We start from the raw sequence: 57,299 nt of genomic DNA, 5'->3' as shown, positions 1-57,299 counted from the left end.
CCTGCGCTGTGAAGGAATCAACGTCCTCGTCTGTGACGGCGAAATCGCCTTCCAGACGGTCTTCCACTTCCACCTGCACGTCATCCCCCGCCACGCAGGAGACGGCTGGTCCCTCAAGACCAACCCGCCGGAACGCGAAAGGTCGCTCCTCGACAGCGACGCGCAAGCGATCAAGGACGCCATCGCGTCGACGGATTGACTGGTCACGTCCACTCAGTCCGGCCAAGCCGCCGCGGGCCTGGCCGAGTGGTGTCTCTGATCTTCAAACTGCAGTACCCTGTGAATCAGGACCGCACATCGTTCAGTGGCAGCCCGGACCTACCTGTTGCTGCCCGCGGACACGACGCACCACGGCGCATCCGCAGTACATTCGCCGATGCTGCCACCTTCGACCAGCCGCCTGGACCTCGCGGACGCCTTCATCGTATGCAACGGCAGCGCGCTCAGTGCTGACCCGACGGTTTCGCCGGTCGACCCGACAACGGTCGACTCGTGCCCGGCGGGGAGTTGCGTCACTGGCAAGGAGCACCCGTCCATGTCCACGACTGTCCGCCGCTCGACGCCCCCGGCCTTGGGCGAGCACCGCCGTGCACCTGCCGCGTCCCGGGAGACCACCACCGCGGATTGCGCGCGAAGGGCCGCCACCCGTGCTGTGAACGGCCGCGGTGACCCGGTCGTCCCGGACGCGCGACGCGCCGGATGGCGGGCGACCGACGAGTTGTACCTGCCGCTGGCCCGGCACCTCGCCCGGCGGTCACGGACCTCGCCGCCCGCCTGGGCATGACCGAGGAAAGCATCATCGAGGGCCTCGAAGTGACCCGCGTGTACCGGTCGCTGTCGCTGGACGCGCCCACCGCCGGCGGTGACCGTACCGCCGACCTCGGCGACCTGCTCGGCACCGCCGATCCGAACCTCGAGCGGGCCGAGGAACGCGAAGCGTTACGCCCGCTGTTGAACAGGCTTCCCCTGCGGGAGCAGCGGATCGTGACGCTCCGGTTCTTCGGCAACCTCACCCAGGAACAGATCGCCACGGAACTCGGCCTGTCCCAGATGCACGTCTCGCGGCTGCTCACCCAGTTGCTGCACATGCTGCGCCGGGGGTTGAACGCCGACTAGCGCCATCGGTCCCGGCGCCGGCTTCGTTTTTCGTAGTAGTCGAGCCGGATGTTCCGCGTTCTCCGCATAGCGTTCGTCAGTACGCGCGATGCAAGCTGACTCCGGAGCTGCGTTCTGCCGCCCGCCGGTGCCATCGCCGTCCTGCGCGTGTCAGAGCGGCATGTCTTGCGGACACCTCGTGCTGGGAGGCACTGTCCGCAGCCTCCGTGCGCCCGTGGTGGCCGCCGAGCGCGAGGGTGGCACGGCCGATGGAACTGTGGAGCGCTGCATGTCAGATCGTCGATGGACGGCCACGGTTGATCCCGCCGGCGGCACAATCGTCCGTCGGTGGCGCATCGGCACCCGTGCGAGCCGGAGGCACGCATGAGCACCATTTCGGCCGGACGTCTCGCGGAAGTCTTCGTCGCGGTCGCCGACACCCTCGTCGACGAGTTCGACATCATCGAGTTCCTGCACATGCTCGCCGACCGGGTGGCGGACCTCCTCGCCGGCTCGACCGTCGGACTGCTGCTGGCCGACCCGCACGGTCACCTGCAGTTCGTGGCCGCGTCGGACGAGACCACGAACCTGCTGGAGCTGTATCAACTGCAACGGCACGGCCCTTGCCTTGATGCCTTCCGTACCGCCGAGCCGGTGCACGGCACCGATCTGTGCGATGCCACGGCTCGCTGGCCGCGGTTCGCGCCACGCGCCGCGGCCGCCGGCTACCGGTCCGCCCACGCCTTCCCGCTGCGACTGCGCCACGACGTGATCGGCGTCATGGGGGTCTTCGGTACCACCGCCGGCGACCTCGACGACACCGACATCCCGATCGTGCAGGCCCTCGCCGACGTCGCCGCGATCAGCCTGCTGCAGCGGCGCGCCATCAGCCACGGGGACGCTGTCACCGAACAGCTGCAGGGCGCCCTCAACAGCCGGATCGTCATCGAGCAGGCCAAAGGCGCGATCGCCCAGGCACACAGCATCGGCGTCGACACCGCCTTCAACCTGATCCGCGAGTACGCCCGCCGCAGCAACCGCCGCCTCAACGAGGTCGCCACCCTCGTCGTCAAGGACCTGCACAGCCTCCCCGACCTCACCGCACACCACCAACGGCTCTAGGCTCGCCACCGGCCAGCGCCGCCGGCGCCGAGCTCTCACCCCACCGACACGCGCCTGGACACGCCGGCGGAGCCTGCCGATACTGAATCTCCACCCGACCGACGGGACGGACACGCCCTCCGGTAACCGGTCCCCGGCAGTCCCGGGTCGCGCCCGATGCACGCGCCGACGGTGACGGGAGATCACGATAGCTACCGCGGTGTTCGAGACCAGCGATGTCGATGTGGCCGAGCAGTTGCTCACCGACGTCTACTCTCGGATGCGGCTGAGCGTGAGTGACCCGTCCTCCTCACTGCGGATCACCACCACCGACCTCAGCCCCGAGGCCTGGTTCAGCCAGGTGACCCTCGGATGCGGTTGAGCGCGCAGTGCGTGGCCCTGGGCGTCATTCCGATCGCACGGGTGTGCGCGGGCACCGCCTCCTGGAGCAGCGAGCCGGAGCAGACCGCCGGGCCCGGCGACGTGCTCATCTCCGTGCCGCACGACCGTGACTGGCACAGCACCCTCGCCGGCCTCGACCTGGACATGGCCTACCTGGACCCCGCCCTGCTCGCCCGTGTCGCGGACGGCCCGCCAAAGGTCGGGCAGGTCCCGCGGTTCATCGACCACCGGCCGGTGCCCGCAGCCGCCGCCGGCGGCGATGTCGGAGTCGGCCAGGAGGTAGCTCGCGGCCATCTGCACGCTGGGCAGGACCGGTACGCCGGGCGGCAGGAGTTCGCGTTGCAGTGCATCGACGAGCTGCTGGGCGTGCCCATAGCGGCGTTCGGCGTCGTCGAGCTGGGCCCGCGCCGCCAGGCGTTCCTGGACCCGTTGGGTCACATCGGTCATGTCGCAGGTCACGCCGACAACGGCGCCGTCGGGGCCGAGGCGTGGGGTGAAGTCGAGGTCGGCGTAGAAGTCGATCCGGCCGCCTGAGTTCGGTCGGTCCACCTGCGCGCGGTACTCGTGCAACACGAGCGGTTGGCCGCTGGCCAGCACCTGGTCGAACGGGGTGAGGACCTGTTGGGGCAGGGCGGCGGGAAACACCTCCCGCAGCGGTAGGCCGATCATGTCTTCCCGGTCGGTGAAGGCCCGATAGGCGCCGGTCACGGCGACGATCCGGTGTTCGGCACCTGCGGTCGCGACGATCATCCGCCGCAACTGGTCGAAGACCTGCCGGACCGGACCGTGCTCACCGGCGCGCCGATCCAGCGCCTCGTCTGAGCAGGTGGTCGCCGCCGAAAAATGTCAGGGGGTCCTCGTAGCATCCGGGGTGAGACGGGGGTGCACGATGGTCGGAGGGCCGTTCGCGGCGCTGGATGAGTGGCGGCTGATCCGCCGGTATGCGGTTCCCGCATGGATGATCGCCGAATGCACCGAGGCGCGGGAGCGCGGCGACTGGCGGGCCGCGTGCGAGGCGGCGCGGGTCACGGTCGCGTTCGACGACGCCGGGCCGGTCGCCGACCTGCTCGCAGGGTTCGCGCCGGACCTGCTGCGCTGGCACCTGCCACGGGCGCTGGACGGCACGGCGGCGCTGCTGCCGGGGATCCGCTACGTGCTCGCACCCGAAGGACCGGTCACGGCGGAGACCGTCGTCCTGGGCGTCCGGTCGCCGCGGTGGGTCTCCGCGTCGCAGCGCCTCAGTTTGCGTGCGGTGCGCGTCGGCGACATCTCGCCAGGACCGGTGTTTCCGGTGCCGCCGCACATGTGGGACGCGCGCCGGGCACACGAGCTGCGGGCGCTGCCGGTCGACGAGTCGACCTGGGTGAACGATCCGTGGGTGTCGGCCGGCTGGATCATCGACGCGCCGAAGTCCCGCCGGCACATGCGCGATGACCGGGAGTTGCTGCGCCTCACGAACCCGCGGCTCGCGGCGGTCGAGCTGCGGCGGGTCGCCGCGCAGTATGGGCAGCAGTCGTGGGAGCTGCGCTCCGACGGGCTCAAGTGGCTGTCGTTGTATTCCAAGCAGCTGCGGCTCGAGGTCGCCGGCCGGCGCAACCGGGTCGCTGTCGCCGATGACGACCAGACAGGGGCGTATGGAGGGCGGGCGCGGCCCGAGGAGCCGACCTCGGTCGAGTTCTGCCTGCACTCGTCGCTGCTGCGCGGCGCGGTCGACCTGGAGCTGGTCCAGCACGGGCGGCTCGACGTCGCGGAGGTGCATCCGCTGGTGCGGGCCGCCCTCTTCCCGTCCAGCGTGGCTGCTCCGGATTTGGTGCCGTCCGCGTCCCGCACGCCGGCCGGTTTCCGGGAGGGTGGGCGGGTCAGGGTTCGCTGCGGCCCGGACTGGCACTGGCTCGCCCTGCGGGGCGGGCAGCTGGAGCCGCTCGACCACACCGCCGAGGAGCGACGGCGTGAGCTGGCGCTGCGCGCGTTCGGCGGGTCGCTGCAAGGCTGTTTCGCCGCCGAGGTGGCCTGGCATCAGGGTGGGGGCCGGCTGCCCCGGCGACTCGCCGAGTATCGCCGCGACCTGTGGCGCCGCATGCACCACGGCGGCGGCAGGGTGGTCGGCTCCTTGCTCGACGAGGGCATGGACCCGCAGGTCCGTGACAGTGTCGGCAGGACGCTGCTGCACCGGATCCACCAGTTCGAGCACGCCGGCGTGCTGACCCGCCTGCTCTCCGCCGGCGCCGACGTCAACGCCGTCGACCAGCGGGGTTACACGGCCATGTGTGAGGCCGTGGTCCACGGCGCCCCGGCCGAGCTGCTCACCGCCCTGGGCGACGCGGGTGCCATTCCCCGGCTGTCCCGGCTGGATCCGGCGACCTGGCCGGAGCCGGAGCCAGCGCCGTCCGAGCCGTCGACACCGTCCGTGCCATCGGCGGCGGGCCGGGATTACGCGGACGTGGACTAGGCGGTCGGACAGCAGGTTTCGGCGAAGGTGCCGACGGTCGCGGATCAGGTGGTGGCTGCCGCGTCAGGAGCCGGGCGGCGGCGCCCGGGTGGTGCCGATCTGCTGTGCGGGCACCGGGCATTGGATGGTGACGAGGCGATGCAACGGCCTGATGCCCCGCCTCGGCGGGCAGGACGCAGGCTGCGGTGCCGGCGACCTTGCCGTCCTGCGTCTGGGCCACCGTGGCGGTGTATGTCTGCGCGGCGAGGTCTTCGAGCGACTCCAGAACGTTCGCGGGCTCGGCGACGGATGACGTCCGGCCGATGTCCTTCAGCGTCTGCTTGGCGAAGCCCAGCTGCGCCGGCGCGGGCGTGGCGGTCCAGGCAGTGCGGTGGTCGCGGCACGTCTCCAGGAGCGCGGTCACCGCGGGTGGCGGCGACAGCAGCATCACCATCGACCACCTCGCCTTCACCAACTGACGATCCCGATCGTGGCCCTGCGCACGTGGCAGGTCCACGACCGGTTCGATCAGTCCAGCACCGCCGAGATTCTCGCGTCCACGATCTTGACTATCTCCGCGAACCGGGCGGCGTCGAGACCTGGTTCGCGATAGTAGATCTTCACCGTGTACAGGCCGTATCGCGACCAGTACACCCACAGCGAGCACGGCTCGTTCTGCCGCCCGGTCAGAAGGCAGTAGATGAGTGACTGATCCGCTGACACAGGCACGCCGAGCGGGGTTTCACGCACTCCTTCGGGACCGAAATCCTCACGGTCATTGATGCGCGGATCCTCCGCGGAGTATCCGTACCGCGCCGCGGCCCCACCCGAGTGCTCGATGATGCTCTGCACGAAACGGTCCCGGCTCCTGGCGTTGACCCACTGCCTGGTGAGCTCCCCGCCGACCGCCCGCGCGGAATCCTCCTGCCATTGCTCTCCCGACAGCAGGCCGATAGTCGACGGAGGCACCAGCAACGCGTCCAGCGGTGCCCGGTGCCCCGCCTGCAACCGATGCGCCACGACCGCCGCCCCGGCCAGTACGCCGGCCACGACGAACGCGGCCACCAGCCAGCGGACCGAGGAGCGGCTTCGCGTGATCATACGGATTGCGCCTTACCGTCGCCTGGAAGTGCGGCCATGAGCAGGTTGACCGGCCCGTCCGGGGTCGCCGCCGGCTGCGCCGCGAGATCGGCCAGCCAGCAGGCGTCCGTCGTGCGGCCCATCGGGGCGCACGGGTGCGCCGACTCGACGTACACCTGCGCGGCGCCCGGCACCTGCGCTCTGGCGTGTGCCTGCATGAAGCCGCCGGCGGGCTGTCGGTATCCCTTGTCCGTGAGCGGGAGGCGGCTGTAGACGGCCGAGCCGCCCGCGTCGGCCCGCGGATAGGTGACCGCGTCCGGCAGTGTCTCCTCCAGCCCGTGCCGCACGCAGTGCGGCACGCCCTTCCGCGGTGTATTTCTGGACGGCGAGCAGGTCGACGGCGCCGTCGCGGACGAGGCGCACGATCTGGTCGGGCCGGGCCTGGCCGTAGAGCATGTTGACGGTCATCACCCGCAGCGTCGGCCCTGCCGGAACGTCGGCGTCGGCGATCCAGCGCGGCAGGACGCACGCGGCGAACGCGATCGTCACCGCCGCCGCCGCGACCGCCGGCCAGATCCGTTTCGTCAGCATCGCGAGCGCCGGCGGTACCAATGACGCCACCGCGACGTACGGGGTGAAGGCGATGAGCTGGATGGTCAGGTAGCCGCTCTCCAGGCCGAACACCCGCGTCGTCGCCCATCCCGCGAACGGCGCGATGAGCAGCCACAGCAGCACGGTCAGCCACCGGCGCCGCGGGGTCGCAGCAGGAGACGCGCGCGGCAGAGATCCCTCGGTGCTGATCATGCCGCCACGGGTAGGGGCATGAGCGAGCCGGCCGCTGATGGGTCGCCAACCGCTCACTTGTCAGGCATGCAGCATCGCGTCCCGCACGTCGCTACAAGTCAGACGCGTTCGAGGCGACCTCGAGCGATCGGCGGTCCGGTCAGGGCAGCGAGCCAAGCACGAACAAGGCGCCGACGAGCAGCGCCGGCACCAGGTCCCACGACGACGGCCGGCTGCACCATATTGCCCACGCCGGACCGTCCGCGGCCGGTGGCGGCATGGACGGCCGGTTCCGCCGCCTCGACGGCGGGCGGTCGGAGTAGGCGCGCCGGGCCGCGGCAGACCTGGCGAAACTCAACCCCGACATCGCGAACCCGACAACCACCACACCGATGCCCACGGCGCCGGTCCAGGTCTCGACGGCCCGACCGAGCAACGGGCCGGCGCCCCAGGCGCTGATGATCGCGATGGGGACCCCGCAGAGCGCGAAGAACACCCAGGCATACCCCCGGCTGATGTTGGCGTGCTGCGCCGAGATCCGGTTGTACGGCGCCTCGGCGGCAGCGGACCGCAGGCTCGCAGCGTCGGGGTCGCCGTACACCTTGGCAAGCGGCCAGGCGATGACCACGATCAGCGCCCAGCCGGCATCGCGCAGCTTTGGTACGTCAGCCATCGGCCAACCTTAGGAGGAACTTGCCGTCGAGGTAGTGATGGTTGACCGGGTCGCCGCAGGCATCGTCGCACGCGGAGCACGATCCCCTGGCCACCGGATTACCCGGAAAACCTCACTGAGCCCCGGGGCCGGGGACCGCGCGGACCGACCGGCACCGGCGAACTTCCGGGTCATGCAACCTCGGCGCCGGCGCATCCGTCATGCGGGGTGTGAGAGGCGATCGAGACAAGCAGTTCCACGAATTCGTGCTGGCACAGCGCGCCGGAATGCTCCGGACGGCCACGCTGCTGACCGCGGGCGACCACCACCTGGCCGAGGACCTCGTGCAGTCGACACTGACCAAGCTGTATGTAGCTTGGCCGTCTTTCCAGCGCGCCGACAACCCGCAAGGCTATATGCGGCGCGCCCTCGTCAACGCACTGACTGACGAACGGCGGCGACTGTGGCGGCGGCGGGAGCGCCCCACGGCCGAGTTGCCGGAGGTGCCACGGACCGATCAGCGTAGCGAGCCCATGGCCGACGGCTTGCGGATCGCCTTGCGCGAGCTGGCGCCGAAGATGCGCGCCGCCGTGGTGTTCCGCTACTTCCACGATCTCACCGTGACCGAGACCGCCGAGGTTCTCGGCTGTTCGGAGGGCACGGTGAAGAGCCAGACCTCCCGCGCGCTGGTTCACCTGCGTACCGCTCTGGAAATCCGTCCGGCCGCCCCGGCCCTTTCCTGAAAAGGAAGAACATGGACATGCATCGCCGCTTCGACATTCTCGCGGGCCCGGAGGTCACGCCGACCATGGATGACATCAACGCCGACCTCGACCGTGGACGCCGCGCATTGCGTAAGCGCCGTACCATGCAGGCGCTCGCCGGGTCCGCGTTCGCCGTGGCCGTGCTGGCGGCCGGCCTCGTGATCGTCACCACCGACGTCCCGGCCCCTGCGGCGCCGACCGCGGCGCAGAGCCAGGGTCAGCGGCCGGCCGGCGGCATCCGGCTCGTCGCCTACACGGGTAGCCAGCCCAAGGGCTACACCATCGACAAGGTCCCGGACGGGTTCGAGATCCAGGCCGACAATACGGCCGAGCTGATCCTGGCGCCGAAGGACGCCCTCGACAAGAACCCGCAGAGCTTCGTCGGCAAGATCGGCATCATGCTGCAGTCCAGGGATTCGCAGTATGTTCCGCAGGGCAAGAAGGTCAAGGTCGGCGGCCTGGAGGGCGTTCTGGTACCGCAGGCACCGGCATCGTCATCCGCTGCCACGCCGCCAGCGCAAGATGCCACGCCGCCGGCGCGAGACGTCACCGACCCCACCACCCTCTGGACCCAGACCCTCTGGATCAAGCAGCCCAACGGCGTCTACCTGTTGGTTCAGTTCTGGGAGGGCTTGGCCCTGAGCGAGTCGGACATGCTCACCATCGGTGCCGGCATCCACGTGCACGAGGACGCCATGCTGGGCGTCGGCTGAGCAAGCCGGCGCGAGTGCGGGGCGAGCCGGTTCGGCTCGCCCTGCACGGCGCTGTTGCATTCGCCCATCGGAGGGCGCGTTCGGGCAAGTGTGGCCGGTCTTCAGATGGTGGTTCTGAGCCGGTGCTTGAGCTGACCGTGGTCTGCCTCGATCGGGTTGTTGGCGTACTGCTCGACGTGGTGCCACGTTGACGGGATCAGCTCGTCGAGGATCGCCGGGTACACGTGCGCGGCGTCCGTGAGGACCTCGGTTGGTGTCGCCTTCCGCGCTACATGCGCTTCGCGCCGTCCTTGATGGCGGCGCGGATGCGGGGGTACGTGCCGCAGCGGCAGATGTTGCGCAGGGTGTCGAGGTCCGCGTCGGTGATGTCGCGGCCCTCGGCGGCGGTGCGGCGGACGAGGTCGACGGCGGCCATGATCTGGCCGGGCTGGCAGTAGCCGCACTGGGCCACGTCATGGTCGAGCCATGCCTGCTGCATGGGGTGCAGGTCGCGGCCGGCGGTCGCGGCCAGGCCCTCGATGGTGGTGACCTCGTCGGTGGGGCCGAGGTCCTTCACCGGGATGGCGCACGGGTTCACGGCCCGGCCGTTGAGGTGGCTGGTGCACGCCTTGCAGACGTTGATGCCGCAGCCGTACTTGGGGCCGGTGATCCCGAGGAGGTCGCGCAGCACCCACAGCAGGCGCTCGTCGTCGGCGGCGTCGACGGTGACCTGCGAACCGTTGACGCGGAAGGTGTGCTGGGGCATGCGAGCGGCTCCTATGCAAGCCCGTCGGTGGGCGACGGCGGGATCGGCGGGACGGTCGGCTTGGGGGTGAAGGCCAGCGTGCCGTGGTTGATCGGGAACGTGGTCGGCATGGTGCCGGTGGCCCGGCCGTAGGCGCACGCGACCGCGGCCATCGACGCGGCCACGCCGAGCTCGCCGGCGCCGCCGGGTTGCTCGGACGTGCTGGGCATGACGATGACCTGCAGGTCGGGTGGGGTGTTCCACTGGCGGGTGTAGAAGTAGTTGTCCCAGCTGGCCTCGAGGAAGTACCCGTCGCGCAGGTGCAGGCTGGACGTCAGCGCCAGGGCGATGCCGTCCATGACGCAGCCCATCATCTGCGCCTCCAGGCCGCGCGGGTTGACGGCGAGGCCGACGTCGACGGCGACCACCGCGCGGGTGACGCGGGGGCCGGCGACGCCGTCGCGGACGGGGCGGTTGACAGTGGCGGGCCGGCAGTCGAGCTCGACGAGGACGGCGCTGACGGCCTTGTACTCGGCGTGCAGCGCGATGCCCTGCGCCACGCCGGCCGGCAGGGAACGGCCCCAGCCGCCGGCGGTGGCGACCCGGTCGAGGACGGCGCGGGAGCGGTCGTCGCGCAGGAAGGCCCGGCGGAACTGGTACGGGTCCCGGCCCATGCGGGCGGCGAGCTGGTCGACGACGAGCTCGCGGGCGCAGGTGACGTCGGGCGAGTAGACGTTGCGCATGCTGCCGGTGTTGAAGCCCTTGTCGGTCTCGTTGAGCAGCCGGCTGGTGACCCCGAAGTCGTATGACATCGTCTGGCTGAGCTGGAAGAACGTCTCGGAGAAGCCGATGTCGCCGACGGGCAGCCGGGCGGCGAAGGCGGTGATGATCTCGCCGAGGCCGTGGCTGAGGTCGGTGGCGACGCTGGTGTGCCGCTGGTCGTAGCTGAGGACGGTGTTGCCGAGGTACGCGGCGCGCACCCGCGACGTCGCCATCGGGTGCACGCGGCCCTGGCGGGAGTCGTCGGCGCGGTGCCACATGAGCTTCACCGGCTTGCCGATCTTCTGGGACACCTCGGCGGCCTCGAGGGCGGCGTCGAAGAACAGTTTGCGGCCGAACGAGCCGCCGCCCTCGGTGACGTGGACGGTGACGGCGCCGGCCGGCAGGCCGAGCCTGGCGGCGATCGCCTGCTTGGCGACGATCGGTGCCTTGAGCGCCGACCAGATCTCGGCGCGGCCGGCGCGGACGTCGGCGATGGCGCAGTTGGGCTCCAGGGCGCTGTTGTTGCGGAAGTGGAAGGTGAAGCGGGCGTCGACGGCCGGGGTCGGCGGCCGCAGCCCGATCGGCAGCTCGGCGAGGGCGAGCTCCTGCCGGATGGTCTGGTCGGACTTGCCTTGGGCGGTGCCGGGCCGCCAGGTGACGCGGAGGGCGCGGACGGCGTCGACGCACTGGCCGAACGTCTGGGCGCGGACGGCGACGCCGGTGCCGATGACGACGACGTGGGTGACGCCGGGCATCGCCTGGACCTCGGCGAGGTTGGCGACCGAGCCGACCTTGCCGTTGATGGTCGGCGGGCGGCAGACCATGGTCGGTTTGGCGTCGGGGACGTCGAGGTCCATGGCGAAGCGCTTGCGGCCGGTGACGGCGTCACGGGCGTCGACGCGGTTGTGGGGCTTGCCGATGACGGTGAAGCTCTCGCGGGCGGTGAGCTCCACCGTCATCTGTGTGGTGCGGGCGCTCGCCGCCGCGACGGCGAGCGCTCCGATGTCGAGGTGCCGGCCGGAGCGATCGGTGATCACTCCGGCCCGCAGGGTCAGGTCGGCCACGGCGGTGCCGAGGGACTGGGCGGCGGCCTGCAGGAGCCGGGTCCGGGCGATCGCGGCGGCGACCCGGATCGGCGTGTAGGTGGCGATGGTGGTGTTTGACCCGCCGGTCAGCTGGTTGAACAGCAGCTCGGGCCGGGCGTCGGCGAGCGTCACCCGCACCCGGTCCAGTGGCACGGACAGTTCCTCGGCGATCAGCATGGCGCTGGAGGTGGTGATGCCCTGCCCGACCTCGGCGCGGGGCAGCGCGAACGACACGGTGCCGTCCGGGGTGACCTCGACGGAGATGAGGCCCGAGGTCGGCAGGGCGGCCACGGTCATGAGGTCGTTGAGGTCCACGATGTCGGTGATGTCGGCGGCGGCGGAGGCGGGTGCGGGGGCATCCAGTGCGGCGGCGGTCACCAGTACAGGAGCGGCGACGACGAAGCCGATGAACTGCCGCCGCCGGATGCCCTCGCTCACGACGGCCGGTTGATGGTGGGGATCTCGATCTTCGTCTCCTGGCCCTTGGTGAGGTAGAAGAGGATGTACTTGCGGACCGCCTCGTCGACGACCCACGCGGCGGCGGGGACGAGCGGCAGTGGCATGAGGCCCTCGCGGAACTTCACGAGCGGCGGCCAGACGGTGGCGATCAGCGGGTCCCACACCGGCTCGCGCGGGATGGCGTCCCAGTCGGCGACCTGGTTGCCCACGAGGTAGCGGGCGAGCGCGTTGCACAGCGGCCGGCTGACGCTGCCGGGGCTGGTCTGCTCGGCGAGCTGGCCGAGCAGGACGTCGGTGAGGATGACGCCTTCCGGGGTCGGTCCCATGTTGCGGGGCAGGACCTGGTCGGACTGGGCGTTCGCGGCGGCCCACGTGGCGGGGATGTACTCGTCGCGGATGCCGAGCAGGTGCGCGGTGACCTGCCAGACGTGCAGGTAGGCCTCGGCGTCGGCGGCGGGGATCGGCACCTTCCACTCGCGCATCTTGCGCATCGCGAAGGTCGGCAGGGTGTGCCAGGTGACGAGCATGTCCTCCTGGCTGATCGGGATGGTGCCGTCCCAGTGCGGGGACTGCTGCAGCAGGTGCCGGACGGCGGCGTGCACGAGCCGGGTCTTGACGGCGTTGACGATGCAGTTGCCGTCGGGGCGGTAGGCGTTGAGCGCGCCGACGGCGAAGCCGAGGATGCTCGTCTTGGCGACGCGGTCCTCCATGTCGGCGCCGCCCTTGGAGTAGTAGACCGCGCGGGCCTCCTTGGGGATGGCGGTGCTCAGCATGCCGCCGCCGACACCGTTGAGCAGGTTGAGGTAGAGGCCGCGGGACTTGTTGAAGGTGGCGGCGGCCTCCAGCTTGCCGCGGTCGGCCCAGTCCGGCAGCTGCCGGGCGTGGTCGATGAACGCCTTCACGTCGGCGGGCAGGCCGGCCGGCGTGGGCTGGTCGTTGCGGGTCCAGTCCCACAGCAGCCGGTTGACCTCCGGGACGCCGCCGCGGTCGAGCAGCGACGCGACGAGCGGGTCCGCCTCCTCGTCCCACACCCAGCGCGGGTCGGCGCCCGCGCCGGCGCCGGCGATCGACCCTTCGGGGGCCCAGGTCCAGGCCGGTGTCGCGACGCTCAGCGCGCCGAGCGCCCCGAGGGCGCCGCCGGCCATCAGCACTTTGCGTCTGCTCAATTCCGTCATATCGATGATGTCCAATTCATGAAGGGCGGTTGGTCTGCGGGATCTCGATGCTGATCGGGCCGGCTTCGGACAGGAACAGCAGCGCCGCCTTGCGCAGGAACTCGTCGAAGAGCCAGTACGCCTGCGGGGCGAGCGGGAAGGGCAGCAGCCCTTCGCGGACGGCGATGAACGGCCCCCAGGCGACCTTGAGCAGCGAGTCCCAGAGCGGCTCGCGCGGGATCCGCAGCCACCCGGCGATCTGGTCGCCGAGCATGAAGCGGGTGAAGGAGCCCAGGATCGGCTTGGTGAGGATGCCGGCGTCGACGACGGCGCCCAGGCTGAGCAGGATGTCGGCGAGCTTGATGCCCTCCGGGGTCGGCGCCAGGACCGGGGTGAGGACCTGGGCGGCCTGCGAGTTGGCCTCGGCCCACGACGCGGGGATGTACTCGTCGCGGATGCCGAGCATGTGCGCGCCGACCTGCCACGAGTGCAGGAACGCGTCGGACTCTGCCGCGGGGATCGGCACCCGCCAGTCGGTCAGCTTCTGCATCACGGTGGTCGGCAGGCTGTGCCAGGTGACCATCATGTCGCGCTGGCTGATCGGGATCTGTTCGTCGGCGGCGCCCGGCCAGTACGGCGACTGCGGCAGCAGGTGTCGCACGGCGGCGTGGACGAGGCGGGTCTTGACGCAGGTCACAATCATCTCGCCGTCGGGCTGGTAGGCCTTGAGCGAGCCGATGTCGTAGCCGAGCTTGGCGGTCTTGGAGATGCGGTCCTTCATGTCCGCGCCGCCCTGGGAGTAGTACACGGCCCGGGCCTCGTGCGGGATGACGGTGCTCATCATGCCGCTGGCCAGGCCGTACAGGACGCCGAGGTAGAGGCCGCGTTTGCGGTTGAACTCGACGGCCAGGGCCAGCTTGCGCTGGTCGGTCCACGCGGGCAGCTGGCGGGCCCGCTCCATGAAGTCGCGCAGGTCGGCGGGCAGCCCGTCGGGCAGTGGCTGACCGTTCTTGGTCCAGGTGCGCAGCAGCGCGTTGACCTGCGGGACGGCGCCGCGGTCGAGCAGTGACGCGACCAGCGGGTCGGCCTCGTCGTCCCACACCCAGCGCGGGTCGGCGCCGGGTCCCGCGCCGGCCACCGACCCGGCGGGCGACCAGCTCCAGGCCGGCGTGGCGATGCTCAGCGCGCCGAGCGCGCCCAATGCAGTGCCGGTGGTCAATACTTTGCGCCGGCTGATGTTGCCCATGCCTTCGCCTCCTTCGAGTACCGGACCGGCGGTGATACGATGAAACGCATCCCGCGTCCGTGTATCATCGATGACAACACATGGTGTCGGCAATCACAAGGCATCCAGTGACATCGACTGCCGGGCAGGGCAGAATCGGCACCAGCAGGAGGTGATCGTGGACCCGGACCAGTCGTTGCTGGAGCGTGCCTACCTCGACGCCGTCGAGCGCGTCGACGACCTCGACGAGGCCCGCGGCCGCATCCTCGACGCGGCCTACGAGCAGTTCTGCCGCATGGGCATCCAGCGCTCCACCATGGAGGACGTGGCCCGGCGGGCCCGCGTCTCCCGGATCACCGTCTACCGGCGGTTCGCCACCAAGGACCTCCTCGTCGAGCACGTCGTGCGCCGCGAGTTCCGGCGCTACTTCGAGGTGTTCCTCACCGACATCCAGCAGGCCGAGACCGTCGCCGACCGGGTCGTGTTCGGCTTCGTGAGCTCGCTGCGGGCGATCCGCCGCAACCCGCTCATCGGCGGGCTCATGGCCGCCGAGCCCGACCTGCTCATGCCGTCGATGCTCGGCGACGGCGGGCAGACTCTTGCCACCGTGCGGCAGTTCGTCGCCGGGCAGCTGCGCCAGGAGCAGCGCGCCGGCAACCTGCCCGGCGACCTCGACGCCGACCTCGTCGCCGAGATGATGGTCCGGGTCTCGGCGTCGTTCCTCGCGATCCCGAGCAAGGTCGTCGACCTCGACGACGAGGAGCAGCTGGCGGCGGTCGCCCGCCAGTTCCTCGTGCCGATGCTGCGCCAGGAATGACGCCATGGACGCCGACCTTCCCCCCGAGGTGGCACTGCTCGCCCGCGGCCTGACCCGGATCGGGCTCCGGCCCGGCGGCAGGCTGCTGATCGTCCTGCCCGGCCGGGCCGAGCAGTGGCTGATCGACCTCGCCGCCGCCTCGCTCGGCGCGGTGCCGGCGGCGGTCGACCCGGCGACGCGCCCCGACCGGCTGCGGCACCTCGCCCGGCACGCCGCACCGCAGCTGCTCGTGCTGGAGAGCGCCGCCGAGCTGGACAGGTGGCGGCCGATCCTCGCGGACCTGCCGAGTCTGCGCCGGATCGTCCTCGTCGACGATCCGGCGCCGCACGAGCTCAGCCTGGCCACGGTCTCCCTGGCCCAGGTGCGGGAGGCGGGGCTGCTCACAGCCCCAGCGACCGGCCGATCACTTCCTTCATGATCTCCGTGGTGCCGCCGTAGATGGTCTGCACCCGCGAGTCCAGGAACGCCTTCGCCACCGGGTATTCGCGCATGTACCCGTAGCCGCCGTGCAGCTGCAGGCAGCGGTCCACGGTGCGCTGCTGCAACTCCGTGCACCACCACTTCGCCATCGCCGCCGTCTCGGCCGTCAGCGCCGGCTCGACCAGGCAGCGGTCCACGAAGACCCGGCCGAGGCGCAGCTCCGTCGCCAGCTCCGCCAGGACGAACCGGTTGTGCTGGAAGCTGCCGATCGGCTTGCCGAACGCCTGCCGCTGCTTGCAGTACGCCACGGTCTGCTCGAACACGGTCTCGGCCGCGGCGAGCGCGGCGACGGCGATCGACAGCCGCTCGAAGGGCAGGTTCCGCATGAGGTACGCGAAGCCCTGCCCCTCCTCGCCGAGCAGGTTCGCGGCCGGCACCCGCACGTCGGAGAAGAACAGCTCGGCGGTGTCCTGCGCCTTCTGCCCGATCTTGTCGAGGTTGCGCCCCCGCTCGAAGCCGGCCGTGCCGCGCTCGACGACGAGCAGGCTGATCCCCCGGTGCCCCGCCGCCGGGTCGGTGCGGGCGACGACGATGACGAGGTCGGACAGGATGCCGTTGCTGATGAACGTCTTCTGCCCGTTCAGGACGTACGTGTCGCCGTCGCGCACCGCGGTGGTGGTGATGCCCTGCAGGTCGCTGCCCGCACCCGGCTCCGACATGGCGATGGCGGTGATGATGTCGCCGGAGCAGAAGCCCGGCAGCCACCGCCGCTTCTGCTCCTCGTCGGTGAGGTCGGTGAGGTACGGGCCGATGATGTCGTTGTGCAGGCCGAACGCGGGCCCGGTCGCGCCGGCGCGGGCGAGGCCCTCGGTGAGGACGGCGCTGAACACCCGGTCGGTGACGCCGGCGCCGCCGTAACGCTCGTCGACGAAGAACCCGAGCAGGCCGGCGGCGCCGGCGGCCCGCCACACGTCCCGGTCGACGACCCCGTCGGCCTCCCACCGCTCGTGGTGCGGGGCGATCTCCTTGTCGATGAACGCCCGCACCAGCTCGGCGAACGCCCGGTGCTCGGCGGTGAAGACGGTGCGCTCCACGGTGACTCCCTACTGGGTCATGGCTTTGACGGCGGCGATCAGGCGGCGCGGGTCTGGCCCGAGAGGCATCACGTTGAGGATCGTGACGCCGGCGTCGCGGTATGCCCGCACCCGGTCCCGGACGTAGCGCTCCGGCCCGATGAGGCTGGTCCGTTCCAGCAGCTCCGCCGGCACGGCGGCGGCCGCCTCCTCCTTGCGGCCGGCCAGGTACAGCTCCTGGATGCGGTCGGCCTCGGCGGCGAACCCGTACCGGCTGACGAGGTCGTGGTAGAAGTTGCGGTCCTTGGCACCCATCCCGCCGACGTAGAGCGCGATCAGCGGGCGGGCCAGGTCCCGTAGCCCGGTGACGTCGTCGCCGATCGCGAGCGGCCCGCCGGCGGCGATCTCCAGCGGCCCCAGCGCCGGGTCGCGTTTCTCCCGCCCGGCGGCCAGGGCGGCGCCCCACACGTCCGCGGCGCGGGAAGGGTCGTAGAGGAACGGCATCCAGCCGTCGGCGAGCTCGGCGGTCATCCGCACGTTGCGGTCGCCGAGCGCCGCGACGTAGATCGGGATGCTGTCGCGGACCGGGCGGCTGAGAATCTTCAGCGGCCTGCCGAGGCCCGTCCCGGCGCCGGGCGGGAGCGGCAGCTGGTAGGCGCCGTCGTTGACGAGGGTCTCGCGGCGCCACACCCTCCTGCAGATGCCGATCAGCTCGCGGGTACGGGCGAGCGGCCTGTCGTACGGGACGCCGTGCCAGCCCTCGATGACCTGCGGCCCGGAGGCGCCGACGCCGAGGATGGCGCGGCCGCCGGAGACCGCGTCGAGGCCGGCGGCGGTCTGCGCGAGGAGCGCGGGGGTACGGGAGTACAGCGGCAGGATCGAGGATCCGATGCTGAGCCTCGTCGTCTTCGCCGCGAGGTAGCCCATGACGGTCGGCGCGTCGAACCCGTACGCCTCGGACACCCACACGATGTCGAGCCCGTCGTCCTCCCAGGCCGCGACGCGGTCGGCGGCCTCCCTCGGGTCGGCGTCCACCGGTAGTGCGGTGGCGATGCGCATCAGGGGCCTCCCAGCCAGTCCTTGACGACGTCGTCGGTGTGCTGCCCGGGCACCGGTGGCAGGCCACCGATCGCGCCGGGGGTCCGCGAGAAGCGGGGTGCGGCGGCGGGCTGCACGATGCCGTTGTGGACCTCGAAGGTGCCGCGTGCGACCAGGTGCGGGTGGCCCGCGGCCTCGGCGAGTGACAGCACCGGCGACACGCACGCGTCGGTGCCGTCGAACACGGCGGTCCATTCCGCTCTGGTACGGGTGGCGAACACCTCCGTGAACCGCTGCCGCAGCACCGGCCAGCCCTTGACGTCGTGCTGGGCGGGCAGGTCCGGGTCGGCGTCGAGGCCGAGCAGGCGCAGCAGCTCGGCGTAGAACTGCGGCTCCAGGGCACCGACGGCCAGGTGCCCGCCGTCGGCGGTGGCGTAGACGGCGTAGAACGGTGCGCCGCCGTCCAGCAGGTTCCGTCCCCGCTGCAGGCGCCAGGCGCCGGTGGCGAGGAACCCGGCGAACATCGTGGTGAGGTGCGCGGTGCCGTCGACGATCGCGGCATCCACGACCTGGCCCACGCCCGTGGTGCGGGCGACGTGCAGCGCGGCGAGGCAGCCGACGACGAGGTACAGCGAGCCGCCGCCGAAGTCGCCGACGAGGTTCAGCGGGATCTGCGGCGGGCCGTCGGCGGCGCCGATCGGGTGCAGGGCACCGGCGAGTGCGATGTAGTCGACGTCGTGCCCGGCGGTCTGCGCGAGCGGGCCGTCCTGGCCCCAGCCGGTCATCCGCCCGTACACCAGGGCCGGGTTGCGCTCCAGTGCCGCGTCCGGGCCGACGCCGAGGCGTTCGGCGACGCCGGGGCGCCAGCCCTCCACGACGATGTCGGCCTTCGCGGCGAGGTCGAGGACCCGGCCGGCGCCGGCGGGGTCCTTCAGGTCGACGACGATCGAGCGCTTGCCGCGGTTGAGCAGGTCGGTGCGGGGGTCGCCGGCGGCCAGCGGGCCGGGCTCGGGGCGGTCGACGCGCACGACGTCGGCGCCGAGGTCGGCCAGCAGCATGGCGGCGAACGGGCCGGGCCCGATGCCGGCGAGCTCCAGAACTCTGACACCTGCCAGTGGTCCGGTCATGCGTCCCACCTCGGCGTGCTGCCCTGTACCAACGCGGCCGCCGCGGCACGGAAGTCCGGGCCCGACAGGGACTCCCCCATCAGGCGGACGGCGTCGGCGGTCGCGTCCGCTGCGGTGCTGTCCAGGCCGGACCACACCTGGCGCCGGATGATCGCCATCGACGACGGTGCGCAGTGCACGGCGAGGTCGGCGGCGTAGGCCTGGGCGGCGGGCAGGACCTCGGCGCGGGGCAGGACCCGCTGCGCCAGGCCCATCCGCTGCGCCTCCGCCGCGTCGATCTTGCGGCCGGAGACGAGCAGGTCCATGGCGTTGCCGACGCCGATGAGGCGGGGCAGCAGCCAGGCGCTGCCGTACTCGGCGATGAGGCCGAGCCGGCTGAACGCGGTGGACAGGCGCGCCTCGGCGGCGAGGAACCGCACGTCGGCGTAGAGGGCGTGGACGAGCCCGAGGCCCGCGGCGCCGCCGTTGACCGCGGCGACGATCGGCGTGCCGAGGGTCAGCGGCAGGTGCGGCTCGAAGCCGAGCTCGTGCAGCAGCCGGTCGCGGTGCCCGGGGTCGAGCAACGCCTGCAGCGCGGCGGGGTCGGCGCCGGCGCAGAACCAGTCGCCGGCGCCGGTGACGACGATCGCGCGGACCGCCGGGTCGTCGTCGGCCGCCTTGAGCGCCGCGTAGTAGTCGCGGAACATCTCCCACGTCATGGCGTTACGGTGGTCCGGCCGGTCGAACCAGATCGTGCGTACGCCGTCGCGGGTCTCGACCCGCAGGCCACTGCTCATCGCGCTCCCTCTTTGACTTTTGACATTTGATACTATTGCGGGCATGTCCAAGCTGTCAGACGGCCGCCCGCAGTTGTCGGAGACCGTGGCGAGCCTGCTCCGCGACCGGATCATGTCCGGCCAGCTGCGCCCCGGCTCGCGGATCCGGCTCGAGCAGGTCGCCGAGGAGACCGGGCTGAGCATCACCCCGGTCCGCGAGGCGCTGCTGATGCTGCGCGCCGAGGACATGGTCGAGCTGCAGCCGCGCCGCGGGCACGTGGTCGCGCCGCTGTCCCGGCAGGACATCATCGACGTCTTCGGGCTGCAGGGGCACATCGCCGGCGAGCTGGTCGCCCGGGTCGCCACCGTCATCACCCCGGCGCAGCTGGACGAGCTGCGCGCGGTGCACCAGCGGCTGGCCAAGGCCGCGCAGGCGCGGCAGGCGAGCAAGGTGGAGCAGCTGGAGTTCGAGTTCCACCGCGGCATCAACCGGCTCGCCGACGCCCGCAAGCTGTCGTGGCTGCTGCGGGCCGCGACCCGCTACACGCCGACCCGCTTCTACGCCGCCGACGCCGCCTGGCGCGCCGCGATGGTCACCGACCACGAGGCGCTGCTGGCGGCGCTGGCGGCCAACGACGCCGACGCGGCCCGCCCGGTCATGGCCCGCCACTTCACCGACGGCGCCGAGCGCCTCGTCAAGCACCTCGACGACCTCGGCCTCTGGACCGCCTGACCTGGCCTTTCGGCCGAGCGGCCGGCCGGACGGGCGGATGGACGGGCTGGTGGACGGGCTTCGCAACGGCCGACCTCACCCGCGCCCGTGACGCAGCTTGAACATCGTCAGCGACGTGCGCATCGCCTTCTCGGCGGGCTGCAGGGTCAGCAGGTCGATCGGCGGGCGGAAGCGTTGCCACGTCACGGACTTGGCCCGGCTGAACTCGCGCAGCCCGTCGGCGCCGTGGACCCGGCCGAAGCCTGAGTCGCCGACGCCGCCGAAGGGCAGCGCGGGCACGGCGGCGTAGCCGAGGACCGAGTTGACCGAGACCGCGCCCGCCCGCAGCCCCGCGGCGAGCGCCCGCCCGGTCGCGCGGCGGCGGGTGAAGATCGAGCCGGCCAGCCCGTAGGCGGTGGCGTTCGCGCGGCGCAGCGCCTCGTCGGTGTCGGCGACCCGGTTGACGATCAGCACCGGGCCGAACGTCTCCTCGGTGACGGCGGCGCTGTCCTCGGGGACGCCGGCGAGCAGGACCGGGTCGACGAACGGCGGGCGCACCGAGGCCGCGTCGCCGACGACGGCCCGGCCGCCGCGGTCGATCGCGTCGGTGATGTGCCGCCGGACGATCTCCGGCTGCGTGGGCGTGGTCATCGGCCCGTAGGGCGCGTCGGCCTCGGCGCCCGGCCGCACCTCGCGCAGCAGCGGGGTCAGTTCGGCCAGGAACGCGTCGTGGACGGCGTCGACGACGTAGATGCGCTCGACGCCGGCGCAGGTCTGGCCCGCGTTGCCGAGGCCGCCGAACACCGCGGCGTTCGCCGCGGCCGGCAGGTCGGCGTCGGCGGTGACGATGAGCGCGTCCTTGCCGCCGCCCTCGATGACGACCGGGGTGAGCCGCTCCGCGCAGGCCGCCATGACGCGACGGGCCGTGGCCGCGGAGCCGGTGAACGCGATCTTGTCCACGCCCGCCCGGCACAGCGCGGCGCCGGTCGCGCCGTCACCGGTGACCACCTGCAGGACCGGGTGCTCCGGCAGCAGTTCGAGCCAGCGCGCGGCCAGCCACGACCCGACGCCGGGCGTGAACTCGCTGGGCTTGAACACGACCGCGTTGCCGGCGGCGAGCGCGTGGGAGATGGAGCCCATCGGCGTGTAGAAGGGGTAGTTCCACGGGCCGATCACGCCGACCACCCCGAACGGCACGTACTCGACGGTGCTGGCCTGGTTGAAGGCGAGCATGCCCGAGGACACGGAACGCCGCTTGAGCACGCGGCCGGCGTGGCGGGCGGCCCAGTCGAGGTGCTCGACGGTGAGCATCACCTCCAGCAGCGCCCCCGCGAGCGGCTTGCCGGTCTCCTCGCGGATCAGCGAGGCGAGCTCGGTGACCCGCCGGGCGATCGACGCCTTGAACGCCAGCAGATGGTGCCGCCGCTGCCGGGCGGTGAGGCCCGCCCACCAGCCGGCGGCGGTGCGGGCGCGCTCCACCGCCGCCTCAACAGCCACCTCGTGCGCGACGGCCGACGTCATCGAGACCTCCCTGACATTTGATATTCGATAGTTTAGCCTCGGTGTCAATCCCCGCGTTCACGACGGCATCCATGGAGGAACCAGCTGTGGAATACAACGACGAACAACGATCCCTGGTGGCCGCGGTGCAGGACTTCTGCCGCCGGGAGGCCGGCAGCCGGGAGCAGCGCCTGGCGCTGACCGACGGCGGCAGGGAGAACCACAGCCCCGAGCTCTACCGCAAGATGGCCGACCTCGGCTGGCTCGGCATGGCGCTGCCGGAGGAGTTCGGCGGCGGTGGCGCCGGCATGGTCGACCTGTGCCTGTTCCTGGAGACGACCGCGAAGGCGATGGCCCCGATCGGCGGCTTCACCACCTCGATCATCGTGGCCGCCGCGTACGAGCGCTTCGGCTCGCCCGAGCAGAAGAAGGTCGTCCTCGGCGGGGTCGCCCGCGGCGCCATCGAGGCGATCGCCATGTCGGAGCCCGAGGCCGGCTCGGACGTGGCGAACCTCAGCTGCCGCGCCGAGCGCCGCGGCGACGAGTGGGTGGTCAACGGGCAGAAGACGTGGTGCTCCAACGCGCACCTCGCCGAGCGCATCCTGCTCGTCGCGCGGACCAGCGGCCGCGCCGGTGACCACAGTGGACTCACCATGTTCCAGGTCCCCACGACGGCCGCCGGACTGACCGTCTCCGGGATCGACACGATGGGCGGCCGGGAGGTCAACGACCTGTATTTCACCGACTGCGCGCTGCCCGCGGACGCCGTCGTCGGCACGCTCGACGCCGGCTGGCGGCAGCTGATGGCGGGGCTCAACCTGGAGCGGCTGATCCTCGCCAGCCTCATGCTCGGCACCGCGCAGCGCGCGTTCGACGACGTCGTGGAGTACGTGAAGGGGCGGCGCCAGTTCGGCCGGCCGATCGGCTCGTTCCAGGTGCTGCGGCACCGCCTCGCCGACCTCGCCACCGAGATCGAGTGCGCCCGGCTGCTCGTGTACGCGACGGCCGCGCAGGTCGACCGCGCACCCGACACGGTGCTGCCGCGGGAGACGTCGATGGCGAAGCTGAAGGCGACCGAGACCGCCCGCCGGGTGACGCTCGACGCGATGCAGATGATGGGCGGCTACGGCTACGCCACCGAGTTCGACATGGAGCGCCTGGTCCGCTCGTCGATCGTCTCCACGGTGTACGGCGGCACCAGCGAGATCCAGCGCGACATCATCGCCAAGACCTACGGGCTGCACGAAGTTAGTAGTGAGTCGCAGTAGTACCGCGCGGATACTTCCCAATAAGTTAACGCTGACTTACAGTGCCTCCTACGCGATCCACGGGCGTCGCCGGCAATGCCGGCGGCGCCCCACGGGCGTCGCCGGGAAAGCGCGCCGCGACGCCTCACGGGCCCCCGCCCGCCCCCTCGAGGCAACCATGTGATCGAAGTGGAGTTCCCATGCTCCGAATCAAAACCCTCGCCGCCGTCGCCGTTGTCATGGTCACCGCCGCCTGCGCCGAGGACACCGCCGAGCCGCAGCGCGCCGCACCCAGCTTCTCGAAGCCGCCGATCACCGTCGGCTTCCTCAACCCGAACGGCGGGCCGGTCCCGCAGCCCGGCACCGACACCGGCGTCAAGGCCGCCCTCAAGTACGTCAACACCGAGCTGGGCGGCATCAACGGCCACCCGCTCGAGGTCGTGTACTGCGACACCGACACGACCCCGGAGAAGGCGCAGTCGTGCGCCAACACGTTCGTGGAGAAGAAGGTCGTCGCCGTCATGGACGGCTACAACCTGTCCTCCAGCGCCACCCTGCCCGCGCTGACCGCCGCGCGGATCCCGCTCGTCGGCATGATCCCGTTCGACTCCGTCACCGGCGCCAAGGCCGAGAACCGGGTGTTCTTCGCCGCCCCGCAGGCGTCGTTCCTCGTCGGCGCGCTCCAGGCGTTCAAGACCGCCGGGAAGACGTCGGTCACCCTCGCGCTCGTCGACACCCCGTCGTCGCACCAGACCATCGACAACCTGCTGCCGGTGCTGGCGAAGACCCTCGGCATCACCGCCAAGGGCATCTACTTCTCCCCCACCAACCCCAACTTCACCGCCGTCGCCTCCACCATCGCCCAGGACAAGCCCGACGTCGGCGGCCTCGTCGCCTCCCCCAGCGAGGCCGTGTGCACGGCGCTGGTGAAGGCGCTGCGGCAGCTGCAGTACAAGGGCGACATCTTCACCGCCGCCTGCACCGACTACATCAAGGCCGGCCCCGCGCAGGCCGCCGGCGGGGCGCTGTACTCCTCCAACTGGCTGCCGGTCGCGGCGAAGTACGTGCCCGCCGAGCTGCAACGGGAGCTGTCCCTCGCCACGAGGTACATCGACGGCGTCGAGGGCGGCACCGGCGGCTACTACGCCGTCGGCGAGTTCGCGCTGCTGGTGAACTTCGCCAAGGCGATGTCCAGCGCCGCCGAGACCGACCTGACCGGCCCCGGCGTGCTCAAGACACTCAAGGGCCTCAGGGACTTCCCGAGCTTCCTCGGCCCGCGGCTCAAATGCGGCAGCGCCACCTCACCGAACTGCACGACGCAGATCCTGCTGTACGTCGTGCAGCCCGACGGCTCGGCGAAGCCCGTCACGGACACCTGGATCACGCCGGTCCCGCAGGTCCTCGCCGCGATCCCGGGCGCGGTGTAGCGGCACCATGGATCAGGTCCTGCTCTTCCTCACGCTCGGCTTCGCCGCCGGCGCCGTGTACGCCGTCATCGCCACGTCCATCGTGGCACTGCACGTCGCCACCGGGGTCCTCAACTTCGCGCAGGGATCGCTCGCGCTGTGGGGCGTCTGGGTCGTCGCCGAGCTGCGCCGCAGCGGCACCCTGGTCCTGCCGGTCGGGTCAGTGCCGTTGGGCACCGCGGCAAGAGAAGCGTGGACGGCGGTGGCGCTCGGGGTGCTGAGCACGGCGGCGCTGGCGTTCGCCGCGCACTGGCTGGTGTTCCGGCCGCTGCGCGGCGCGCCGCCGCTGTCGCAGGTGGTGGCGTCGGTCGGGCTGATGCTCGCGATCGGCTCGCTGGTGCCGCTGCGGTTCCGGACCGACGGTGCGCTCGCGGCGCCGCTGCTCACCGACCGGACGCTCGGGGTGGCCGGGACGCGGCTCAACGTGAGCGACCTGATCCTCCTCGCGGTGGCGTTGACCGCGACCGTGGCGTTCTCGGTGTACTTCCGGCGGACCCGCTGGGGCGTCGCGACCCGGGCCTGCGCCGAGGACGAGCGGGCCGCCCGGCTCACCGGCCTCTCGCCGGACCGGCTCGCCGCCGTCGCGTGGCTGTGCACCGGCGCCGCGACGGCGCTGGTCGCGGTCCTCGCCGCGCCGACCGTCGGGCTCGACCCGATCGGGTACATGTTCTACGTCCTGCCCGGGCTCGCCGCGGCGCTGCTGGCCCGGCTCACGTCGGTCCTGACCGCGGGGCTCGCCGGTATCGGCATCGGCTGCTTCCAGTCGCTGCTGCTGCTGGCGAGCACCGTCGACGGCTGGCCCGCCTGGGCGCAGGCCGGGCTCGGCGACGCGGTGCCGTTCGTGCTCGTCGTCGTCGCGCTCGTCGTGCTCGGCCGCGGCATCCCCGCCCGCGGCGCGCCCGGCGCGGACCGGATGCCGGCGGTGGCGCTGCCCCGGCACCGGCTGCGGGCGGGCCTGCTGCTCGCGGGCGCGGCCGCCGCCGCGATCGCCCTCACGTCCGGCAGCTGGCGCTTCGGGGTCGTCACCTCGATCATCATGGCGCTGATCGCCCTGTCCCTGGTCGTGCTCACCGGCTACCTGGGGCAGATCTCCCTCGCGTCCATGGCCTTCGCCGGTACCGGCGGCTTCGTGCTCTCCAGGGCCACCGTCGCCTGGGGGCTGCCCTTCCCGCTCACCGTCCTCGTGTCGGCGGGCGTCGCCACGCTCGTCGGGGTCGCCGTCGGCCTGCCGGCGCTGCGGATCCGCGGCGCCCAGCTGGCGGTCGTCACGCTCGCCGGGGCGATCGCCATCCAGCAGCTCGTGTTCGCCAACCCGGCGCTGACCCCGTTCGAGGGCAACCTCATCGACGGGCCGACCCTCCTCGGCTGGAACCTCGAGGTGCGGCGCGGCACCGACCTGACGACGACCGCGTTCGCCGGCACGGTCGTCGTCGTGGTCGGGGTGCTCGCCGCCGCCGTCGCGCGGCTGCTCGCCGGCACGACCGGGCAGGCGTTCCTCGCGGTGCGCGCCAACGAGCGCGCGGCGGCCGCGGCCGGCATCGACGTGGCCCGCACGAAGCTCGCCGGGTTCGCCGTCGCCGCGTTCCTCGCCGGGGTCGGCGGCTGCCTCATCGGGTACAGCCGCTCGCAGCTGTCCGCGGAGTCGTTCAACGTCATCGTCGGCCTCGGCGTGCTGTGCATGACCTACGTCGGCGGCATCACCCGCATCGGCGGCGCCGTCATCGCCGGTCTCGTCGCGCCGCTCGGGGTGCTGTACACGCTGCTCAACACGACGTTCGGCCTCGGCCGGTACTACACGCTCATCGCCGCGTGCGCGCTCGTCGTCACCGCGGTGCTCAACCCCTCCGGCATCGCCGGGCATCTCCACCGCCGGAAGGTCGCGGCATGACGCTCCTGGAAGCCACCGGACTCACGGTGCGGTACGGCGGCGTCCTCGCCAACACCGACGTCACCCTGCACGTCGGCGCCGGCGAGGTGGTCGGGCTGATCGGGCCGAACGGCGCCGGCAAGACCACGTTCGTCGACGCCGTCACCGGCTTCACCGCCGCCCGCGGCACCGTCACCCTCGCCGGGCGGCGCCTCGACGGGCTCCCGCCGCACGCCCGCCGCCGCGCCGGGCTGGCCCGCACCTGGCAGGCGGGCGAGCTCTTCGGCGACCTGACCGTCCGGCAGAACGTCGCCGTCGCCGCCGCCCGGGGCCCGCTGCGCAACCTGTGGAGCGACCTGACCGGGCGGGTCGCCCGGGCCGGCGGCGTGGACGCGGCGCTGGAGATGTTCGGCCTGCAGTTCGTGGCGGACCGGCGCCCCGGCGAGCTGAGCCTGGGCCGGCAGAAGATCGTCGGGGTGGCCCGCGCCCTCGCCGGCGGGACCCGCGCGGTCCTGCTCGACGAGCCGGCCGCCGGGCTCGACACCGACGAGAGCGCCGAGTTCGGCGGGCACGTGCGGGCGATCGCGGCGGCGGGCCTCGGCGTGCTGCTCATCGACCACGACATGAACCTCGTCTTCGACGTCTGCGACCGGGTGTACGTCCTGGACTACGGCGCCGTCATCGCCGCCGGCACGCCCCGCGAGGTCCGCGCCGACCCGGCCGTGCGGACCGCGTACCTCGGCGCCCCGGCCGAAGCCGGCACCCCGGCCGACGCCGGCGCCCCTCAGGAGGTGCCCTCATGACCGCCGTCCTGAAGCTGGCGGGCGTCACCGCCGGGTACGCGGGCGTCCCCGCCGTGCGGGACCTCGACCTCGAGGTCGGCGAGGGCGAGGTCGTCGCGCTGCTCGGCCCCAACGGCGCCGGCAAGACCACGACGCTGCTCACCGCCGCCGGCGTCATCGCCCCGACCGCGGGCACCGTCACCGCGTACGGGCGGCCGCTGCACCGGCGTGTCGAACGCAACGCCCGCGCCGGGCTCGTCCTGGTCCCCGACACCCGCGGCGTGTTCCACGGCCTGACCGTCCGGGAGAACCTGACCCTCGCCCGGCGGGCCGACCTCGGCCGGGTGCTGGAGCTGTTCCCCACCCTGGAGCCGCTGCTGGCCCGCCGGTGCGGGCTGCTGTCCGGCGGCGAGCAGCAGACGCTCGCCATCGCCAAGGCCCTCGTCAGCATGCCGCGGATCCTGCTGATCGACGAGCTCAGCTTGGGCCTGTCCCCCATCGCCGTGCAGGCGATCCTGCCGACCGTCCGGGCGCTCGCCGACCGGCTCGGCGTCGCCGTCGTGCTCGTCGAGCAGCACATCGACCTCGCCCTGACCGTCGCCGACCGGGCCGTCGTGCTCCACCACGGCCGCGCCGTCCTCGCCGGATCCGCCCGCCGGCTGCGCGCGCAGCGGCACACCGTCGCCGAGGCGTACTTCGGCGCGTCACCTTCTACGATCGGGAAGTCCTGATGGAACTCACCGCCCGGCAGCGCGCCGCGCTCGCGAGCATCTGCGACACCTTCGCGCCCGGCGACGGCGACGGCATCCCGTCGGCCCGCGAGATCGGCGCCGTCGACATCATGGCCGGTCTCGTGCTGGGCAACCCGCGCGCCGCCGAGACCCGGCAGTTCCTGCGGCTGCTGACGCTGTGGGACTCGCCGCTGGCCGCGCCGCTGCGGGGCGGCGGGCCGCGCTCGTTCTCCCGGCAGCCGCAGGCCCGGCGGGAGGCGATCCTGCTCGGGCTCGCCGAGTCCGGCAACGCCCGCAAGCGGGCGCTGTTCCAGGCGCTCAAGGGCGCCGCGACACTCTCCTACTACCTGGCGCCCGGCCCGACCGGGCACTCGCCGCTGTGGGACGCGATCGGCTATCCGGGCCCCCTCGGCACCCGGGCCGACGCCGCGGAACCGCCGCTGCGACCGATCCGGCCGGCCGGACCGACCGTCCTGGACTGCGACGTGGTGGTCGTCGGATCCGGGGCGGGCGGCGGGACCGCGGCCGCCGTCCTCGCCGCCGCCGGGCTCGACGTCGTCGTCGTGGAGAAGGGCGCCTACCACGACGACCGGGACTTCGACGGCGGCGAGCTGTCCGGCCTGTCCCGGCTCTACGCGCCCGGCCCGGCCGCGACCGCCGAGGGGCAGCTGAGCCTGCTGCAGGGCCAGGGCGTCGGCGGCGGCACCGTCGTCAACTACTCCACGTCGTTCCGCACGCCGGCCGGTGTACGCGACGAGTGGGCGTCGCACGGCGTGCCGCAGTTCGCCACCGACGAGTACGACGCCTCGCTCGACGCGGTCTGGACCCGCCTCGGCGTGAACCTCGACCACGGCGCGATCTCCTCCCGCGACGCCCTCATGCAGGCCGGGCTCACCAAGCTCGGCTGGCACGTCGCGGAGATGCCGCGCAACGTCATCGGCTGCGACACCGGCGTCGAGTGCGGCCGGTGCGGCCTCGGCTGCCGCATCGGCGCCAAGCAGTCCGTGGCGAAGACCTGGCTCGTCGACGCGCAGCGGGCCGGCGCGCGGCTGCTCGTCGGCGTCGACGTGCGGACCGTCACCGTCGCGGCCGGCGCCGCCACCGGCGTCACCGGGCACACCGCCGACGGCTTCCCGGTCACCGTGCGTGCCCGGGCGGTCGTCGCCGCCGCCGGCAGCATCCAGACACCGGCGCTGCTGCGCCGCTCCGGGCTCACCAACCCCAACATCGGCCGGCACCTGCACCTGCACCCGGCCACCGGCGTCTGGGGCACGTTCGCCGAGGAGGTCCGCCCGTGGGAGGGCGGGATGCAGACGCGGTACTCCACCGAGCACGCCGACCTCGACGGCCACGGCTACGGCGTCATCTACGAGACGGCCGCCACCAACCCGGCGATCGCCGTGTCGTTCATGAGCTGGCGCGGCGCGCGGTCGCACCTCGCCCAGATGCGCGCCCTGCCGCACCTCAGCGGCGTCGGCGTCATCACCCGCGACCGCGACGCCGGCCACGTCACCGTCGACCGCGACGGTGAGCCCGTCGTGCACTACCGGCTCTCCGCGTACGACGCCGCCCACATGCGGGCCGGGATCGCCGGCGCGGCCCGCATCGTGGAGGCCGCCGGCGCGCTGACCGTCTTCTCCGGCCACCAGCGCGGCCTGACGTGGCAGCGCGGCAAGGGCTCGATCGACGACTTCATCGCGTACACCGGCGGCCTCGGCACCGCGCCCGGCCAGCTGTCGATGGCGGCGCTGCACATCATGGGCGCGGCCCGCATGGGCGGCTCCAAGGCCACGTCGGCCACGGACCCCGACGGCGCGACGTGGGAGGTCCCGAACCTCGTCGTCGCCGACGCGTCCTGCTTCCCGACGTCGTCCGGCGTCAACCCGATGATCTCCGTCGAGGCGATCGCCCACATGAACGCCCGCCGCCTCGCCGCGGCGCTGCGCAACTAGGATCGGCGGCGGGACGCTGCCGACCCCGGCCGTGGAGCGGCTCGCCCACTCCGTCGCGGTCTTCACCGGCCACCTGCCCCTGGGCCGGACCTGGTTCGCGGCGCTGGTGGCGGCGACCGGCACCGACGACGCCGCGCTTCCCGCGCTCCTCGGCCGCCCGTCGGTCACGCTCGCCAAGCGTCTCGACGAGTGCACCTACGTCTCCATCACACGCGGACACGACCCGGGCTGACCGCGCAGCGCAGGTACGACCGGCTCGCCGCGAGCGGGTTCTTCGCGCCCGTCGTCTCGGTCGCGACCGCCGACGTCACCGCCGCCCTGATGGTCGCAGTGAGCGCGGCCACCAGGGGCGGGGCGTCCGGTGCTACGCGGGGAACAGTGAGGTGTAGACCCAGCGCTGGTTCGCGCTGCCGTCGGGCCACCACAGGATGACCGCCGCGCCGTTGGCCGTCGAGCCGGCGTCGACGCCGATCACCCAGCTGGAGCTGGCGGAGTGGTATGCGTTGAAGTTGCCGAGCAGCCCGTAGCCGCCGCTGTCCTTGTCGAACCAGCGCCAGTACTGGTCCGGGCTGTTCAGGTCGCAGCGGAAGCCGAACACCCGCGCTCCGGCCGCGGTGCTGCGGCCGTTGACGGCCAGGCACTGCCCGTTGCGGTTCACGACCTGTCCCCAGCACATCGTCAGGCTGTCGTTCTCGCACAGGGCCGGAGTGTCACGCCACGCCCACATCTGATCGTCGTTGGTGGTGCAGTCCCAGTTTCCGGCGAGGCCCGCGGCGATGCCGACACACTTGCCGATCTTGTTGTGGATCTGACGGTAGGTCAGGCTCAACGCCGCACCGTTGACCTTCATCGTGACCCCGGGCCGCGGTGCGGGTGCTGCGGTCGCGGCCTCGCCCGTGACCAGCACCGTCGCGGCCGTCACGGCGATGGCGACGGCCAGCATGCCGCCGATGCGCCGTCGGATTGCCATTGCAGGCATGCACGTCTCCCCGTAAGACGAAGACCGGCACGCATCGCCGGTCATTGATGCCGGAAGGTATCTTCCGGCTCCCGGCCGGTCAACCGCGTCGACCGCTTCGCCGGGATCCACTCCTCCTCCGCGTCACCGTCCGGGCTTTCCTCGGCGAAAGGGCACGGCGCGGCAGAGGGTGCGGGTCGGGAGCCCGCACCCTCTGACGGCTACTCGAAGCGTTCGCCGCGGGCGGCCTTGTCCAGCAGGAGCTGGGGCGGCCCGAAGCGGGCGCCGTAGCGGGCGGCGAGCTCCGACGCGCGGGCGGTGAAGCCGGGCAGGCCGCCCTGGTACTGGTTGGCGTACTGCAGGACACCACCGGTCCAGGCCGGGTAGCCGATGCCGAGGATGGAGCCGACGTTGGCGTCGACGGCGGAGGTGAGGACGCCTTCGGAGAGGCAGCGGATGGTCTCGAGGGTCTCGATGAACAGCATCCGTTCGATGAGGTCGGTGAGGGGGACGTCGAGGTTGGTGCCGCCGAACGCGTCGCGCAGGCCGGGCCAGAGGCCGGCGCGCCGGCCGTCGGTGTAGTCGTAGAAGCCGGCGCCGCCGGAGCGGCCGGGGCGGCCGGCGGCGATCAGGTGGTCGATGACGGCGTCGGCGGCGTGCGGGGTCCAGGTGCCGCCGGCGGCGACGACCGCGGCCGCGGTCTCCTGGCGGATCTTCTGGGGCAGGGTGAGGGTCAGCTCGTCCATCAGCGCGAGGACCGGCGCCGGGTACCCCGCCTGCGAGCTGGCCTGCTCGATGGTGGCGGCGGGGATGCCCTCGGCGAGCATCGAGACGCCCTCGTTGGTGAACGTGCCGATGACCCGGCTGGTGAAGAACCCGCGGCTGTCGTTGACGACGATCGGCGTCTTCTTCAGCTGCCGCACCACACCCAGCGCCCGGTCCACGGCGGCGGCGGAGGTGGCGCTGCCGCGGATGACCTCGACGAGCGGCATCTTGTCCACGGGCGAGAAGAAGTGCAGCCCGACGAAGTCCTCCCGCCGCGTCACGCCCTCGGCGAGCAGCGAGATCGGCAGCGTCGAGGTGTTGGAGCACAGCAGCGCGTCCGGCGCGACGACGTCCTGGACCTCCGCGAACACCTTGTGCTTCAGGCCCGGGTCCTCGAACACGGCTTCGATGACCAGGTCGCACCCGGCGAGGTCCGCCGGGTCCGCGGTCGGGGTGATCCGGCCCAGGATCTCCTCGGCGGGCAGGAACGGCTTCTTCGCCAGGACCCGGGCCGAGTACGCCTTGCCGCGGGCGGCTGCCTCGACGGTGACGTCCTTGAGCAGCACCTGCATGCCGGCCTTCGCGCACACGTACGCGATCGCCGCGCCCATCATGCCCGCGCCGAGGACCGCGACCCTGCCGAACTTCTGTGCCGCGGCGCCGCGCGCGTTGGCGGCCTGCACGTCGAAGAACAGCGCCTTGATCATGTTCTTGGCGATCTGACCGGTGGCGAGCTCGATGAAGTACCGGCCCTCGATCGTGAACGCCGTCTCCAGGTCGACCTGGGCGCCCTCGACGGCGGCGGCGAGGATGTTGCGCGGCGCCGGGTAGGGTGCGCCTTTCAGCTGCTTGCGCAGGGTCGCCGGAAACGCGGGGAGCTGGGCCGCGAGCGCGGGTGTCGACGGTGTGCCGCCGGGGATGCGGTAGCCCTTCACGTCGTACGGCTGGACCGCGCCGGGGTGCTCAAGAATCCACGCCTTCGCCCGGTCGAGCAGCTCCTCGCGGGGCGCGACCTCGTGCACCAGGCCGTGTTCGAGCGCGGCCGAAGGGCGGTGCCGCTGGCCGCGGACCAGCCAGTTGGTGAGCGCGTCCGCGATGCCGAGCAGCCGGACGCTGCGCACGACCCCACCGGCGCCGGGCAGCAGCCCGAGCGTCACCTCGGGGAAGCCGATCTCGATACGGGCGTCGTCGGCGACGATGCGGTGGTGGCAGGCGAGCGCGATCTCCAGGCCGCCGCCGAGCGCGGAGCCGTTGACCGCGGCGACGACCGGCCGGCCGAGCGTCTCCAGGCGGCGCAGCGCCTGCTTGAGCCGGCGGGTGTCGGCGTCGATCGCCGCGGCGTCGGTGAGCCGCACCAGCGACTCGAGGTCGCCACCGGCGAAGAACGTCTGCTTGGCGGAGGTGAGCACGACGCCGGTGATGCCGTCGCGCTCCCGCTCCAGCCGGTCCACGGTGGCGACGAGGCTCTCGCCGAACTCGTCGTTCATCACGTTCGCGGAGCGGCCCGGGTGGTCGAGGGTCAGCAGGACGATCCCGTCCTCGCCGCGCTCCCAGCGGATGGTGTCAGCCATGTCTGTGTCCCCCTACAGGCGTTCGATGACGGTTGCGATGCCCATGCCGCCGCCGACGCAGAGCGTGGCGAGGCCGTAGCGGCCGCCGCGCCGCTCCAGCTCGTCGGTGAGGGTTCCGAGGATCATGGCGCCGGTCGCGCCGAGCGGGTGGCCCATGGCGATGGCGCCCCCGTTGACGTTGACGATGTCCATGCTGAGTCCCAGGTCGGCGACGAACCGCAGTACCACGGCCGCGAACGCCTCGTTGATCTCGACGAGATCCAGGTCGTCGACGCCGAGGCCCGCCTTCGCGAGGGCCTTGCGGGCGGCGGGTGCCGGGCCGGTGAGCATGATGGTCGGGTCGGCGCCGCTGACGGCGGTGGCGACGATGCGGGCGCGGGGCGTCAGGCCGGCGGCGGCGCCGACCGCCTCGTTGCCGATGACGACGAGCGACGCGCCGTCGACGATGCCGGAGGAGTTGCCGGCGGTGTGCACGTGCTCGATCCGCTCGACCCAGTGGTACCGCTGCAGCGCGACGGCGTCGAACCCGCCCAGCTCACCGATCGTCGCGAACGACGCCGGCAGCTGCCCGAGACCCTCCAGTGTGGACGCTCGCAGGTGCTCGTCGCGGTCGAGGACGACGAGCCCGTTGCGGTCCCGCACCGGCACGACGGACCGGGCGAAGTGGCCGTTGGCCCAGGCCTTCGCGGCCCTGGTCTGCGACTGCAGCGCGTAGCGGTCGACGTCTTCGCGGCTGTACCCGTCGAGGGTGGCGATCAGGTCGGCGCCGATGCCCTGCGGCACGAAGCCGGTGTCGTAGTTGGTCTCCGGGTCGAGGGCCCACGCGCCGCCGTCGGACCCCATCGGCACCCGCGACATCGACTCGACCCCGCCGGCGAGGACGAGGTCCTCCCAGCCGGACCGGACCTTCTGCGCGGCGATGTTCACCGCTTCGAGGCCGGAGGCGCAGAACCGGTTGAGCTGCACGCCGGCGACGGTGTCGGGCAGCCCGGCGGTGAGGGCGGCGGTCTTGGCGATGTCGGCGCCCTGGTCGCCGAGCGGTGACACGACGCCGAGCACGACGTCGTCGATGCGGGCCGGGTCCAGGCCGGGCGCGCGGCGCAGTGCCTCCTCGATCAGGCCGCTGATGAGCGACACCGGCTTCACCGAGTGCAGCGCTCCGGTGGGCTTGCCGCGGCCGCGCGGCGTGCGCAGCGCGTCGTAGATGTACGCCTCGGATGCCATGACCACTCCTCGCCTAGACGCTCTCGGATGCGAATCCCGACTAACTTTCTGTGCCGGTGCGCTCAGTTGTCAAGCGTTGTCGTGGCGGCGTTAACCTGTACCGTGTGCGAACAGCAGCGAACAGCGCGGAGCCCGCCACGCCGGCGAAGCGGCCGAAGGACCGCAAGGACCGCATCGCCCTGGCCGGCGCCGAGCTGTTCTGCGAGCGGGGCTATCACGGGGTGTCCGTCGACGAGATCGCCGCGGTCGTCGGCATCAGCGGACCCGCGGTCTACCGGCACTTCCCGAACAAGTACGCGATCCTCGTGCACGCCACCCGGGACGTCGTCAACGCGCTGCTCGCCGCCACCACCGAGGGCACCCTGGACGAGCTGCTCGCCGCGGTCGCCGGGATCGCCGTGGCCAGGCGCCGCGCCGCCGGGCTGTACCAGTGGGAGCGGCGGTACCTCACCGTGGAGCACCGCCGCGAGTTCGGCGCGGGCCTCACCGAGCTGGTCGGCCGCCTCGCCGGGCCGCTGCGCGCCATGCGGCCCGAGCTGGCCGCGGGCCAGGCGGAGCTGCTGGTCAACGCGGCACTCAGCGCGTTCGGCAGCGTCACCACGCACCGCGTGGCGGCCACCGGCACCGACACCGCGCGGCTGCTGACCCGGGTCGCGTGGACCCTGCTGCGCGCCGACCCGCCGCAGCTGCCGGCGGGCGGCGTGGACGCGCCCGCGGTGATCAAGCCCGCGTCGCGCCGCGAGCTGCTGCTCATCGAGGCGATCCGGCTCTTCCACCGGCACGGCTTCCACGCCGTCTCCGTCGAGGACATCGGCCGCGCGGCGGGCATGCAGGCGTCCAGCGTCTACCGGTACTTCCCCAGCAAGGCCGACCTGCTCGCGGCCGCCTACTACCGGGCCACGGACCGGCTCACCGGCGCGACGAGCACGGCGATCGCGGAGGCGAGCGACCCGACCGACGCGCTGCGGCGGGTCGTGGCGGCGTATGTCGACTTCGCGTTCGGGCAGAGCGACCTGGTCGCGGTCTACCTGGCCGAGAACAACAACCTGCCCGACGCCGACCGGCACCAGCTGCGCGGAGCGCAGCGCCGGCACGTCGAGGAGTGGGTGCGGCTCGTCGGCGCGGTCCGGCCGGAGCTGCCGGTCGCCGACACGCGGGTCCTCGTCCACGCGGCACTCAACGTGGTCACCGACATCGGCCGCCTCGGCGGCTTCGACCGCACCCCCGGCTACTCCTCGCAGACCGCCGGTCTCGCACTGGCGGCTTTGCACGCCTGAATCACGGTTCACGCGCCTGACGTCGGATCTCTTCCCAATAAGTTAATCCGGAGTTACAGTCCCTCCAGAGCTGATCCGTCGGCCGAGGAGGCTGAGTCCGTGACCGCCAACCTGGACCTCGCGACGCGCTGCGCGGAAATCGCCGCCGGCACGAGCATTCCCGCACTACTGCACCGCAACGCCACCGAACACCCCGATCTGGTGGCGCTGAGCACCTTCAACACCGACGACACCGTCACCTGGCTGGAGCTGCGTGACCGGGTCGCCGCCGTGGCCCGGGGGCTGAGCGCCCTCGGCCTCTCCCCCGGCGACCGCATGATCATGAGCCTGCCGAGCCGCATCGAGCACTGGGTCGCCGACCTGGCCGCCGTGCACCTCGGCGCCGTCCCCTGCACCGCCTACGCCACCCTCAGCGCCGAGCAGCTGCGGTACATCGCCCAGCACAGCGGCGCGAAGATCATCGTGGTCAACGGCCTGCCCGAGCTGCGACGCTGGCAGGCCGTCCTCGGCGACCTCCCCGCCGTCGAGCACGTCATCGTCGTCGAGGAGGACGCGGCACAGGCGGAGACGACCGCACTGTCCACAGTGGCCTCCGGCGGGGCCGCGCTGCACGCCGCCGACCCGACGGTGTTCGAGGAGGCGTGGCGGCAGGTGCGCACCGAGCAGCCAGTCACGCTGCTCTACACCTCCGGCACCACCGGCGACCCCAAGGGCGTCCTGCTGTCGCACCGCAACGTCGTCTACCAGTGCGCGGTCCTGGAAGGGGCGGTGGCGGTGCCCGACCACCCGCGCACCCTCGCGTACCTGCCGCTCGCCCACATCGCCGAACGCGTCCTGGGCATCTACAACCTGCTCTACCGCGTCGGGCACGCCACGATCGTCACCGACGGCAAGCAGCTCGTCGCCGCGCTCCGCGCGGTCCGGCCGCACTCGTTCTTCGGCGTCCCCCGCGTCTGGGAGAAGATGGCCGCCGGCGTGCAGGCCCAGCTGGGCGCCGCCGACCCGGCGGTCCGGGCCGCGTTCGAGACCGCCAGCGGCCTGGCCCGGGAGAGCTTCCACGCCCGGGCCGACGGGAAGGTCCTGGCCGAGGACCAGGCAGCGCAGCTCGCCGCCTTGGACGCCAAGGTACTGGCACCGATGCGCGCCCTGCTCGGCCTCGACGAGATGCACTGGGCCGGCAGCGGCGCCGCGCCGATCCCCGTGGACGTGCTGGTGTTCCTGGCCGGCCTCGGCGTCGACGTGCTCGAGGTGTGGGGCATGACGGAGACGACCGGCACCGCGACCATCAACACCCCCACGACCTTCCGCCCCGGCACCGTCGGCCGGGCCAACGCCGGCATGGAGGTGCGCCTGCTCGACGACGGCGAGATCCAGGTCCGCGGCCCGCTGGTCTGCCTCGGCTACCTCAACGCCGACGGCTCCACACAGTCCATCGTGGACACCGACGGCTGGCTCTCCACCGGCGACGTCGGCACCGTCGACGCGGACGGGTTCCTCACCATCACCGACCGCAAGAAGGAGCTCATCATCACCTCCAGCGGGAAGAACATCTCCCCCGCACAGATCGAGAACCTGCTGCGCGTCAGCCCGCTGATCGGCCAGGCCGTCACGATCGGCGACCGGCGGCCGTACATCACCGCGCTCATCGTCCTCGACGAGGAGGTCGTCCCCGTCTGGGCCGCGTCGCAGGGCCTCGCGGACGTCGGCCTCGCCGCGCTCGCCGCCGACCCTGCCGTGCACGCGGCAGTGTCGGCGGTGGTCGCCTCGGTCAACGAGCGCCTGTCCCGCCCCGAACAGATCAAGACCTTCCGCATCATGCCGTCCGCGTGGACCCCCGAGACCGGCGAGCTGACCCCATCCTTGAAGCTCCGCCGCCGCATCGTCTCCTCGAAGCACGCCACCGTCATCGAGGAGATGTACGCCTGACCGAGATGATTTGGGTGAGCACCTCCCGGCGAGGTTTGACCCAACGCCTGACTGACTTCGGGTCCTCAACCGGCGCGCTGACCGCTCAACCGGACGCCGCCGGTCGGCGATCACCGCACGGTGACCGCCGGCCGCTCGTCCGTCACGGGGTTCCGTAAGCCTCCAGTTCGTCCATCATCGACCAGCTGGAGCCGCCCTCGATGGTCACCTTCACGTACCTGGCGTCCACGTCCAGGCCGGTCAGCCGGTAGTTGTGGGTGGCCATCGCCCACGCGTACCAGTGCTGGTCGACGGTGCCGGCCTCGGTGAACGTGACGCCGTCGGTGGAGACGGAGTACGTCACCGTGCCGGGCAGAGCCACCCAGTCGGCGGGAGCGGCGAGCCAGCCGGTGCTGAGCTCCCGCAGGTGCCGGGAGGTGCCGAGGTCCAGCGTCACCGAGTACACGTCGGCGCCGCTGCGGCCCTGCCAGCGGGAGTCGTACACGAGGTCGCCGCGGGTGCCGTCGGTCAGTGACACCCCGCCGGCGTCCGGGTAGGCGGGGTCGGCGGCGACACTGGTGGTGTAGCCGCGGCCCAGGGCGTGGTTGACGAGCGCCGGGTTGCGGGGTGCGGTGACCGCCGCCTTCGGTGCGCTCTGCGGGGAGTACCGGCTCCAGATGCTGTACTCGACCACCGTGTACTGGTACGCGCGGTCCGGGTCGACGTGCCGGTCGACGTACTGCGGGCTGCTCGCGTAGCCGATCATGTCGGCGTCGCGGTAGACGAAGTAGCCCTGCGCGGTGCCGCTGCCGGTCCAGTCGAGCGTGACGGTGTCGGCGCCGGCGACCGTGGCGGACAGGCCCGCGGGCGCTGCCGGCGTGTCGGCGCCACGGATCTCGATCTCGTCGAGCATCGACCAGGCGGTGCCGCCGTCGACCTCGACCCTGACGTAGCGTCCGAAGGCCTGGATCCCCATGGCCCGGTAGGTCTTGCGCTGGACCGCGGAGCCGGCGTCGGGTCGCTGGACGGACTCGACGTTGAGCCAGTTCTGCCCGTCGTGGGACACCTGGTAGACAACCAAGCCCGGCAGGAACACGAAGTCCTGCTGCGCCTGCAGCCAGCCGGTGCTGATCTCGTCGATCGTCTGCGCGCTGCCGAGGTCGACGGTGATCGAGTAGCTGCCGCCGTCGTTGCGGCCCTGCCAGCGCGGCCCGTACGACGCGCCGCCCTTGAGCCCGTCGGTGAGTGACCTGCCTCCGGCGTCGGGCCAGCTCGGGTCGGCCGCCGACGTGGTGGTGTACGCGCAGCCGGCAGCGCCGTCCGCGGCGCCGCACCGGGCCAGGTTGACGGCCGGTACCGGCCGAACCCCCAGCTCGGCGGTGACCGGATCGCTCATCGCCGAGCTGTTGCCGGCGCCGTCGACCTCGACCAGCTGGTAGGTGTACGTCCGGCCGCCTTCGAGCTGCCGGTCGCCGAACCAGCGGTCGCCGCCGTCGAGCTGCGCGACGCGTTCGCCGTCGCGGTAGACGTAGGTCTGCACGGCGGCGCCGCTGCCGGTCCAGTCGAGCTGCACCTGCTGCATCGCGGTGACCGGCGTGGCGGTCACGCCGACCGGCGCCGCGACACCGTCGCCGAAGCCCCAGACCCCGACCTCGTCGACCATCGACCAGGCGGTGCCGCCGTCGACGTCGACGCGGACGTACCGTGCCCGCACGTCGAACCCGAAACCGCGGTAGTCCTTCCGCTGGACCGTGCCGTCGACCGCCGGACGGTCGATCGCGGCGATCTGGGTGTACTGCGAACCGTCCTCCGAGACCGAGTACGTCACCCGGTTCGGCAGGAACACGAAGTCCTGCCGGGCCTGCAGCCAGCCGGTGGTGATCTCCCGGATGTTGCGGGACGCGCCGAGGTCGATCGTGGCGCTGTAGCTGCCGGCGCCGTTGCGGCCCTGCCACTGCGCACCGTACGACGCCTCGCCGAGCACACCGTCGGTCAGCTCGCGGCCGCCGGTGTCCGGGTGACCAGGGTCCGCGCCGACCGTCGTGGTGTAGGCACATCCGGCCGTGCCGCAGCGGGCGTGGTTGACCTGGAACGGCGTCGAGGCCGCCACCTCGACCGTGACCATGTCGCTCTGTTCACCGGTAGTGCCCGCGGCACTGACCTCCTGCACCTGGTAGATGTAGGAGCCCCCGTCGAGCTGACGGTCGGTGAACGTGGTGTCCGTGCCGGGGACCACGGCGACCTCGCTGCCGCCGCGGAAGATCCGCGTCTGCGCCGCCGTGCCCGTGCCGCTCCACGTGAGTTCCACGGTGCGCGGGGCGTCGGACGTGGCGGTCAGCCGGACCGGGGCGGTCGGCTGCATCGGCAGCGTCCTCAGCTTCATGCGGTAGGCGCCGGAGCGCTCCTCGAACGAGCGTACCGACAGCGTGAAGTCGCCCGGGCCGAGGTACACGCCCTCCTGGCTGAGGGTCTGCGCGTGCGAGCACCCGCCGTACAGCACCGTGTCGCCGGTCGCCGTCAGGATGCGGTACTCGAACACCGTGTCGGCGGTGCAGGTGCCGGCGTCGATGGCCAGCAGCTGGTTGTCCGCCATGGTGAAGCGGTACTCGTCGACCGCCATCTTGTCCTCGAGCTGGCCCGCGCCGACGCCCGGCGTGTTGTTGCGGATCTCGGACGGCACCGGGACGGTGAACTGCTGCGCGGGCGGCAGCGGGGAGATGGTGATCTCGTACGGTCCCGTGGCCGACCGGGCCGACGCGACCAGCCGGTACCGGCCGGCGGGCAGCAGCCCGGTGCGCTCGTCGGCGCACATGCTTTCCGCGGCGACCGGCGTGCCCGTCACGTCGTCCAGCAGCTGCCACTGCGGCATGCTCGGCAGGCAGCCCTGCACGTCGATGTACAGGCTCTGCGCGGTCGGCAGGGTGAACCGGTACACGTCCACGGACGCGCGGGTCTCCATGTTGCCGGCGCCCGAAGCGGGCACGCCGTCGGCGATGCTGACCGGGAACGCCACGTCGAACGACTGCGGCGGCGGCACCACGAACAGTTCCAGGCCGTAGTGGAAGGCCTTGCCGTTCGCGGCGATCAGGAGCGCGTAGGAGCCCGCCGGGACGTGCTGGATGGTCCGGTCGTCGTCGCAGGCGCCCTCGGCGAGCACGGCGCCGGTCACGGTGTTCCTCAGGCGCATCGTCGCGCCCGGGCTCCAGCAGGCGCCGCCGAGGTATCGCAGGGTCTGCTCCCCGGTCAGCGTGAACCGGTACTCGTCGCGCTCGTCACCGCTGTCGAACGCACCGGCGTCGACCTTGAGCGGGAGCGTCACGTCGATCCGCTGCGGCGGGCTCGCCTTGACCCGCAGGGCGTACTTGGTGACCTGGTTGGAGCCCGAGTCGACGACGAGCCGGTACGTGCCGGCGGGCAGCTGGCGGGTCAGCTCGCTGTACCAGGACGGCCCCGCGACCGTCGCGCCCGTGGCGTCGTTGACCAGCGTCCACTCGGCCCCGTACAAGTACCGGCCGTCGGGGGTGGTCGTGTCGACGTACACCTCCTGCGCCTGGGTCATCGTGAACCGGTACTCGTCGACGGACGCCCGCGCCTCCAGGCTGCCGGCGCCGGCCGCGGGAACCCCGTCGGACACGGCGAACGGCAGTTGCACGGCGAACGTCTGCGCGGGCGGGATGACGGTGACCTCGAGCCCATACGGGCCGGTCTTCGCGTCCGCCGGCGACGTGCGGACCACCAGGCGGTAGGTGCCCGCCGGCAGGACCTTCGTACGGTCCCTCGACGAGTAGCCGAAGGTGACGACCGCGCCGGTCGCCTCGTTGACGATCTGCCGCTCAGCGCAGTAGTTCAGGCACTGCAGGCTCACGGCCAGGGCCTGCGGCTGGGTCAGCGTGAACCGGTACTCGTCCGCCGACGCCTTGGTCTCCAGGTCCCCGGCTCCGTCGCCGGGGCGGGTGTCCGGCCCGACGGTCAGCGGCAGCGTCACGTCGAAGCGCTGCGGCGGCGGTACGACCGACACGGCCATCCTGTAGGTGCCGGTACGTTCCAGCGGCGCGCGCACGACCAGCCGGTAGGCGCCCGCGGCGAGCGGCCCGCTCTGGGCACCCGCACATCCGCCGGTCAGCGCGGCGGCACCGGTCGCGTCGTTGACCAGCTGCCAGTCGAGGTTGCCGTCGAGGCACGCCATGGTGTCGACGTACAGCGCCTCGCCCTGCTTGACCGTGATCCGGTACTCGTCGCGCGACACCGGCGTCTCGATGGTGCCGGCACCCGCGGCCGGGACGCCGTCGCCGATGGTGGCCGGCAGCGTCACGTCGAAGACCTGCGGCGCGACCGGGTCGACGTGCAGCGCGACGTTGTCGATGCCGAAGCCCTGGTTGGCCAGGCCGTCGACGCCCGCGGCGGTGAACACCGCCTCCAGCTGGCTGATCCGGTGGGTGAGCGGGACGGTGACCCGGTACACGGCGAACGGCTGCCCGTTGGCCAGGGTGCCGGTGCGCTGCGGGGTGACCGTGCCGTCGTACCCCTGCGACCAGACCTCCTTGCGGTCGATCTGCAGGCTCACCTTCTCCACGTCGCCGTCGCCGCCCCAGTTGCCCACGGCCACGACGTCGAAGGACAGGCTGCCCTGCAGGTGCGCCGGAAGCTGCTGGGTGAACATGCGGTACGACGCGTTCCGGCCGCTGAACGGCCCGGCGAACGACGTCGCCGCGGCGTCGGTGGTCAGGGTCGGCGGCGCGAGGTTCGACGGCAGGCTGGCGCCCTCGAAGTCGACGGACAGGTCCCCGGCCGCATTGACCGTCGCCGCATGGGGATCGATGGCGATCTCCTTGCGCTGCGCGGCCATCGCGGCGAACTCGGCGTTGGACGTCAGCACGACGTCGACCACGCACGCCTCGAACTGCGGCCCGGCCGCCACGCCGTGCGCCGTGCACACCTCGGTTCCCGCCGCCACCTCGGACGCCGTCAGCGTATTGATCGTCACCACGTTGTTCGGGTACGACTTGTCGGTGTAGCTCGCGGTGCTCTTGCCGTTCTCGTAGGTGAACAGCGACGACGCCTGGGCGATCCGCCACGAGTCGGCATAGACGCCGTGCAGCACCGCGGGCGACGTGTCGGCGGCCAGCTGGGTGCCGTCGCGCAGTTTCAGGTCGTTCTTCGGGTTCTTGTCTCCGTTGCCGAGCAGCCCACGCAGGCCGGCGTCGGCCGGGACGTGCAGCCCGATACCGGCCGCACGGCTGCCGGGCAGCCACACCATGACCGGACTGTCCTGCAGATCCCCCCAGGCAACGGCGAGCTTGCCGCCGGTACGCCGGACGGTCGCGCCGTCACCGAGGTCCACGAAGTGCTCCGCCGGCAGGTCGAAGTCCTTGCCGTCGATCCGGACCGAACCGCCCTGGGTGAACTCCACCCGGTGCTCGCCCGCCTGCACCGCAGCCGCCGCGAGACCCGACCAGGCCCCGGCGCTGTCCACCGAGGCGAACCGGGTCTGGATCTTCATGCCGTACTTCTCGGACTCCGCGAAGTCGAACTCGCCCACCGACTGCAGGTCGTACTGCAGCCCGTCGACGGTCGCCAGGTGCGGGTCACCCCAGACACTGACGTTCGGCGCCGGCAGCTCGTCGACGGGTGCCGGCTCGTCGCCGGTGAAGGACTCGTCGGTGTCAGGGTCTTCGAGGGGCAGCGGGATCAGCGGGTCAAGGTCGCCGCCACCCATCGGGGGCATGTTCTCGCACTCCGCACACGTATCCGGCGCGTTATTGATCTTGACGACGAACTTGTCCTTGCTGAGGATCCGATGCTTCTTGTAGAACTCCCCAAGGGCGTGCCCCGTTGCGTTGTTGTCCCTCTCCTTGACGATCTTCGCCGCCCACGTCGCCTTCGTGCCGGGGTTCATGTCGTCGACGAACGGCGCCGCCTCATAGGTGGAGTTGAACGGGATCTCGTCGCACTCGTACTCGGTGACGCCGTCGGCGCCGATGGTGTAGTTCTTGCCCCCGTTCTGCCGGGTGCACTCCCTCGGGACCTTGGACCGCGTCTTCTGCTCATAGACGTTGCGGGTCATGAAGCTGAGCGGGCGCTTGTCGAAGCTGCCGGGGATGTAGACGCCGGCCGGCGGGTTCTTCTTCACCCGGTCGAGGTACCGGTAGGCCTGGTAGAAGAAGTAGACCGACTCCTGCGCAGGGCCGGCGTACTCGTACTCCAGGATGCCGTTCACCTCGTCGAAGACGCACCCGCCCGGGCCGCCCTTGCCGAGGTACTGCGCCGTGTCGCACCGCCCGGTGGTGTGCTGTCCGAGGTGGAGCCCGCTGCTGCCCGGAGCCGGGTTGATCCTGTTGAGGGCGGCCACCTGGAACTTGAACGTCGACACCTTCGGATCGATGCGCAGGTTGGCTGTCTTGTGCTTGGAGAACGAGGTCCGCTCCCAGCCGGTGGGGCCGGTGGTCAGACCCGTCATCTTCTGCTTGTGGGTGCCGGCGAGCTCCCACCCGGCGAGCGTCTTCGTCTCGGCCTCGCCCGGCACGCACTCACCGCCGTCTGACGTCTGCGCCTGGCAGGTGACCGAGAGCTGCAGCGGGGCGGTGAGCCAGAGGGCGGGATTGCCGAACTCCAGCTTGAGCTGGTCGATGCGCGTCACCCAGTCGATGGTGCGACCCTTGTTGCCGGTACGGCCGACCGTCGTCAGGCGGAACGTCGTGCGCCCCACGACAGCGCACGACGCGCCGTCGCAATCCTTGTGGAGGTAGTCGACGGAGTCCTCGACCTGGCAGGCCCAGGCCCGGTTGCCGAAGTACCACGGATCGGGCCTGCTGGTCGCCTTGTAGAACTCATGGGTCTTCTGGCAGTACCTGATGTCAGCCTCGTCATCGTCCAGCGCCGCTGTCACGAACTGCGCGCCACCGTCGTCGTCGGTGCGGGGCGGGTCGCCGATGATCGCACCGGGAAGTTGCGCGTCCTCCCGAGCCTGGGCGATCTCCTCCGCCAGCGAGGCCTTCGGCGCGTTGAGCCGCTGCAGGTACGCCTCGGCGCTCTCGCCCGGCAGCCTGGCCGGACCTGACGTGAAGTCGTCGGACCCGACGTCCGCCGCCGACGCGGTCACCTGCGGCGCGATCGCGATCGCGACGGCGCCGAACGTGAGCGCCAGGACGAGGAACGCGTTCAGCGCCCTTCGGCCGGTCTGCTGCATGAATACCCCACCGTCGTGTGTCAACGGCACCGTTGGGGTGGTCGCCCGGACAACGGTGCGCCGCCATCGGTGACCCGCACGGCGAGGTGGGCCTGATGGCAGCGCTGCAGCATAGGGGGAGGTCGGCACACCCCAGCAAGAGCGGAAAAATCACACCAGGGGGTTTTTCCAAGCTTATTAGCAGCTATGTCCGCTATTACGGATCAGTGGCGGTCCTGAATCGGCTGAAAGGTTGACAAGCCGGTTGTCCACTGAGCAGTCGTGATCGCAGCCGGGTTGCCTGACGCGAGGGTCACTCCCACTCCACCCCGCCGTCGACGATCTGGCGACTGTTGTCCAGCCACGGGGCTCCGCTGAAGAGCGCGGACCGGAGCTCGCTGTAGAACTCCTCAAGACCCGTCCACGACCCCATTGCACCCTCACCGTTCTCGGGCTCCCACAGAAAGGTTCGACCGGTGTCCACGTCCGGGTTGTGGTCGACGACCAGGTAGCCACCGCAGCGGTCGGCACCGATCGGCACCCAGTGCTCGTCCCAGGCCTCGTCCCAGGCCTCCTCGTCGGTCCCGTCCGCGGTGGCCCGCAGCTTGCTGGCGTCCCTCGCCACGCCGGCCGCGCTGGTGAGCCAGAAGGTCGGCGCCGGCTGGAACCCGCCCATCTCCTCCGGTGTCCCGTTGTGCCACAGCAGGGTGCTCGCGACCTCGGGCAGCAACGCGAACCCGAGCCGCGACTCCAGCTCCCGCAGCTGTTCCTGGCTCGCGGGCGGGTTCAGCAGGGACAGCGTCCGCGGTGCGTTCACGGCGAGCCACTGGTCGAGCTCCGAGAGGATCACGGGAACCGTCACGGTTTCAGATGATATGGCCCGGGATGGTGGCAGGTCCGGTAAGAAGGAAATGTGGAGATGGCGCCGTCCACCGGTCCCGCCGGCGCTGTGGTCAAGTTGCTGCAGACGGCGGCCTCGCTGGAGAACCTCGCGACGACGGTGTACGACGCCGCCCGCAAGCTCGACGCGGACGCCGCTGTCGTCGACCTGTTCACCAAGGCCGCGGCCATGCACACCGAGCGCAGCCGGGCGTTCAACGACGCGGCCGTGCAGGCGGGCGGGAAGGCGCAGGACGGGCCGAACCCGAAGTACGCCGGCGTCGTCCAGTCAACCCTGGCCAAGCTCACGACGGTCCTGGAGGCGGTGAAGCTGGCGGCGACCGTGCAGGACGTGACCGTCCAGACGTACGTGAAGAACGTCGTCATCGTCCCCACGCCGCAGCTGCGGCAGCTGTTCGCGGGAGCCGCCGGCGCGGGCGCCCAGCAGCTGTCCACCCTCCTGGTCCTGCAGCACCTGACAACGGCGGGCCTGTCCCTCGGTACCGACGCGGCGAAACTGCCGTCATCGGCGCTCACGGCGGGCGTCCCGCGGGCGCTCTCTGCCGTCGACCGCGCCTCTCCCGCCGACGAGGGGGCGCTGTGACGGCCACCCGCCGCGGGCTCCTGCTCGGCGTCGCCGGGCTCGGCGCGGCGGCGATGGCAGGCTGCGCGTCGGACGATGCCGGAGCGCCGGCTCCCACGGTCTCGCCGTACGCGGACCCGGGCCGGGTCACCGCCCACGGCGCCGCCCTCGAACGGCTCCTCGTCGACGCCTACGACGCCGCGCTGCGGCGGGCCTCGGACGGGAAGGTCGGTGCGGTGCCGCCCGCCGTGACCGCGCTCCTGCAGACGTTCCGCGACCATCACCGCGACCATGTCTCGGCGTGGACCGGTACACCCGCCGCGGCGTTGCCGATCGCCAAGCAGACGCTCAAGGACATCGGCCGGGCGTCCACGGTCACCGAGCTCGCCACGGTGCTCGAGTCGCTGGAGGACGCCGCCGCCCAGACGTACACCGCGACCGTGGCGCAGACGCAGGACGGCAAGGTGGCCGGCAACGCCGCGCGGATCCTGCCCGTGGAGGCGGGGCACCAGGCCGTGCTCCGTCTCGTCACCGCGCAGGACCCGGTGCCCGCACACCTCGTCGGCACCGCCCGGGCCCTGCCGCCCGGCTCCTGACCACGTTGCCGGCGGTTTCAGCCGTAGCAGCCGGTGCCGGACTACAGCCGGATCGTGTAGGTGTGGCCGGCGTCCACGGTACGACACCCACCGGCACCGACGTGTCGTACAGCAGCGCACCGGTCGCCGTGTCGAGCAGGTCGACGATCAGCGGGGCGGCCGGCAGCCTGCGCTGGAACGTGGTCAACCGGAAATGCTCCACGCCGCTGTGCTGGTCCCGGTCCGGGGTGACGGTGTAGGCACCGGCGGTAGGTGGCGTCCGTGTGTCGTCGCGGGACACCGTGCCGACACGGTCCGGTCGCCACGATCGCCACATGTTGAAACTCAAGATGGTGCTGGTGTGCGTCGTCCTGCTCGCCGGCGCGACCGCGTGCGCCGGCCGGTCCCGTGGCGGTTCGTCCGCCGGTACTGACCAGGAACAGGCCCTCAAGTTCGCGCAGTGCATGCGCGAGCACGGCGTGGACATGCCCGACCCCCAGGACGGGCGGATCGTCACCGGCGCGGGCGGCGGGACCCCGGGTCCCGCCGCCATCGACCTCAACGCCGACGGCTAGGCGTTCGACGCCTGCCGCAGGTTCCTGCCCAACGGCGGTGAGCTGCGCAAGCCCACCGCGGAGGAGCTCGATCAGCAGGTGCGCTACGCCCAGTGCATGCGCGGGCAGGGCCTCGACTACCCCGACCCGGGCGCGGACGGGTTCCAGCAGCTGGCGGGCATCCCGGCCGACGACCCCGCCGCGATGCAGCGCTTCGAGGACGCCGCCCGGGTCTGCGACGCCGCCGCCAGTCCGGCGCCGGGCAAATGAGCCGGCGCTTCGTCGCCGGGGTCGCCGCCGCCGCGGTCGCCGTCGGGGTGGCCGTGCTGGCCACGCTCGGCTACGGCGGGCGCGGCCGCGGCGACACGGTGCCGTCCTCGCCGCCGCCGAGGACCGCGCCGGTCACCTGGGCCACGCTCGTCGACGCCGTCCGGCTCGCCGGCCGGATCGGGTACGGCGGCGCCGAACCGTTCGCGGGCCGGCTCGCCGGGACCCTCACCGGCGTCGCCGCCCGCGGGAGCGTGCCGCGCCGGGGCGACGTCGCGTACCGGGTCGACGACCAGCCGGTGGTGCTGCTGCTCGGCGACGTCCCGGCATGACGGCCACTTCCCGGCCTGCTTGGCGCGAATCACGGGCGCCCGTTGGGGCTTCTCCGCGCCGGACGCTGGGCCTGTTCGCCTGGGTCGCCCCGATACTGGCCGCTGTCCTGCCTGGGGATGGGCGGTAACGCGATGGGTTCACCGCGGCGCAACTTGCCCTTGGCGATGCCCATTGCTTTTCGCGACACAGGTTTGGGCGGTCGGCGGGCGTCGAGCGCTGTTGGGGCGTCCATCGCGGAATGGCGTCGGTCGAGCGGGATGAGACGCTGCGGGTGCACGCGGGCCAGGATCTTCCCGCGTCGCATCGTGCCGGTGGCGCCCGGGTTGATGACGACCCGGCAGGGTTCGCCGTTGACGGAGTAGCAGACGGGGCGCAGCAGTGGATGCGTCTGCGGAGCGGGCCGTTTCGGCAGGCGGTGCATCGTCATGGCGGTGCCGCGGGTGCCCTTCATAGCGGCGAGTTTCTCACCCTTTGGTGGCGTCGGCGGTGAGGCGTGCCGACTATCAGTCAGTCGCGCGTCCCGGCCAGCCTGGCGTTCGAGTCGCCGACCGACCGCCATCCGCGTCGCGGGTTCGTCTGACGGGTGATGCGGTGTGCCGCTTGTGCATCGGGTGGCTGGGAGCGGCCGGGCATCGGGTTGCACTCAGATGTTTCCGGCCGCCGCCAACCACCCCGCGCTGGCCTGCTATCGGCGTCCGCCTGCGGCCGGGTCGCGCTCTGGGAACGCGCACTGCTCGGCGTACGTTTCGCCGGCGGCGAGGCAGTGGTGCAGGCCGCTGAGGAAGCAGCTGGCGACGCGGCGTAGCGCGCCGGCTTAGGTGTCGCCTGCGGCGCGGCGCCGATCGTAGAGCAACCGGGCGCCGGGCGAGCAGGACAGGGCGCTGAAGGCCCACCGGTGGCAGGCCGTTTTCAGGCGCCGGTTACAGATCCGCCGGTGGGTGACGAGGCAGCTGGAGCCGCTGCGCTGGGTGCTCCTGTACGTGCTGCGCGAGCTCGCCCAGCACTGCGGCCACGGCGACATCCTCCGCGAGCAGCTTCTCGCTGGAGAGTTTGCCCTTTTTATTCGTAAAGTTTGCTGACTGTCCCGCTGGGCGTGGCGTTCGCCACCAGCGGCATGTGTGCTGTTACAGGCGATTCGAGATATTCAGCGATTTACATGTTACGAATTCGTGATCCGCGATGTGTTTCGCGGCATGCGAGAGTGCTCGGCACGGGGGCGGGCAGCGATGCCCGCAACCCTCATGGACGCCATCGGCTGATGTTGAGGGAAGGCTTCACCATGTCCAATGTTCCGCAGCTGCCGCGCGCCCTGCGCCGGCCTGCCCGCCGACCACGATCGGCGAATCCGGCACCCCCACGATGCCCTCGACGCCTGGATCGAGGCCGTTGAGGCTGCCGCACGCGCCCCGGCAGGCGTGAGCCGAAGCCGCACGCGCCCTGCGGGGCGTGAGCCGAGAACGCGCGCACGGATTTCGACAGCCGACACCACCGGGCGACCGTTGACGGTCCCCGGTCGACGGCTGCGCCCCACCATCCCCTGGCGGCGTCTTCGCTCAGTGCCGCTGACCCAAACCCCGGTGCGCGGGCTGGCCACCCCGGCCCGCGCACCGATCACCCGGACGACCGAGCTCAGGGAGAGCGCAATGGACGGTCCGCGCACCATGCTGCGGAAAATGCAGACAAGACCGTATGTGGCGGCCCTCGCCGCCGCGGTGACGGTGGGGGCCTCGGCGACGGTGGTCTTCGCCGTCGCCGGGATCGGGGCGCGCAGCCCCGAGCCGCCACGCCCGGCGGCCGGCCCGTCGGTGACCGGCGTGTTCGAGATCCCGCCGCTGGCGACGGACCGGACGAAGGTCGACGAGCTGTACCGGCCGACGGCGACGACGTGGCCGAAGGCTGCCTCCGCGTCGGTCACGGTGTCACCGGACCGGGCCACCGCCGCCGGGACGCCGGTGTGGGCGCAGGCCGTGTCCACCGGGAAGAGCCCGTCGAAGGTCGACGTGCAGGTCCTGGACCACCAGCGGGCCCTCGACGCCGGCGTCAGCGGTGTCCTGCTCAGCGTCCGCGGCGAGGGCGAGGCCCGCATCGGCCTCGACTACGACGCTTTCGCGCAGGCGTATGGCGGCAACTACGGCTCACGGCTGCGCCTCGTCGGCCTGCCCGGGTGCGCGACCAGCACCCCGCAGCTGGCGGAGTGCCGGGTGCAGACGCCGCTGCAGTCGTCGAACAACGTCAGGGACCTCGACGTGTCCGCGCCGGTGCAGCTGCAGTCCGGCGCGCCGACGGTCCTCGCCGTCACGAGCGTCGCGGCCGCTGACGGCGGCGCGTCGACCGGTTCGTACGCGACGACGTCGCTGACGCCGTCGGGTTCGTGGGCGGGCGGGTCGAGCACGGGTGCGTTCACGTACTCGTACCCGATCGGGACGCCCCCGTCGCCGGGGTCGCTGTCGCCGAACGTCGAGCTGTCCTACAGCTCCAGCGGCGTGGACGGCCGCACCTCCACCACGCAGGCGCAGGCGTCCTGGCTCGGTGACGGCTGGTCGGTGCCGGAGTCCTTCATCGAGCAGACGTTCGTCTCCTGCTCCGACAGTCCGGGCGGCTCGCCGGCGCCGGTGGCGACCGTCGACCAGTGCTACGCGGGCCCGGTGCTGACGCTGTCGCTCAACGGCTCCAGCAGCGCCCTCGTCTGGGACGCGACGAAGTCGGTGTGGAAGCCGCAGAACGACAACGGCGCGGTCGTCACGCACCTCGTCAACACCGGGAACCTGTCGGGGACGTACAACACCGACTTCTGGACCGTGACGCAGCGCGACGGCACCGTGTTCCATTTCGGCCGCAACCTGCTGCCCGGCTGGGTCTCCGGCATGCCGACCACCAACTCGGTCGACTCGTCCCCGGTGTACGCCGCGCACGCGGGGGAGCCTTGTTACAACGCGACGTTCTCGTTGTCGGTGTGCACGATGGCGTACCGGTGGAACCTGGACTACGTCACCGACGTGCACGGTTCGGCGATGTCCTACTACTACGCGCAGGACACCAACTACTACGCGTCCTACCTGGGCGCGACGAAGCGGTCCTACATCCGGGCCAGCCGCCTCGATCACGTCGACTACGGCTTCACCGACGGCAACGCCTACGGCACGGTCGCGAACAAGGTGGTCTTCACGCCCGGCGACCGGTGTGTCTCCGGCACGTGCACGCCGCTGAACTCCAGCACCAAGGCGAACTGGCCGGACGTGCCGTACGACCTGATCTGCTCCTCGACCGCGACGTGCACCAGCCAGAGCCCGGGCTTCTTCTCCACGGTGCGGCTGGCGTCGATCACGACGAAGCAGTACGACACCGCTACCTCGCAGCACGTGCCGATCGACACGTACGCGTTCACGCACACGATGCCGCCGGCAGGCAGTGGCCTCGCGCCGACACTGTGGCTGTCGCAGCTGGTGAAGACCGGCGCCGACCTCACCGGTGGGTCGACGGCCGCGATCACGATGCCGCCGGTCACGTTCGGCACGATCTCCCTGGCGAACCGCACCGACACGGCAAACCTGCCGGCGTACTACCGCCACCGGATCGGGTCGATCACGACCGAGACGGGCTCGGTGATCACTCCGACGTACGCGCTGGTGAACCCGTGTGCGACGCCGGTGACGATCGATCCGGCGGCGAACACGTCGTCGTGCTATCCGGTGCGATGGACCCCGGACGGCTACAGCCAGCCGATCAAGGACTGGTTCAACAAGTACGTCGTGACGAAGGTGACCCAGACCGACCGCACCGGCGGCGCCCCCGCGATGTCGACCAGCTACGTGTACACGGGCGGCGCGGCGTGGCACTACGACGACAACGAGGTCGTGAAGGCCAAGTACCGCACCTACGGCCAGTTCCGCGGCTACGGCGACGTCCAGACCCTGACCGGCGACGGCGCCAACGACCCGCAGACCCAGTCCCGCACCATCTACTACCGCGGCATGTCCAAGAACAACAACACCACCGTGGTGAACCTGACCGACTCGCTCAACGGCGTGCACGAGGACGTCGACGAGCTCGCCGGCAGCGCCATGGAGACCACCCGGTACCTCGGCAAGGACGGACCCGTCGACAACTCGACGATCACCTCCTTCTGGGTGTCGGACGCCACCGCGACCCGCACCCGCACCGGCCTGTCGCCGCTGAACGCCCGCCGGACCGGTGTCGCGAAGACCTACACCCGGCAGGCGATCACCGGGTCCGCGCCCACGACCTGGCAGTACCTGCAGGCCGACAGTTCGTACGACGCGAGCGTCACCTCGCCGACGTTCGGCCTGCTGCAACGCGTGTACACGCACACGTCGCCGGTCGTCGCCGCCTACGACCAGTGTGAGAGCACCACCTACGCGCCGGTGAACGCGGCGAAGAACCTCGTCGGCCTGGTCGCCGAGACCGAGACCGTGTCGAAGGCGTGCGGCGGCTTCACAGCCGGTGCGAACTCCGCCACCCCGGCGTCGTTCAACACCCTCACCGCGCCCGCGTCGGTGTCCCGGCCGGCACAGGTCATCGCGCTCATGCGGACGTTCTACGACGACGAGTCGTTTGACACCACATTCCCGCAGACGGCCGCGCCGACCCTGGCGAACCCGACCATGACCCGCAAGGCCAGCGGCTACACCGCCGGCGCGTACACGTTGCAGACGCTGAGCCGGGCCAAGTACGACAGCTACGGCCGGGCCAAGACCGTCTACGACGCCAACGGCGGCGCCACCAGCACCACGTACACGATGAACAGCGTCGGACTCAATACGGCGCTCACCGTCACCGACGCGCTCCTGCACGCCAAGACGACGACCGTCAGCCCGCGCCGCGGCCTGATCGTCAGCTCGGTCGACGCGAACAACGTCACGGAGACCTACCAGTTCGACGCGCTCGGCCGCGGCACCAGCGTCTGGAGGGCGTCACGTCCCACCAGCGCGCCGGCGGACCTGCTGTACACCTACGACCTGTCCAACACGGGACAGACCGCGGTCACCACGAAGACGCTCAACGACTCCCTCGGCTACAGCACCTCGACGCTCATCTACGACTCGCTGCTGCGCCCGCGGCAGACGCAGGCGACGTCGGCGAAGAGCGGCCGGCTCGTCACCGACTCGTTCTACGACAGCCGCGGCTGGACCACCTCGGTCAACACCTCGTGGTGGGACAGCGCGACGCTGCCGAACACGACGCCGGTGTCCGCGGCCGCCCTCACCGCGCAGGTCCCGCTCCAGACGACCTACGTCTACGACGGACTCGGCCGCGAGGCGCGGGAGGTGCGCAGCAAGAACGGTGTCGCCGTCTCCACCACCACCACCGTCTACAACGGCAACCGGACCACGGTCATCCCACCGGCCGGTGGCACGACGACGAGCGTCCTGCTGGACGCGTTCGGCCGTGAGGTCGAGATCAGCCAGTACTCGGCACCGCCGACGCTGAACGTGCCTTCGAACACGTTCACCGGCGTCTTCAGCGTCACCGGTGGCACGAAGGTGACCACGACCTGGGGCTACGACGGCAACCACAACCGGTCCACGTTCACCGACGCGGCCGGCGCCCAGTGGGTCAGCACGTACAACCTGCTCGGCCAGGTCGTCGACCAGGCCGACCCGGACGCCGGCACCAGCCACAAGGTGTACGACGGCAACGGCAACGTCACCCAGAGCACCGACGCCAGGTCGATGGTCGTGTCGTACAAGTACGACGCGATGAACCGCAAGACCGACCAGTACAACGCGACCGTCGCCGCCCAGTCCAATGCCAACCGCACCGACTCCTGGGTGTACGACAACTCCGACAACATGGTGCCCGGCATGCCCCGCCCGATCGGCCACCTCACCACCAAGACCGCCTACCGCGGCGGGTCGGCGTACGTGATGCAGGCCAAGGGCTTCACCGCCTACGGCTCCTCGACCGGTGAGACCTACACCATCCCCGGCATCCCCGAAGGCAACCTCGGCGGGTCGTACACGTTCCTGCACCAGTACTCGTCCAACACCGGGCTGCTGCTCAAGAACATCTATCCTCTCAAGGGTGGCCTGCCCGCCGAGACGGTCAATTTCGGCTACTCCGGCGTGTTCGACCTGCCGTCGTCGATCGGCGGCCTGACCGGCTACGCCGAGGGCGTGTCGTACGACGAGCAGGGCAGGTCCGACTACCAGATCATCGGCGCGCAGCCCAACATCGCCGCGATGACCACCGTGTACGACCAGCACACGGGGCTCGTCACGGACCAGATCGTCACCCGGGCGGTCAGCACGCCCACCAACGTCGACAAGCAGAACTACCAGTACGACCTGGCCGGCAACATCACCAGGCAGACCAGCACCCGCCTCGGTGCCGGGACGCCGACCGAGACGCAGTGCTTCTCCTACGACGGGCTGCGCCGGCTGAGCGCGGCGTGGACCGCCACCGACGCCTGCGCCGTCACCCCGACGGCCGGCAACCACGCCATGGTCGGTGACAGTCTCGGCACCGCCAGCGCGTACTGGACGACCTGGACCTTCGACAATCTCGGCCAGCGCTCGACGCAGGTGCAGCACAGCACGACCGGCGGCACCGACACCAGCACCAACTACACCTACAACGGCAACGGCGCCGGGCAGCCGCACACGCTGACCGGTACCACCACGACCGGCCCGGGCGCGGGCACGACGAGCTACGGCTACGACCAGGCCGGCAACACCACCAGCCGCAACGCGGGCGAGGGCAACCAGGCCCTCTTCTGGAACAACTCCGGAAAGCTGACCAGCGTCACCGGCAGCACCGCCGGCCCCAGCACCTTCATCTACGATGCCGACGGTCAGCTGCTGCTGCAGAAGGACCCGGGCACCACCACGCTGTCTCTGCCCGGTCAGCAGCACGTGCTCAACACCGCGACGGGCGTCGTCACCGGCACCCGCTACTACCCGCTGCCCGGCGGGGCGACCTGCGTCCGCACCGGCACCGCGGCGAACGCGATCACCTTCCAGCTCACCGACGGGCACGGCACGCCCAGCTTGTACCTCGACAGCACCGCCCAGAACCCCACGTGGCGGCAGAGCACCCCGTACGGAGCGCCCCGCGGGGGCGTCACCGGGCCGTGGTTGGACAACCGGGGCTTCCTCGGCCAGCCGGTCAGTACCGCCACCGGACTGACGACCATCGGGGCGCGGCAGTACGACCCTGCCATCGGCCGGTTCGCCTCCATCGACCCGATCCTGGACTTCACCGACTCGCAGACCCTCAACGGCTACACGTACGCCGGCAGCAACCCGATCACCTTCAGCGACCGCACCGGTCTCATGCGCGACATGGACGGCGGTGAGGAGTGGATCCCGGAGCCGAACACCGTCTGCGTCAAGGTCACCTGCCGCCCTGACGGGGTCACCCGGTGCCACACGCAGAGCGCCTCCTGCGTCGGCGGGAAACAAAGCGGCAACGGCTCGGTCATCAAGATCTACAAGCACGGCACCGTCACGGTCCAGTACAACGGCCGGAGCTATCTCAACGGCGTCGACATGACCGACTTCGTCAACGCGCCGAACGGCATGCCCATCGAATGGTGGGCCAACGGCGCAGAGGGGTACCTCGGCAGCGACAAGAACGCGCTCGCCGTCCCGTACGAGGGCAACGACGCCGTCGGGTTCGTCATCACGCAGGCGGCGTCCAGCGGCTTCTACGGCGAGATGGACCCGGTGCTGCTGATCTCGATCCAGCGGCTCGAGCCCACCCGCAAGCAGGCGCTGACCAGCAGCGGCGGTCAGATGACGACAGGCTCCCTGGCGGACGCCGCGCAGATGAAGGCGCTCGGCAAGATGGGTGGGGCGGGGGTTGGCGCCGACGGGCTCTGCCGGAACTCGTTCACCCCGGACACCCTGGTCCTGATGGCAGACGGTTCGACGAAGGCGATCGACGAGGTCAGCGTCGACGACCTCGTGCTGGCGACGGAGCCCGAGACCGGAAGCACCGCGCCGGAGCCCGTGCGCGCCGTGATCATCGGCACTGGTCTGAAGACCCTGGTCGAGATCGTCGTCGACACCGACGGCGCGGCGGGCAGCGCCGAGGGCGTGGTCGTCGCGACCGACGGGCACCCGTTCTGGGTCGCGCATCGGGACCGCTGGGTCGACGCCGTCGACCTCGTCGGTGGCGACGTCCTCCTAACTCCCGGCGGACGCCTGGTCGAGGTGGTGCGGACCCGCGTCTGGCAGCAGCAGGAGCAGGTCTACAACCTCACCGTCGCCAGCATCCACACGTTCTACGTGCTCGCCGGCGACACGCCGGTGCTGGCGCACAACGCCTGCCCGATTGAATACAGGCAATTCTGGAGCAAAGGCAACAAGAGCTCGATCGACGAACAGTTCGAAATGCACTGGGAGAAGCATGCGAAGCCGATGGGGATCTCCCGGGAGCAGTACGCGCAGGACGCGGCGGCATGGCTGGCCAAGAACCCGCAGAAAAACTTTCGCGGGAACAACGTAACGTCGACGTCGTACCACAATCCGGTCACCGGCAAGCCTGAGCCCGCCGGTTGGAAGGTCGTCAACAAGACCACAGGGGAAGGTGGGTGGGTCGCACCGGATGGGACCACGTACGGGTACTGGTACAACTCGCAGTATTAAGGAGTCGGCGCAGATTGTGGGACACGGCGATGTCCGGTTGGCGCTCCGACTTCGTGGCCGCGGCCACGCAGTTGGGGCGCCAGCGGGACCGGTTGCTCGGGCTGGTCGGCCGGCGGATCACCGCCGGCCGGACCGGCTGGGATCCTGACCGAAGGCTCTGGTTCGGCGGAATGCCGCTCGTGCTGGGCTTCGACGACGGGTCGCAGCTGGAGCTGGCCTGGGACAAATGGGACTCGCTGTCCGTCACCTGGGGCACGATCGACTTCTCGGTCGTACCCCAGGTCGTTGGGCGACCGCATGCATGGCGGGCGTCGTGGCCCGAGCCGGTCGCCGCCGTCGTCGGACGGACAGTGACCGGGTTCTCGGTGCTGGAGAACCCGTACTTCAGTGGTGAGGCCATGGACTTCACCAAAGCGCCGCCGATGCACGCGCTGGCCGGCTACCTGGTGAGCGGGCTGTGGATCGAGACGGGCGATACGGGGCTGAACGTCTTCAACGGCATGGACGAGACCGGGCTCAGGTCCGTTCCCGGCATCATCGGCTACGAGGGCGTGGACCGCACCACCCCGCTGGAGACCTTCACCAGCGCTGCATGACGCACGAGACTGTGCACGAAAGCGGGCGGGACCCCGGTGCCGGCCGACTTGTGGGGGTGTTCCCAAGCAGGTGGGGAGGGGAAAATCGTGGGGGAGTGGCGGGGGTGTCCAAAAACGCCTCTTC

At 71.5% G+C, this 57,299-nt stretch carries 48 protein-coding genes and 1 pseudogene (1 of these 49 only partly in view); 29 read left to right on the top strand and 20 right to left on the bottom strand.

Going from position 1 to position 57,299, the window contains the following annotated elements; translation table 11 throughout:
• The 3 genes from ACZ6TV_RS51070 to ACZ6TV_RS51060 form a co-directional block, all read left to right on the top strand.
• Positions 1-199, top strand: the final stretch of a protein-coding gene (locus ACZ6TV_RS51070; protein ID WP_465308249.1) for an HIT family protein. Its footprint begins 251 nt before the window's first position; only the last 199 of its 450 coding nucleotides appear in the window; its start codon lies off the left edge, out of view; it ends in the stop codon at positions 197-199.
• Between the two features lie 500 nt (positions 200-699).
• Positions 700-1,116 carry a sigma-70 family RNA polymerase sigma factor gene (locus ACZ6TV_RS51065; protein ID WP_465308247.1) on the top strand — a complete coding sequence of 139 codons (417 nt, stop codon included), beginning with the start codon at positions 700-702 and terminating at the stop codon, positions 1,114-1,116.
• Positions 1,117-1,479: 363 nt separating this feature from the next.
• The gene (locus ACZ6TV_RS51060; RefSeq protein ID WP_465308245.1) at positions 1,480-2,217 is read left to right on the top strand and encodes a GAF and ANTAR domain-containing protein; all 738 of its coding nucleotides are present in this window, start codon (positions 1,480-1,482) and stop codon (positions 2,215-2,217) included.
• Between the two features lie 249 nt (positions 2,218-2,466).
• On the opposite strand, the gene ACZ6TV_RS51055 is transcribed toward ACZ6TV_RS51060, so the two are convergent.
• Positions 2,467-3,357: a PAS domain-containing protein gene (locus tag ACZ6TV_RS51055; protein ID WP_465308243.1), complete on the bottom strand. Its 891-nt coding sequence runs from the start codon at positions 3,355-3,357 to the stop codon at positions 2,467-2,469.
• 130 nt (positions 3,358-3,487) lie between these two features.
• On the opposite strand from ACZ6TV_RS51055, the gene ACZ6TV_RS51050 reads away from it, so the two are divergent.
• Together ACZ6TV_RS51050 and ACZ6TV_RS51045 are read left to right on the top strand one after the other, a co-directional pair.
• Complete coding sequence (locus ACZ6TV_RS51050) at positions 3,488-5,047, top strand: ankyrin repeat domain-containing protein (RefSeq protein WP_465308241.1); 1,560 nt, start codon at positions 3,488-3,490, stop codon at positions 5,045-5,047.
• Between the two features lie 185 nt (positions 5,048-5,232).
• A complete protein-coding gene (locus ACZ6TV_RS51045; protein WP_465308239.1) occupies positions 5,233-5,505 on the top strand; it encodes a hypothetical protein in 273 nt (90 codons plus the stop codon).
• A gap of 49 nt (positions 5,506-5,554) precedes the next feature.
• Here the strand turns inward: ACZ6TV_RS51045 and ACZ6TV_RS51040 are convergent, their stop codons facing one another.
• Both ACZ6TV_RS51040 and ACZ6TV_RS51035 read right to left on the bottom strand, forming a co-directional pair.
• Positions 5,555-6,127 (bottom strand): hypothetical protein, encoded by a 573-nt coding sequence (locus ACZ6TV_RS51040; RefSeq protein WP_465308237.1) that lies wholly within the window; start codon positions 6,125-6,127, stop codon positions 5,555-5,557.
• On the bottom strand, positions 6,124-6,465 hold the full coding sequence (locus ACZ6TV_RS51035) for a hypothetical protein (RefSeq protein WP_465308235.1): 342 nt from the start codon (positions 6,463-6,465) through the stop codon (positions 6,124-6,126). The genes ACZ6TV_RS51040 and ACZ6TV_RS51035 overlap by 4 nt, the downstream gene beginning before the upstream one ends.
• A 95-nt stretch (positions 6,466-6,560) precedes the next feature.
• On the opposite strand from ACZ6TV_RS51035, the gene ACZ6TV_RS51030 reads away from it, so the two are divergent.
• Complete coding sequence (locus ACZ6TV_RS51030) at positions 6,561-6,770, top strand: hypothetical protein (RefSeq protein WP_465308233.1); 210 nt, start codon at positions 6,561-6,563, stop codon at positions 6,768-6,770.
• A 279-nt stretch (positions 6,771-7,049) separates the two neighbouring features.
• Here ACZ6TV_RS51030 and ACZ6TV_RS51025 read toward each other — a convergent pair whose 3' ends face one another.
• Entirely contained in the window at positions 7,050-7,562 is a 513-nt protein-coding gene (locus ACZ6TV_RS51025) for a hypothetical protein (RefSeq protein WP_465308231.1), read from the bottom strand.
• Positions 7,563-7,762: 200 nt separating this feature from the next.
• Between ACZ6TV_RS51025 and ACZ6TV_RS51020 the strand changes: the two genes are divergently transcribed.
• Both ACZ6TV_RS51020 and ACZ6TV_RS51015 read left to right on the top strand, forming a co-directional pair.
• Entirely contained in the window at positions 7,763-8,284 is a 522-nt protein-coding gene (locus ACZ6TV_RS51020) for a SigE family RNA polymerase sigma factor (protein ID WP_465308229.1), read from the top strand.
• A gap of 11 nt (positions 8,285-8,295) precedes the next feature.
• The gene (locus ACZ6TV_RS51015) at positions 8,296-9,018 is read left to right on the top strand and encodes a hypothetical protein (protein ID WP_465308227.1); all 723 of its coding nucleotides are present in this window, start codon (positions 8,296-8,298) and stop codon (positions 9,016-9,018) included.
• A gap of 101 nt (positions 9,019-9,119) precedes the next feature.
• On the opposite strand, the gene ACZ6TV_RS51010 is transcribed toward ACZ6TV_RS51015, so the two are convergent.
• The 5 genes from ACZ6TV_RS51010 to ACZ6TV_RS50990 are packed head-to-tail and all read right to left on the bottom strand — an operon-like array spanning position 9,120 to position 14,448.
• Positions 9,120-9,344, bottom strand: coding sequence for a DDE-type integrase/transposase/recombinase (locus ACZ6TV_RS51010; protein WP_465308267.1), 225 nt, complete (start codon positions 9,342-9,344; stop codon positions 9,120-9,122).
• Positions 9,287-9,763 carry a (2Fe-2S)-binding protein gene (locus tag ACZ6TV_RS51005; protein WP_465308225.1) on the bottom strand — a complete coding sequence of 159 codons (477 nt, stop codon included), beginning with the start codon at positions 9,761-9,763 and terminating at the stop codon, positions 9,287-9,289. Before ACZ6TV_RS51005 ends, ACZ6TV_RS51010 begins: the two co-directional genes overlap by 58 nt.
• Positions 9,764-9,774: 11 nt before the next feature.
• Positions 9,775-12,027 (bottom strand): molybdopterin cofactor-binding domain-containing protein, encoded by a 2,253-nt coding sequence (locus ACZ6TV_RS51000; protein ID WP_465308223.1) that lies wholly within the window; start codon positions 12,025-12,027, stop codon positions 9,775-9,777.
• Positions 12,024-13,223: an oxygenase MpaB family protein gene (locus tag ACZ6TV_RS50995; protein WP_465308221.1), complete on the bottom strand. Its 1,200-nt coding sequence runs from the start codon at positions 13,221-13,223 to the stop codon at positions 12,024-12,026. The genes ACZ6TV_RS51000 and ACZ6TV_RS50995 overlap by 4 nt, the downstream gene beginning before the upstream one ends.
• Positions 13,224-13,239: 16 nt before the next feature.
• Positions 13,240-14,448, bottom strand: coding sequence for an oxygenase MpaB family protein (locus ACZ6TV_RS50990; RefSeq protein ID WP_465308219.1), 1,209 nt, complete (start codon positions 14,446-14,448; stop codon positions 13,240-13,242).
• 157 nt (positions 14,449-14,605) lie between these two features.
• Here ACZ6TV_RS50990 and ACZ6TV_RS50985 point away from each other — a divergent pair, with 157 nt between their 5' ends.
• Positions 14,606-15,244: a TetR/AcrR family transcriptional regulator gene (locus ACZ6TV_RS50985; protein ID WP_465308217.1), complete on the top strand. Its 639-nt coding sequence runs from the start codon at positions 14,606-14,608 to the stop codon at positions 15,242-15,244.
• A gap of 4 nt (positions 15,245-15,248) precedes the next feature.
• Positions 15,249-15,662, top strand: a complete 414-nt coding sequence (locus ACZ6TV_RS50980; protein ID WP_465308215.1) for an AMP-binding protein — start codon at positions 15,249-15,251, stop codon at positions 15,660-15,662.
• On the opposite strand, the gene ACZ6TV_RS50975 is transcribed toward ACZ6TV_RS50980, so the two are convergent.
• From ACZ6TV_RS50975 to ACZ6TV_RS50960, 4 genes are read right to left on the bottom strand one after another with little or no spacing between them, the layout of a single operon-like run.
• A complete protein-coding gene (locus ACZ6TV_RS50975; RefSeq protein WP_465308213.1) occupies positions 15,625-16,758 on the bottom strand; it encodes an acyl-CoA dehydrogenase family protein in 1,134 nt (377 codons plus the stop codon). The genes ACZ6TV_RS50980 and ACZ6TV_RS50975 overlap by 38 nt on opposite strands.
• Before the next feature lie 9 nt (positions 16,759-16,767).
• A complete protein-coding gene (locus ACZ6TV_RS50970; protein WP_465308211.1) occupies positions 16,768-17,796 on the bottom strand; it encodes an LLM class F420-dependent oxidoreductase in 1,029 nt (342 codons plus the stop codon).
• Positions 17,796-18,902 (bottom strand): CaiB/BaiF CoA transferase family protein, encoded by a 1,107-nt coding sequence (locus tag ACZ6TV_RS50965; RefSeq protein WP_465308209.1) that lies wholly within the window; start codon positions 18,900-18,902, stop codon positions 17,796-17,798. Before ACZ6TV_RS50965 ends, ACZ6TV_RS50970 begins: the two co-directional genes overlap by 1 nt.
• Positions 18,899-19,678, bottom strand: coding sequence for an enoyl-CoA hydratase-related protein (locus ACZ6TV_RS50960; RefSeq protein WP_465308207.1), 780 nt, complete (start codon positions 19,676-19,678; stop codon positions 18,899-18,901). The genes ACZ6TV_RS50965 and ACZ6TV_RS50960 overlap by 4 nt, the downstream gene beginning before the upstream one ends.
• A gap of 43 nt (positions 19,679-19,721) precedes the next feature.
• Here ACZ6TV_RS50960 and ACZ6TV_RS50955 point away from each other — a divergent pair, with 43 nt between their 5' ends.
• Positions 19,722-20,390 (top strand): GntR family transcriptional regulator, encoded by a 669-nt coding sequence (locus ACZ6TV_RS50955; RefSeq protein ID WP_354895670.1) that lies wholly within the window; start codon positions 19,722-19,724, stop codon positions 20,388-20,390.
• Between the two features lie 75 nt (positions 20,391-20,465).
• Here the strand turns inward: ACZ6TV_RS50955 and ACZ6TV_RS50950 are convergent, their stop codons facing one another.
• Positions 20,466-21,890: an aldehyde dehydrogenase family protein gene (locus ACZ6TV_RS50950; protein WP_465308205.1), complete on the bottom strand. Its 1,425-nt coding sequence runs from the start codon at positions 21,888-21,890 to the stop codon at positions 20,466-20,468.
• A gap of 71 nt (positions 21,891-21,961) precedes the next feature.
• Here ACZ6TV_RS50950 and ACZ6TV_RS50945 point away from each other — a divergent pair, with 71 nt between their 5' ends.
• The 7 genes from ACZ6TV_RS50945 to ACZ6TV_RS50915 all read left to right on the top strand — a co-directional run bounded on the left by ACZ6TV_RS50945 (position 21,962) and on the right by ACZ6TV_RS50915 (position 30,146).
• Positions 21,962-23,137 carry an acyl-CoA dehydrogenase family protein gene (locus tag ACZ6TV_RS50945; RefSeq protein WP_465308203.1) on the top strand — a complete coding sequence of 392 codons (1,176 nt, stop codon included), beginning with the start codon at positions 21,962-21,964 and terminating at the stop codon, positions 23,135-23,137.
• Between the two features lie 179 nt (positions 23,138-23,316).
• Entirely contained in the window at positions 23,317-24,543 is a 1,227-nt protein-coding gene (locus ACZ6TV_RS50940; RefSeq protein WP_465308201.1) for an ABC transporter substrate-binding protein, read from the top strand.
• A gap of 7 nt (positions 24,544-24,550) precedes the next feature.
• The gene (locus tag ACZ6TV_RS50935; RefSeq protein ID WP_465308199.1) at positions 24,551-26,470 is read left to right on the top strand and encodes an ABC transporter permease; all 1,920 of its coding nucleotides are present in this window, start codon (positions 24,551-24,553) and stop codon (positions 26,468-26,470) included.
• Entirely contained in the window at positions 26,467-27,252 is a 786-nt protein-coding gene (locus ACZ6TV_RS50930; protein WP_465308197.1) for an ABC transporter ATP-binding protein, read from the top strand. The genes ACZ6TV_RS50935 and ACZ6TV_RS50930 overlap by 4 nt, the downstream gene beginning before the upstream one ends.
• The gene (locus tag ACZ6TV_RS50925; RefSeq protein ID WP_465308195.1) at positions 27,249-27,962 is read left to right on the top strand and encodes an ABC transporter ATP-binding protein; all 714 of its coding nucleotides are present in this window, start codon (positions 27,249-27,251) and stop codon (positions 27,960-27,962) included. Before ACZ6TV_RS50930 ends, ACZ6TV_RS50925 begins: the two co-directional genes overlap by 4 nt.
• Positions 27,962-29,914 carry a GMC family oxidoreductase gene (locus ACZ6TV_RS50920; protein WP_465308193.1) on the top strand — a complete coding sequence of 651 codons (1,953 nt, stop codon included), beginning with the start codon at positions 27,962-27,964 and terminating at the stop codon, positions 29,912-29,914. Before ACZ6TV_RS50925 ends, ACZ6TV_RS50920 begins: the two co-directional genes overlap by 1 nt.
• A 31-nt stretch (positions 29,915-29,945) precedes the next feature.
• Positions 29,946-30,146 (top strand): hypothetical protein, encoded by a 201-nt coding sequence (locus ACZ6TV_RS50915; protein WP_465308191.1) that lies wholly within the window; start codon positions 29,946-29,948, stop codon positions 30,144-30,146.
• Between the two features lie 132 nt (positions 30,147-30,278).
• On the opposite strand, the gene ACZ6TV_RS50910 is transcribed toward ACZ6TV_RS50915, so the two are convergent.
• From ACZ6TV_RS50910 to ACZ6TV_RS50900, 3 genes are all read right to left on the bottom strand, one after another.
• Positions 30,279-30,884, bottom strand: a complete 606-nt coding sequence (locus ACZ6TV_RS50910) for an RICIN domain-containing protein (protein ID WP_465308189.1) — start codon at positions 30,882-30,884, stop codon at positions 30,279-30,281.
• A 209-nt stretch (positions 30,885-31,093) separates the two neighbouring features.
• On the bottom strand, positions 31,094-33,208 hold the full coding sequence (locus tag ACZ6TV_RS50905) for a 3-hydroxyacyl-CoA dehydrogenase NAD-binding domain-containing protein (RefSeq protein ID WP_465308187.1): 2,115 nt from the start codon (positions 33,206-33,208) through the stop codon (positions 31,094-31,096).
• Positions 33,209-33,220: 12 nt separating this feature from the next.
• On the bottom strand, positions 33,221-34,432 hold the full coding sequence (locus ACZ6TV_RS50900) for an acetyl-CoA C-acetyltransferase (protein WP_465308185.1): 1,212 nt from the start codon (positions 34,430-34,432) through the stop codon (positions 33,221-33,223).
• A 104-nt stretch (positions 34,433-34,536) separates the two neighbouring features.
• On the opposite strand from ACZ6TV_RS50900, the gene ACZ6TV_RS50895 reads away from it, so the two are divergent.
• The gene (locus ACZ6TV_RS50895; RefSeq protein WP_465308183.1) at positions 34,537-35,709 is read left to right on the top strand and encodes a TetR/AcrR family transcriptional regulator; all 1,173 of its coding nucleotides are present in this window, start codon (positions 34,537-34,539) and stop codon (positions 35,707-35,709) included.
• A gap of 99 nt (positions 35,710-35,808) precedes the next feature.
• A complete protein-coding gene (locus ACZ6TV_RS50890; protein WP_465308181.1) occupies positions 35,809-37,635 on the top strand; it encodes an AMP-dependent synthetase/ligase in 1,827 nt (608 codons plus the stop codon).
• 142 nt (positions 37,636-37,777) lie between these two features.
• On the opposite strand, the gene ACZ6TV_RS50885 is transcribed toward ACZ6TV_RS50890, so the two are convergent.
• A complete protein-coding gene (locus ACZ6TV_RS50885) occupies positions 37,778-44,800 on the bottom strand; it encodes a discoidin domain-containing protein (RefSeq protein ID WP_465308179.1) in 7,023 nt (2,340 codons plus the stop codon).
• A 292-nt stretch (positions 44,801-45,092) separates the two neighbouring features.
• On the bottom strand, positions 45,093-45,641 hold the full coding sequence (locus tag ACZ6TV_RS50880; RefSeq protein ID WP_465308177.1) for an SMI1/KNR4 family protein: 549 nt from the start codon (positions 45,639-45,641) through the stop codon (positions 45,093-45,095).
• A gap of 57 nt (positions 45,642-45,698) precedes the next feature.
• Here ACZ6TV_RS50880 and ACZ6TV_RS50875 point away from each other — a divergent pair, with 57 nt between their 5' ends.
• From ACZ6TV_RS50875 to ACZ6TV_RS50850, 6 genes are all read left to right on the top strand, one after another.
• On the top strand, positions 45,699-46,262 hold the full coding sequence (locus ACZ6TV_RS50875; protein WP_465308265.1) for a ferritin-like domain-containing protein: 564 nt from the start codon (positions 45,699-45,701) through the stop codon (positions 46,260-46,262).
• Complete coding sequence (locus tag ACZ6TV_RS50870) at positions 46,259-46,837, top strand: ferritin-like domain-containing protein (protein ID WP_465308175.1); 579 nt, start codon at positions 46,259-46,261, stop codon at positions 46,835-46,837. Before ACZ6TV_RS50875 ends, ACZ6TV_RS50870 begins: the two co-directional genes overlap by 4 nt.
• Positions 46,838-46,899: 62 nt before the next feature.
• Positions 46,900-47,076 (top strand): hypothetical protein, encoded by a 177-nt coding sequence (locus ACZ6TV_RS50865; protein WP_465308173.1) that lies wholly within the window; start codon positions 46,900-46,902, stop codon positions 47,074-47,076.
• Positions 47,077-47,151: 75 nt separating this feature from the next.
• Positions 47,152-47,391: a hypothetical protein gene (locus ACZ6TV_RS50860; protein WP_465308171.1), complete on the top strand. Its 240-nt coding sequence runs from the start codon at positions 47,152-47,154 to the stop codon at positions 47,389-47,391.
• Between the two features lie 78 nt (positions 47,392-47,469).
• Positions 47,470-47,640, top strand: coding sequence for a hypothetical protein (locus ACZ6TV_RS50855; protein ID WP_465308169.1), 171 nt, complete (start codon positions 47,470-47,472; stop codon positions 47,638-47,640).
• On the top strand, positions 47,637-47,969 hold the full coding sequence (locus tag ACZ6TV_RS50850) for a hypothetical protein (RefSeq protein ID WP_465308167.1): 333 nt from the start codon (positions 47,637-47,639) through the stop codon (positions 47,967-47,969). Before ACZ6TV_RS50855 ends, ACZ6TV_RS50850 begins: the two co-directional genes overlap by 4 nt.
• A 29-nt stretch (positions 47,970-47,998) precedes the next feature.
• Here ACZ6TV_RS50850 and ACZ6TV_RS50845 read toward each other — a convergent pair whose 3' ends face one another.
• On the bottom strand, positions 47,999-48,421 hold the full coding sequence (locus ACZ6TV_RS50845; protein WP_465308165.1) for a hypothetical protein: 423 nt from the start codon (positions 48,419-48,421) through the stop codon (positions 47,999-48,001).
• 427 nt (positions 48,422-48,848) lie between these two features.
• Here ACZ6TV_RS50845 and ACZ6TV_RS50840 point away from each other — a divergent pair.
• From ACZ6TV_RS50840 to ACZ6TV_RS50830, 3 genes and pseudogenes are all read left to right on the top strand, one after another.
• Positions 48,849-49,049 (top strand): annotated as a pseudogene (locus tag ACZ6TV_RS50840) (mycothiol transferase); the annotation flags it as partial.
• Positions 49,050-49,643: 594 nt separating this feature from the next.
• Complete coding sequence (locus ACZ6TV_RS50835) at positions 49,644-56,579, top strand: RHS repeat-associated core domain-containing protein (RefSeq protein ID WP_465308163.1); 6,936 nt, start codon at positions 49,644-49,646, stop codon at positions 56,577-56,579.
• Positions 56,580-56,608: 29 nt separating this feature from the next.
• On the top strand, positions 56,609-57,175 hold the full coding sequence (locus ACZ6TV_RS50830) for a hypothetical protein (RefSeq protein WP_465308161.1): 567 nt from the start codon (positions 56,609-56,611) through the stop codon (positions 57,173-57,175).
• The last annotated feature ends 124 nt before the right edge of the window (positions 57,176-57,299 follow it).

Source organism: Dactylosporangium sp. NPDC051087 (assembly GCF_055586325.1).
This window is presented reverse-complemented; position numbering and strand designations above follow the sequence as displayed.

Excerpts from the sequence above, each read along its gene's own strand:
- ACZ6TV_RS50920 (WP_465308193.1), top strand. The coding sequence starts at position 27,962 with ATGGAACTCACCGCCCGGCAGCGCGCCGCGCTCGCGAGCATCTGCGAC.
- ACZ6TV_RS50950 (WP_465308205.1), bottom strand. The coding sequence starts at position 21,890 with ATGACGTCGGCCGTCGCGCACGAGGTGGCTGTTGAGGCGGCGGTGGAG.
- ACZ6TV_RS50875 (WP_465308265.1), top strand. The coding sequence starts at position 45,699 with ATGGCGCCGTCCACCGGTCCCGCCGGCGCTGTGGTCAAGTTGCTGCAG.
- ACZ6TV_RS50960 (WP_465308207.1), bottom strand. The coding sequence starts at position 19,678 with ATGAGCAGTGGCCTGCGGGTCGAGACCCGCGACGGCGTACGCACGATC.
- ACZ6TV_RS50900 (WP_465308185.1), bottom strand. The coding sequence starts at position 34,432 with ATGGCATCCGAGGCGTACATCTACGACGCGCTGCGCACGCCGCGCGGC.
- ACZ6TV_RS51040 (WP_465308237.1), bottom strand. The coding sequence starts at position 6,127 with ATGATCACGCGAAGCCGCTCCTCGGTCCGCTGGCTGGTGGCCGCGTTC.
- ACZ6TV_RS50860 (WP_465308171.1), top strand. The coding sequence starts at position 47,152 with ATGTTGAAACTCAAGATGGTGCTGGTGTGCGTCGTCCTGCTCGCCGGC.
- ACZ6TV_RS50965 (WP_465308209.1), bottom strand. The coding sequence starts at position 18,902 with ATGACCGGACCACTGGCAGGTGTCAGAGTTCTGGAGCTCGCCGGCATC.
- ACZ6TV_RS51025 (WP_465308231.1), bottom strand. The coding sequence starts at position 7,562 with ATGGCTGACGTACCAAAGCTGCGCGATGCCGGCTGGGCGCTGATCGTG.
- ACZ6TV_RS51015 (WP_465308227.1), top strand. The coding sequence starts at position 8,296 with ATGGACATGCATCGCCGCTTCGACATTCTCGCGGGCCCGGAGGTCACG.
- ACZ6TV_RS50885 (WP_465308179.1), bottom strand. The coding sequence starts at position 44,800 with ATGCAGCAGACCGGCCGAAGGGCGCTGAACGCGTTCCTCGTCCTGGCG.
- ACZ6TV_RS51020 (WP_465308229.1), top strand. The coding sequence starts at position 7,763 with ATGCGGGGTGTGAGAGGCGATCGAGACAAGCAGTTCCACGAATTCGTG.
- ACZ6TV_RS50835 (WP_465308163.1), top strand. The coding sequence starts at position 49,644 with ATGCAGACAAGACCGTATGTGGCGGCCCTCGCCGCCGCGGTGACGGTG.
- ACZ6TV_RS50930 (WP_465308197.1), top strand. The coding sequence starts at position 26,467 with ATGACGCTCCTGGAAGCCACCGGACTCACGGTGCGGTACGGCGGCGTC.
- ACZ6TV_RS51050 (WP_465308241.1), top strand. The coding sequence starts at position 3,488 with ATGGTCGGAGGGCCGTTCGCGGCGCTGGATGAGTGGCGGCTGATCCGC.
- ACZ6TV_RS50980 (WP_465308215.1), top strand. The coding sequence starts at position 15,249 with ATGGACGCCGACCTTCCCCCCGAGGTGGCACTGCTCGCCCGCGGCCTG.
- ACZ6TV_RS51005 (WP_465308225.1), bottom strand. The coding sequence starts at position 9,763 with ATGCCCCAGCACACCTTCCGCGTCAACGGTTCGCAGGTCACCGTCGAC.
- ACZ6TV_RS50955 (WP_354895670.1), top strand. The coding sequence starts at position 19,722 with ATGTCCAAGCTGTCAGACGGCCGCCCGCAGTTGTCGGAGACCGTGGCG.
- ACZ6TV_RS50845 (WP_465308165.1), bottom strand. The coding sequence starts at position 48,421 with ATGAAGGGCACCCGCGGCACCGCCATGACGATGCACCGCCTGCCGAAA.
- ACZ6TV_RS50935 (WP_465308199.1), top strand. The coding sequence starts at position 24,551 with ATGGATCAGGTCCTGCTCTTCCTCACGCTCGGCTTCGCCGCCGGCGCC.
- ACZ6TV_RS50945 (WP_465308203.1), top strand. The coding sequence starts at position 21,962 with ATGGAGGAACCAGCTGTGGAATACAACGACGAACAACGATCCCTGGTG.
- ACZ6TV_RS50925 (WP_465308195.1), top strand. The coding sequence starts at position 27,249 with ATGACCGCCGTCCTGAAGCTGGCGGGCGTCACCGCCGGGTACGCGGGC.
- ACZ6TV_RS50905 (WP_465308187.1), bottom strand. The coding sequence starts at position 33,208 with ATGGCTGACACCATCCGCTGGGAGCGCGGCGAGGACGGGATCGTCCTG.
- ACZ6TV_RS50990 (WP_465308219.1), bottom strand. The coding sequence starts at position 14,448 with ATGGGCAACATCAGCCGGCGCAAAGTATTGACCACCGGCACTGCATTG.
- ACZ6TV_RS50830 (WP_465308161.1), top strand. The coding sequence starts at position 56,609 with ATGTCCGGTTGGCGCTCCGACTTCGTGGCCGCGGCCACGCAGTTGGGG.
- ACZ6TV_RS50995 (WP_465308221.1), bottom strand. The coding sequence starts at position 13,223 with ATGACGGAATTGAGCAGACGCAAAGTGCTGATGGCCGGCGGCGCCCTC.
- ACZ6TV_RS51030 (WP_465308233.1), top strand. The coding sequence starts at position 6,561 with ATGTTGACGGTCATCACCCGCAGCGTCGGCCCTGCCGGAACGTCGGCG.
- ACZ6TV_RS50940 (WP_465308201.1), top strand. The coding sequence starts at position 23,317 with ATGCTCCGAATCAAAACCCTCGCCGCCGTCGCCGTTGTCATGGTCACC.
- ACZ6TV_RS50970 (WP_465308211.1), bottom strand. The coding sequence starts at position 17,796 with ATGCGCATCGCCACCGCACTACCGGTGGACGCCGACCCGAGGGAGGCC.
- ACZ6TV_RS50910 (WP_465308189.1), bottom strand. The coding sequence starts at position 30,884 with ATGGCAATCCGACGGCGCATCGGCGGCATGCTGGCCGTCGCCATCGCC.
- ACZ6TV_RS50850 (WP_465308167.1), top strand. The coding sequence starts at position 47,637 with ATGAGCCGGCGCTTCGTCGCCGGGGTCGCCGCCGCCGCGGTCGCCGTC.
- ACZ6TV_RS51065 (WP_465308247.1), top strand. The coding sequence starts at position 700 with ATGGCGGGCGACCGACGAGTTGTACCTGCCGCTGGCCCGGCACCTCGC.
- ACZ6TV_RS51060 (WP_465308245.1), top strand. The coding sequence starts at position 1,480 with ATGAGCACCATTTCGGCCGGACGTCTCGCGGAAGTCTTCGTCGCGGTC.